Here is a 57,671-nt window from a genome sequence, read left to right on the forward strand (position 1 = left end):
GAAAAGAACAAATTACACAGAAGTTAGCACAGTTTAAGAAGGATATGGATGCAAAAAAGATATCGTTACATCCAATTTTAATTACGATGGAAGAGGATTTAGGACAGCAAGAAAAGGCACAACTAAATACGTTTAAAGAAATATGGAAGAAAGAGATAAACGGAGTTACGATGCCATCTAGTGGAGAGGATGGTATTGTAAAAAGCGTCAATCAAGTGGCAGCATTAGTTGCAAATCGTGATCCGTTCTCTTCTGTTGAATCGATTGTAAAAACGAAAGTAGTAGGGAAGAAAGTAAAGATTACAACACCATTTCCATTAAAGCGTATGACGCTTGTACGACAATCACCTTCTTTGTCTAATTATCAGGTCACACAAATTTCTAAACCGTTACAATTACAATCTTCCTATTCCATACATGCACCAGGAGAAGCGAAATTATTCGGAAATATAGTTCATATAAGTACGGAAAATCAGGAAGTTATTAAACCAGGAACTTATACGATAGAGGTGGATCGAGATATTGAGAAAGAAGGACTACAAGTACTAGTTGAACCGGCGCTTAACTATACTGTTTCTACTTATGACAAAGACGATAGTAGTCAAAAAAATGTGGGAAAAATGTACGAAGGTGTTACTGCTGTTATTGAAGCGAAGCCTACGGAATTACCAATTCAGTCTTCATATTTTCAGGCAGAAGTAGAAATAGACGGAAAACAGTACCCGATGATGTGGGACGATAAAAAACATGTATTTTACTACGAAATGAAGATTGATAAAGGATTAGTGCGCGGGAAAGTTCATATGAACATAAAGGGATTTTACAGACAGACGAAAGAATTTAAAATCGAAGTAACGGAAAAACCAAAATTATCACTGCAAACGATAACGAAAGATTATGAAGAAAAAGTAACGAATTTAGAGAATAGTAAACCGTTTATTATACAACCACAGTTAGATGGTAAGCCGATGACAGAAGAAGCTGTAAAGAAACTATTAAAATCTACTGGTGTCACATCTAAACAATCAATCAACTATGAAATAAAACAACAGGATAATCAAATTTATATTTATCCTCGCCCTCATTACTCCGACATATTCAATTTTACAGATACTGGCACCGTAGAAGCTACCATCACTATACAAGATTCAAAATTACAAGAAGTAAAGAAAAATATATCACTTCATATTCAAAATGCACCGTTCTATGAAAAATATGCGCTTATTTTTAAGTTTGTTATTCCTATCACTTTATTATTGTTAGTAGTAGGAATAATCGTTTTAGGGTGGATTGTTCGTCCAAGATTTCACCGAAAAGCACTATTGTATTACGAATGGGATCAAGAGGTAGCGAAAGATTGGTTATATCAATCTGAGCCAGAATTACTTAAAAATAAATGGTGGAAGCACTATTTTGGTATTCCATACCGAGCAGAAAGAAAGACTGTGCAATCCGTTACGTTTATAGCAAAGAAAGGTTCGAAATCAATATTTGTAGCGAAAGAGTCACAAGTAGTAGGAATGATTATTGATGGGATGTTTATAACAGAAGATGAGATTGGAATGGAGCATAAGACGCTATATCCAAATGAACTTTTAGTAATTGATAGAGGGTATGGTAAAGAAATTTACAAATATGAGTGTGAATAGTAGGTAGGGAAAAGGAGGGAGTCTCATCTTTCTCCCCTTCTTTTCAAACAAGCAAGAATAGGAAGGTGGTTCACATGACGTTACAAGTTCCAACGATATTAATTGGTTTAGGTGGAATCGGTAGTACTGTGACACATCAAATATATGAAAGGCTACCTGAGGAGCGCCGAAAAAAGGTAGCAATGCACGTATTTGATACAGATGTGAATACATTGAGTAAATTTGATCACATTCGAAAGTTTAAGACGCAAACGAGTTCTAGTAAAACGCCAAGAGAGTATATTGCGGGAGATCCAACGATTCCAGAGTGGTTTCCAATGGACCCGACTATACTTGATAAACCACTGACAGAAGGGGCAGGACAGTTACGCGTCATTTCCCGTTTAGCGTTACTTGCTGCGATGAAAGAAGATAAATTGACATCCTTTTGGCAAGAAATCGAGAAGATTTTTCCGGTTACAAGCGATCAAACGGAATATGGAGTGCGTGTCATTATCGTAACATCACTAGCGGGCGGAACAGGTTCAGGGATGTTTCTACAAATTGCATTATATTTACGTGAAATGCTTCGTAAAAAACTGCAGCATCACAACATTTTAATACGTGGTGCGTTTCTAATGCCTGACGTTTTAGTTAAGACGAGAACGGTTAGTGCGAAAGAGTTTGAAACGGTGCAAGCAAACGGCTATGCCTCGTTAAAAGAATTACATGCCATTACACTCGGTTCCACTGGAGAATTATCAAAACGTGGTGGTGTGACGATTGAATTAGAATATCGACCTGATCAAGTAGATGAAGACGGAAGAACGAATCATACGATTAAACAACATCATTTACCGTACAATTATTGTTTCCTATACGATTACGAAAATCTACATGGACACCATCTGCACAATTTATCAGATTATATGGAGCAAATGGCAAATACGATTTATTTACAGTTATTTAGTCCGATGTCTGCAAATCATTTTGCACAGGAAGATAATCAAATTCAGCAATTAGCAGAATCAAGCGGGAAAGGACGATATTGCGGGGCAGGAACGGCAAAGATTATTTATCCGTATGAGCACGTGTTAAAATATTGTGCTTTAAAATGGGCTGTGCAAGGTTTGGATGAATCGTGGCTTCATTTAGATCAATTGTTTCAAGAGAAGAAGCAAAGATATGATCAAGATGTAAAACGTGGGATGCAGCGTGAAAAGCCAGAGCGTGGGAAAAGTTATTTAGAAGACTTAGAACATCTTGCTACTCGTCCAGAACAGGCCCATATTTTCTATAGACAAATGTACAATGAAACGCGTGAAGGAGCAGAGGGCGGTAAAGTGGGTGTGGCGAAATCTAAACTGTTTTTAGAGGCTGTAGAAAGCTATGTACAGCGAACGGTGCAAAAAGATGAGGAATTAAACCGTCTGCAGCACGAGTGTAAAATTTCGGCTGCGAAACTGAAAATGATGGAGCAAATGAAAGGTGAAGTAGCAAGGGTGGATCATGCGGTTCGTTTATATGCGTATGCGATTCCGAGCCGCGTACATGAGCATGTAACGACACTATTGTATGACATGATTGAATCAGACCGTTTTTCACCAAGTGGTTCTGAAGGGCAGTCCTATCAATTAAATACATGGTTTTTAAAGAAAACAGATCCTGTTCATCCAGTATCAGCTCGTTTTATGTTGTATGAAATTCGAAAGCAGTTAGTCGAGAAAATGAATCGACTACATGAAAATAATGAACAAAAGCGTAATTTAATTCAAAACTACGATAAGAAATTTAATGTGAGTAATATTGATGGAACGGTAACAGCTGTTCGCCGAGTAGAAATCGCACAGCAACAAGGCTGGTTTGGAAAAATGATGAATAATCAGCAGCGTTTGTTTAAAAAAGAATTTGAAGATATTGTAACGCAGTACGTACACAAATTAAACGAGTATCGTAAAGAAATGCTATTAGAACTCGTTTATCAATCGCTTTATCAAGCTGTTAATAAAATGATTCAATATTGGGAAAGATTTTTTGATAATTTACACGAAACACGTGAAAATTTATTGTTCGAAATCCAAAAACGCAGCAAGGAATTTGAAGGGAAAACAAATCCAACGAATGTATACGTATTAGCTGAAGAGAAGTTGCAAGAAAAGATATGGCAAGATATGCAGCAACATTTAAATTTAGGTGTATTACCGAAAGATATATCTGCGGAAATTTATATGAGTTTATACGGAGAATACTGCCGGGATGCGAAAACAGAAGAGATTCAATCGAAAAAGGTAGAAGACTTTTATCGTGAGCACATACTAAGTTATTGCTACGATGAATTACAAATACGCTATCGCGATAAATTAGAACTGAATATCGTTGAGGCGTTACGAAAAGAAGCGGATTATAAGAAGCGTGATCGTGATGAATACGTCCGTGAAAAAATTGAAGACTTGTTCCATTTAGCTAGTCCATTTGTGCCGAAAGTTTCCCATCATAGGGAATTACAATATTGGGGTATACATCCATCTTTAAAGAAAGAACTACAAGAGGAATTAATTCAAGAAATGTTTAAAGAAAAAGATACAGTACATGAAGCTTTTTCTCCATTTGAAGTCATTTGTTATCGTGCGCATTACGGTTTATCGTTGCAAGACTTCCCTAAGCTTTCGTCTGGACACATTGCAAATGGATTTATGAATGATAAAGGTGATTATTTTCAGTCTTACTATCGCCGTGTGAACAAGTTGAATAGTAAAAAATCTAGTTTAACGCCGCATTTAGATAAATATTGGCACTTACCAGCATTCATGCCAGACTTAAATGCAACGCAAACGAAGTTAGATTACGATAAATGTAATCGCGCTCTTCTATATGCGTATATGTATCGTTGGATTAGTTTAGTAGCTGTTGATGGCCAATTCGTGTATCAATATAACGGCGTTGGACGTAGCTTCTTAATTCAGTCGATGGGGAAAAATATTTCAAGCGAAAGTTACAAATTGCACAGGGCATTGCTTCATAATCCATTTATTTATGAAAACATCTTGTCCAGATTTGAAGAAGAACAAGAAAAGGCGATGATACAAGGCGGACATTTATATACACATCCGTTTGTATTAGGCGCTCAAGATATTAGATGGCTGCGTAAAGAGCATGTCCATAATATTTTAGATATGATTTTAATGTACGACCGTGAGGCGAAATATGATCCAACGTTAGAAGAAACTTCTGACGAATTATTAAGATTGTTCCTTGATGAAATTGAGTTATATTTCCAAAACTATTACGGTACAGGTGCCGATATGGTTGCAAAGAAAGAGAAAGAAATGTTTATTAAACAATTGTGGGATCGTTCGTACGCGAAAGGTTATGTTGATCCAAATAGTGCTCCTTATAAAAAGTGGCAAAATTTATTAAGCGTTCATGATGAAGAAGAAACGCCAAAAACGAATGTATAATGAATGAAAAGGGAATCCTTAAAAGTGGCAATACAACTTTAGAAAAGAGGGATTCCGATGCCGTTTTTAGGAAGTGTATATCAAATATTTGGATTGTATCCAGAAATTTATTATGGAATGATTTCAGCTGAGCTACAAGAAAAGGCTCAGAAGGAACATCTTGAAAATAATAGTGCAGAAGCTGAAGTAGAAGAATAAAAAAAGTGCAGATGAAAATCTGCACTTTTTATTTGCTTTAAAATGGTTCCATATCCTTAATTGAATTGTTATTTGAAGATAACAGTTCAGTTAAGGGTACGATGATGTTTCTTAAATTTCATATAATGAAAAATGTATAAAAATCAATATAAAAAAATGAATATAAATATAAAGATGAGAAGGAACAATGTTTTCAAGAAAATAATTATGTTTAAAAATAACGTTTGATACATAATTAACCGTTATTGTTTAATTAATTTTATTGTTGACAATATAATTAATTATATGATAAATTCAATCAGCATTCTTAGTGATGTGTTGCTGAATTAATTGTTTTACAATTTACTACAGTTTAAAAAGATTGATTTTTCAGTCTTTTATTAAATTATTAAGTTTATGGAGAGTGAATTATGTATATTTTTATTTTTTAAACAGAACAGTAATAAAGATTGCAATAAGTAAGAGATAAACTTGAAAAAGAGGTTTCAATGAATGAGTCTTTTAATAAAGAAAACAATGGATGAAGAAAAGAAAAAAGTATTGAATCAAACTTTAGGTGCAATTGACTTAACTCTTTTAGGGATTGGAGCAATTATTGGTACAGGGATTTTCGTATTAACAGGTATTGTAGCAGCGAAACATGCTGGCCCAGCGATTGTATTATCGTTTATATTAGCGGCGATTGTATGTGCGTGTGTAGCTTTCTGTTATGCTGAATTTGCTTCTACAGTTCCAGTTTCGGGAAGTGTATATTCATATACATATATGACACTAGGTGAGATTTTTGCATTTATAGTCGGTTGGTGCGTTATGTTGGAGTACTTATTAGCGACTTCTGCGGTAGCTGCAGGATGGTCAGCGTATTTTCAGTCATTGTTACTAGGATTTAATATTCATATCCCTACAATATTTGCTTCGGCACCTGGTATGGGAAAGGGTGGAATTATTGATTTACCAGCAGTTCTTATTATTTTAGTTGTTACATTTTTATTAAGTCGTGGTGCAAAAGAAAGTGCACGAATAAATAATATAATGGTTATTATTAAACTGGCTGTTATTGTAGGGTTTATTGTTGTAGGGACACAATATGTAAAACCAGAGAACTGGCAACCATTTCTACCTTTTGGTTTTCATGGTGTAGTAGGAGGTGCTGCTACTGTATTTTTTGCTTTTTTAGGATTTGATGCAGTTGCAACAGCTGCAGAGGAAGTGAAGCGTCCACAACGTAATGTGCCAATTGGGCTACTTGTTTCATTGTTCATTTGTACCATTCTATACGTAGGTGTTTCATTCGTATTAACTGGAATGGTTCCGTTTACGGAGTTGAATGTCGCTGATCCAGTTGCATATGCATTACGTATTGTGGGAGAAGATAGAATTGCTGGATTGTTATCGGTGGGGGCGATAGCGGGGCTAACGACAGTTCTGTTAGTAGCTATGTTTGCATTTGTTCGTGTATCTTATTCGATGAGTCGAGATGGGTTGTTACCAAAAAGACTTTCAAGTGTACATAAACGTTTACAAACCCCATTTTTTAATACGTGGGTTACAGGTATTATTGCAGCTTTATTAGCAGGATTAGTGGATTTGAATTTATTAGCTAATTTAGTGAATATGGGAACGATAACAGCATTTGTTTTTGTATCTATAGCCGTTATTGTATTAAGAAAGACACATCCTAATATGAAAAGGCCATTCCGTGCGCCGCTAGTACCTTTTTTACCAATCGTTTCAATAGTAAGTTGTATATATTTAGCTTTGAACCTCTCTCAGCTTACGTTAATTAGTTTTGTAGCATGGGTAATAATAGGTGTATTTATATATTTTGTATATGCTAAAAAACACAGTAATGTTAGAAATGGAAATAGAGTATAGTCCATTGAAATAATAATTGTAATGTAAATGAAAACACGCTACTTATAAGAACAGGTAGCGTGTTTTTATTATTTAATAATCCCGTTCTCTAAAATTTTAATAGTAGGTGCTACTTTCACATTAGCCTTTGAAAAGGCACTCGGCCAATCGTCTTCAACCGTTTTCCATTCTTTATATTGAAATGCTCTCGCATAATCACCAAACCCGAATGGATCAAGTTGCTGTTTTTGAATTTTGTGGATTAAATTGTTTAAATCTTTGTTTAGTTGTTTTGTAATAAGTGAAGTTAATTTCTTTCTACCTTTGTCTATATCCATGTTGAATGTAAGTTCAGATACGGAAACTTTAAAATTCATTGCAATATTAAATTTGAAATGGTTATCGTTATAGCCTGTGTGAATGTCACGATTCATGCTAAGAACATTTATTGTTACGAAATCGTCGCCGTCTGTATCTTTTAGATGACTATTACTTTCAACTGAATTAGACGGGATTTTCAGTGTAAGTGAAACGGGGATATTCGCTTTCTTTTGTAATAGAAGAAGAAGGGCACTTTCATATCGATTTAAAGACATTTTATAGATTCCGCGAGAAGTTAATAATGCAGAGCCGGTAACGAGAATATCTTTTTTACCTTTTTTTATTTCTGAGATAGCAGGTGTTATACCTTTATTAAAAGTTTGCCTATGGAATTCATGGAATGTCGTAAACGCGGTTCGATTGTATAGTTTGTTCGTATTAATTAAATCTGTTAAATATTCAGGAAGTGCAGGCTTATCTTTAAAATTATTATATATAACTGAGGAGATTGGACCGTCTACTGCAACCATGCGCATATTTCCAGTATTTTTAGGGTCGCGATACCAAACATCAAGGTAAGGCATAGCTCCTTCTTGTTTTAAAAATTTCGTGCTAAATAAAATGAGTTGTAACTTTTCTGTAGATACTAAACCGCTACTTGAACTATTAAATGTTGCTTTTGCTTCTCGAGGGGTATGTACTGTCGCTTCATGAGTTTCGTATTTTTTCTCCACATCTTCATTAAAAATAGGGTTTACGTGGTATACAATTAATTTTCCTTTTGCTTTTGCGTCAAACCCGTAAATTAATGAAATGGATTGTTTTTCTAGGTCGAGCCGATCTCCTCCACATCCTGTTAAAAAGGTTATGAGAAAGCAAAATATAGTGAAAATAAAGCGTCTCATTTAAATTTTTCTCCTTTTCCAATGCTGATAAAGTGTCATGTATAAGAGAAATACGACTGGGAATAGAAAAACGATAAAATAACTTGCAGTTCCCCAAAATTCCCGCAATGCACTTATTTGATACGAGGATGGGATATAAAAAAATAAAACGAAAACACACCCGAATAATAAAAACCAAACAGGTAATGAACTCCCTTTTTTGTTAAGTAACTGATTGATTCCATCTGAAGCAGTGAAAATATAAGGAATGCAAGAATCAAAAATAATGAAGAGATAAAATGACAAAAAGATAATTTCAAACCGTTCCAGAAATGAAAAGTGAAATGGTGTAACGAGAGAAAGAGTGGGCCATAAAAACTTAGTTATACCATCTGGGCTAAAATAAACGAAAGAAACGAACGTAACTTGCAGGTAAACGAATAAAGTAATCATATTTGCAATAACGATTCCTTTTTTTGCAGATGATTTATTACTGAGATAAGGATAAAGGACAAATGCAAACTCAAATCCGAGAAAGGCAATAATAGTTGATTTTACTGTGTTGAAAACTGGTAGCCATCCCTCTTTAAGGAGAGGAAGAAGATAAACCCAATGCCCGTCTTTAAGTGGGATAAATAATAGCAATGGCATCCAGAGTGTAAATAAGACAGTAAAAACAGCATAGCGGCTAATAATAAGAACACCTTTACATGCGAGCATAACCATTGGGATAGATAATAACATCATGATTAAAAACATTGGAGATCTAGGTAAAATCCAAATGTGAATAACGTATAAGAGGGAAAAAATTAAGGATACAGCTGCAAGAACAGCATATAAAATCCAAAAAATCATTCCTACTCTTCCTAGCCACTTCCCAAGATAACGAGTTAGCACATCAAGTAAAGTATACCCGGGATGTTTTTCCATAATTTTTACAATACATAGACTGACTAAAGTAGTGATAGCGCATCCTATTATAATAGACATCCAGCCATCTGTATTCGCCCCTTGCGCAACTTCACGTGGCAGTGTAAGGACACCGAACCCTACTTGAACACCACTAATTGTTAAAATGTATTGAAATATACTAATCTCCCTCTTTGCACGCTTTGTCACTTATCTTCCTCCGTTTCTTCTATATCGCGTTGTCGATTCTCTTGTTTTAAGTTAAGGGATAGTGGTCGTTTCTTCATTAGTTTCCATGGTAACCGTACAAGAATGTCTTTTAAATCCGAAGCAAATGACGGAGAAAAAGGACCACCATAAGGAACACCAAGTGATTCCATAGAAAGAATATGGATGATGATAACTGCCATCCCGACCATAATTCCAATGACCCCAAACAAAGAAGCGGTTATCATCATTGGAAAGCGAAGAAGCCGAATTCCTGCTGACATTTCCATGTTAGGGATGATAAAAGAAGCGACTGCAGTAATAGATACGACGATAACCATAACATTACTTACTATTCCTGCTTGAACAGCAGCTTGTCCAATGACAATCCCTCCTACGACTCCAATCGTTTGTCCAACGGGACCAGGAAGCCGAACCGCAGCTTCGCGGAGCATTTCAAGTACTAATTCCATCAAAAGTGCTTCTAATATAGGGGGGAAAGGAATTTTAGCTCGAGATTCTCCAATTGTTAACAATAATTTAAGTGGAATCACTTCATAATGAAAGGAAATCATAGCAATATAAAGAGCTGGAGCAAATATTGCAATAAATAGTCCGGTAAAACGAAGTAGTCGTATGAAAGATGGAATCATTGGCCGGAAGCTGTAATCATCTATCGTCTGAAAAAAAGATGAAAAGGTCATAGGTCCAATTAATACGCCGGGTGAGCGGTCTACAACAACAGCAATTCGTCCATCCAAAATGTGATGGGCCGTTGTATCAGGGCGTTCGGTTATTGATAATTGCGGAAAGAGAGTATAGGAATTATCTTCAACAAACCCTTCTAATTCTCCGGTAGTAATAATGGCATCCACTTTGATTGATTCGATGCGGCATGCCATTTCTTGTACAACGCCTTCGTTTGCAACGTCTGCTAAGTACAGCAAAAAAACCTTTGAAGTAGCTCGTTCACCAACAGTGAATTCCTTCACTTTCAATTCGCGATTTGGAATATATCGACGAATAAGTGCAAGACTGTCGCTCGCTACTTCATTAAATCCTTCGTGTGAGCTTTTTATGGCAGTTTCTGTTGTAGGTTCTTCAATACTTCTTTTTGGCGCCGATTGCGTATCTAGTTCTAATGCTGTAAGTTGTTCGTTTATAAATAAAATGCTTTTACCATGTAAAAGGGACTGTTCAATATCTGACCATTGCTGAACTTTTTTTACATTTCCGATTGTAACTGAAGATTCCCAAAAATTGTCCTCATTCCACTCTTTAAAGAGGAGGGGGCGAAGAATATCGATGTTAATAACAGTTTTATCTACAAGTCCTTCCATATATATGAGAGCGGCTTCTTTTCCGTTTTTTAACGGGAAAGTCCGTGTAATTAATTCTGGAATACCGCTAAAAAGTTTTGACAAGTGCTTTAGATTAAGGGAAAGAGAAGAAGAGATAGATTTATTTAATATGTGATCAGCTTGCTCTTGTGCAGAAAAATATTTTTCACCACGTATCCATTTATTAAAAGGCCCCATTTGTTCGCTTACTCCTTGTTATGTTTATATGGGTTATTATGGATAGTTCCATGCGGACATATGCGTAGTTTAAATTTTATATTGTATATTTTTAGCTTTAACGCTATAATTATAGTGTTAAAGATGGAATCGTGATATGACCTGTTATGAATCTATCGTTTTATTTATGAATAAATGGATTGGTATTTTAGCAAGATGTGCTAATAAACTACTCCACCATGATAATAACGTGCCGAAATGTGGTGCGTATATTTTCGTGGTGGAGTTTTTTTATTCTCAAAAAGGGGGAAAGACCATGAATAACAACATGGTTCATATTACAATTGACGGAAAAAAGTATACAGCGGAGCCTGGTTCAACGATATTGGGTGTTATTAATGAGAACGGGATTGAACATCCGCAAATTTGTTACGTGCCAGAAGTAGATCCTATTCAAACATGTGACACTTGTATTGTAGAGGTTGACGGAAAGTTAGTGCGCTCTTGTTCGGCAGTAGTGACAGAAGGTATGAACATTGAACGTAATTCTGCTCATGCCAAAGAAGCACAAACAGAGGCAATGGATCGGTTACTAGAAAATCATTTATTATACTGTACAGTATGTGACAACAACAATGGGAACTGTAAACTGCATAATACAGCAGAATTAATGGAGATTGAACATCAAAAATATCCTTATGAACCAAAAGTAGATGCAAGTGAAGTTGATATGACGCATCCGTTTTATCGCTACGATCCTAATCAATGTATTGCATGCGGTCAATGTGTTGAGGTATGTCAAAACTTACAAGTAAATGAAACGTTATCAATAGACTGGGAAGCGGAACGCCCACGAGTTATTTGGGATGAAGGAGTAAATATTAATGATTCTTCATGCGTGAGCTGTGGTCAATGTGTAACCATTTGCCCTTGTAATGCTTTAATGGAGAAAACGATGCTCGGTGAAGCTGGATTTATGACGGGATTAAAACCAGATATTCTTGAACCGATGGTAGATTTAATTAAAGAAGTTGAGCCTGGATATAGCGGAATTTTTGCGGTATCAGAAGTGGAAGCGGCCATGCGTGATACTCGTACGAAGAAAACGAAAACAGTATGTACATTTTGTGGTGTAGGTTGTTCATTTGAAGTGTGGACGAAAGGGCGTAAAATTCTTAAAGTACAGCCTTCTTCTGATGCGCCAGTTAACGCAATTTCTACTTGTGTAAAAGGAAAATTCGGTTGGGATTTCGTAAATTCTAAGGAACGGATTACGAAACCTTTAATTCGTAAAAATGGAGCGTTTGTTGAATCTACATGGGAAGAAGCACTAAATGTAGTTGCAAGTAAATTAGGATTTATTAAAGAAGAATACGGTAAAGATGCTATCGGTTTTATTTCTTCATCTAAAATTACGAATGAAGACAATTATGTTATTCAAAAATTAGCTCGACAAGTATTTGAAACGAATAATATTGATAACTGCTCACGTTATTGTCAATCACCAGCGACGGACGGATTATTCCGTACAATTGGTATGGGTGGAGATGCTGGAACGATTAAAGATATCGCAAAATCCGGTCTTGTTATTATTGTAGGTTGTAATCCGACAGAAGGTCATCCTGTTTTAGCTACACGTATTAAACGTGCGCATAAATTACACGGACAAAAATTAATTGTGGCTGATCTTCGTAAAACAGAAATGGCAGAGCGTTCAGACATCTTTATTAGTCCAAAACAAGGAACAGATCAAGTATGGTTAATGGCTGTTACGAAATATATGATTGACCAAGACTGGCACGATCAACGATTTATTGATGAGAATGTAAACTTCTTTGAAGATTTCAAAGAGAGTCTGAAAGAATATACACTTGAATATGCAGAAGAAATGACTGGTATTTCAAAAGAAGCACTTATTCAAATGGCTGAAATGATTCGTGATGCAGATGGTACATGTATCCTTTGGGGTATGGGAGTAACGCAAAATACAGGTGGATCGGATACTTCCGCTGCGATTTCAAACTTACTGCTTGCAACAGGTAATTATCGTCGTCCAGGTGCTGGTGCATATCCACTTCGAGGCCATAATAACGTACAAGGTGCTTGTGATATGGGTACTTTACCAGGATGGCTTCCTGGATATCAGCACGTTACTAACGATATGGAACGTGCGAAATTTGAAATGGCTTACGGAGTGAAAATTAATAGTGAACCAGGTCTTAATAATATTGAAATGCTTCACGCAATTGATGAAGGGAAAATGAAAGCTATGTATCTTGTCGGAGAGGATATGGCTCTTGTAGACTCTAATGCGAACCACGTACATGAAGTGTTATCAAGCCTTGATTTCTTCGTTGTGCAAGACGTTTTCTTATCTAAAACTGCTCAATATGCAGATGTTGTATTACCGGCAGCACCGTCTCTTGAGAAAGAAGGTACTTTCACAAATACAGAGCGTCGTGTACAAAGATTGTATCAAGTTCTTCCTACGCTTGGAGATGCGAAGCCAGATTGGTGGATTGTGCAGGAGATTGCGAATAAATTAGGTGCAAACTGGAATTATAGCCATCCAAGTGAAATTTTTGCTGAAATGGCAAGTTTATCACCACTATTCTCACAAGCAAATTATGAAGTACTTGAAGGATGGAATAGTTTCCATTGGGGAAGTTTTGATGGAACGAATACACCACTTCTGTTCCAAGATGGATTTAACTTCCCAGATAAAAAAGCTCGTTTTGCAATTGCTGACTGGGTACGTCCAGCTGAATTCCCAGCGGAGTTCGATCTTCACATTAATAACGGTCGTATGCTTGAACATTTCCATGAAGGGAATATGACAAATAAATCAACAGGTATTCAAACGAAAGTACCTGGTGTGTTTGTTGAAGTTTCTCCAGCACTTGCAAAAGAACGTGGAGTGAAAACAGGTTCATTAGTTCGCCTTGTCTCTCCTTTTGGAGCACTAAAATTACGTGCACTTGTAACAGACCGTGTAAAAGCGAATGAGTTATATTTACGGATGAACTCTACAGATAATGAAACAGCAATTAATTTCTTAACAGGTCCTGCTGTGGACGTACGTACCAACACACCTGCTTATAAACAAACGAAAGTGCGTATGGAAGTGCTAGAAGTTGATGGCGCAAATCCGATGCCAAAAGCGAACCCGCGTAACAAAAAACGTCATCCTCAAGCTGGTATTGAGGTAAATCGTAAGTGGGCACGTCCAGGGTATGTGCATTTAACGGATAAGTAGGAGGAGAAAAATATGGCTGCACCTATAAAAATGATTCAAAAACAAGAATTAACTGAGGAAGAAATAAAACAGCAAAAATTAGATGATTTAAAAGAGCTCCTAGCTAATAATGAAGAAGCTTTAAATCAAATGTTTAATATTGTTGGGGAATTAAATGACATCGGAATGCTAGAAGCTGCAAATTCTATGTTAAAGGCGAAAGAACCAATCGCAAAGATTGTTCTTGGCCAAGTGACTCGTGAGCCTGTTACAAATTTAATTAATAATATGATGGGTGCTGCGGGTGCTTTAACAGAACTTGATCCGGGGCTTACGAAAAAGCTTATAGGTAGCTTATTAGTAGGATTAGAAGAAGGTAATGAACATCTAGAGAGTAACAAAAAAGTAGGGGTATTCGATCTTATGAAAGTATTGAAAGACCCAGACATTAACCGTGCTATCGGGTTTGGACTTCATTTCTTAAAAGGTATGGGGAAAGGGTTAAAAGACGAATAAACTTCATGAAGTGAACCTTTTCGCCCAAATGTTTGTACGAAATAGTTTGGGCGGAAGGATCATTTTGGTAAAATATATAATAAAATAAAATGAGGCTTTTGGGAGGTATAATTGTATGTCAAAAAAAGTACATGAATTTAATGATATGATACGAAAACTTCGAAAAGAACTTTTCGGAAAAGGGCCAGAAAGAATTCATACTGTATTTGCTGAAAATATGGCGATTGCAACCCTTTATGGAAACTTAACACCTACTGAAAAATTCATTTCAAGTACGATGGACGGTGCGGAAATGGTTCATATGGCTAGAACGAAAATGATTCAAGAAGTGTATGCTGCGAATTCCCGTGAACATTTGGAGGAACTTGTTGGAGCGAAATTAGTGAATTTATTTTCAGATATGAAAGTAGAAGAGGATATTGCAGTTTCGGTATTTGTTTTTGATAAAAATATAACGTGAGAGAAGGATACTGATCGTGAAACCGATACAGGTAGAAAGAGAAATCTTCCGTTATGAACAAGGGGCGTTTAAGCATATAGAGGACAGCATTGTAACAGAGTTTCCAGTCACGATCAAAATGAACGGACAGGAGTTTGTTACAATGGTTAGTACTCCAGAATATATAGAAGACATGGTAATCGGGTTCTTGGCATCTGAAGGAATCATTCGGAAGTATGAAGATATTGATGACATATGGGTACAGGAAAAAGAAGGATTTGTACATGTAACAACGACAAAAGTAAATCCGTATTATGAACAAATGCAAAATAAACGATATATTACTTCCTGTTGTGGTATGAGTAGACAAGGGTTTGTTTTTGCAAATGATGCACTAAGCGCTAAAAAAATGAATGGTATCCATGTAAAGGTTGATGTAGAGGACTGTTTTCGGTTAATGAAAGAAATGCAGCAATCTGCGGAGACATTTCGTCATACAGGCGGCGTTCATAATGCATCTTTGTGCGATGTGAATGGTATTATTTTAAGCCGAATGGATATCGGTAGACATAATGCGTTAGATAAAATTTACGGTTATTGTTTAAAAAATAATATTTCTATAAAAGATAAAATTATTGTTTTTAGTGGTCGTATTTCTTCGGAAATATTATTGAAAGTTGCAAAGATCGGTTGTGAAATTATATTGTCAAAATCAGCTCCAACCGAGTTGGCTTTGCAGCTAGCAGAAGAATTAGGTATTACTACGATAGGGTTTATTCGGAATCAATCCTTAAATGTATATACGCATCCAGAGCGTGTTATAAATATAAAATAAGTAAAAGCGAGGCAATAAAGATGAAATCTGTCACATTAGACAAACTACAACGCCCTTTAAAGGATTTACGTATTTCTGTTACTGATCGCTGTAATTTTCGCTGTCGCTATTGTATGCCAGAAGAAATATTTGGTCCGGATTATTCGTTTTTGTCTAATGATAAAATTTTATCTTTTGATGAGATTGAAAGGATAACACGTATTTTTGTTTCTTTAGGTGTAAGAAAGTTACGAATTACGGGCGGAGAACCGTTACTTCGAAGAGGTCTTCCGCAGCTTATTGAGCGTCTTAATAAAATAGATGGTGTGGAGGATATCGGTTTAACAACCAATGGATCACTACTGAAAAAGTTTGCTCCTGATTTATATAAGGCGGGTTTATCACGTGTGACAGTTAGTTTAGATTCCTTAGAAGAAGATCGGTTTTTCTATTTGAATGGTAATAGAAGCAAAGTGCAAAGGGTCCTGGAAGGAATACAAGCTGCAGCTGAAGTTGGTATGAAAATTAAAATTAACATGGTCGTTCAAAAAGGGAAAAATGAACAAGATATTTTGCAGATGGCGCAATACTTTAAGGAAAATAAGCATATTCTTCGTTTTATTGAGTATATGGACGTTGGGAATTATAACGGTTGGGAATTAAGAGAGGTCGTCTCGAAACAAGAGATAGTAGATGCCATTCATCAAGTTATGCCATTAGAACGGATAGAAGCAAATTATGCAGGTGAAGTTGCGACTCGCTATCGTTATATTGGAAGTGATGAAGAGATAGGTATTATTTCATCAGTAACAGATTCCTTCTGTTCATCATGTACGAGAGCACGTATTTCTGCAGAAGGAAAATTATATACTTGTTTGTTCGCTTCTAAAGGAAATGACTTGAGAGAACTACTTCGATCTGGATACAGTGACGAGGAAATAACATATATCGTACGTGATATATGGAACAACCGAGAAGATCGTTATTCAGATGAACGCTTAAGTCATACAAGTAAAAAAAGATCGCCTAAAATTGAAATGTCACATATTGGTGGTTGATATATAAGAGTGACGCTTTGAGGAAGTATATACAAAATGGAAAGTATGCAACGTTTGTAGATTTTCTATTTTATAGTAAAAGTGATGATTGATATCTCTGTAAAAGATGTGCAGAGAAATTAAGCAGCATTCAAAAACCTTTATTTTGAGGAGGTTTTTTGAAGCTGCTTTTTTATTTGGAGAAAATGGAGGAATTGGTAATGGCATTTCATAAACCGGAACAAATTGCTGAGCTTGTAATTGAGGCCGGTGTTCAAAAAGTAAGTCAGACGTTGCCAGCAATGCTTATTCTCGGTTTTTTAGGAGGAGCGTTTATTTCGCTCGGTTTTTTACTTAACATTCGCGTTTTAGGTAATTTACCTGAGCGCTGGGGTAGTTTAGTCAATATTTTAGGAGGAGCGGTTTTTCCTGTTGGATTAATGCTCGTCGTATTAGCAGGAGGAGAATTAATTACCGGAAATATGATGTCACTTTCTATGGCGCTTTATGCAAAGAAAATTACATTGGTAAGTGTACTAAATAATTGGGTTTGGATTACTTTCATGAATTTCGTGGGAGCTATTTTTGTTGCGTATTGTTTCGGTCATCTTGGCGGATTAACAGAGGGAGATTATTTAAATAAAACGGTAGCGATAGCGGAAGGGAAATTACATGAATCATTTGGGAGAACTTTAATATTAGCAATTGGTTGTAATTGGCTCGTTTGTCTTGCGCTTTGGCTCGCTTATGGAACGAGTGATTTTGTCGGGAAAATAATCGGAATCTGGATTCCAATTATGGCATTTGTAGTGATTGGATTTCAGCAAGTAGTAGCAAATATGTTTGTCATCTCGGCAGTTATTTTTGCAGGTCATCTGACGTGGATGGATCTTGCTAAAAATTTTGTTCCTGTTTTTATCGGAAATGTAATTGGAGGAGCTGGATTTGTTGGATTTGCTTACTTTGCTTGTTATCAAAAACAACATTCTAATATGAAATAGAGTTCTTGAGAGGAAGGGTATGTAATGGCTGAGCGGTATTCACGACAACAGTTGTTCAAACCGATTGGGAGTAGAGGGCAAGAAAAAATTCGAAATAAACATGTGTTAATTGTAGGAGCAGGCGCATTAGGAAGTGCAAGTGCCGAAAGTTTCGTACGTGCAGGTATTGGCAAGTTGACGATTATTGATCGTGACTACGTTGAATGGAGTAATTTACAAAGGCAACAATTGTACTCTGAACAAGATGTGAGAGAGAAAATACCGAAAGCAATCGCTGCTAAAAATCGGCTAGAACAAATTAATTCGGAAGTACAAATACATGCTTTCGTAATGGATGCAGTTGCAGAAAATATGGAAGACCTATTAAAAAATGTAGATGTAATAATTGATGCAACAGATAATTTTGATATTCGATTTGTAATAAATGACTTATCACAAAAACATAATATTCCTTGGGTATATGGTTCTTGCGTTGGATCGTACGGTATGAGTTATACGGTTATTCCGCAAGAGACACCATGTTTACATTGTGTGCTGAAGAACGTTCCTGTTACAGGTGTGACATGTGATACAGCTGGAATTATTAGCCCGACTGTTCAAGTTGTCGCAGCATATCAAGTGGCGGAAGCATTCAAAATTTTAGTAGGAGATTTCTCAGCAATTAGAAAAACATTTTTCATGTTTGATATATGGAGTAATCAAAACCATTTTATAAAACTAGGGAAAAGCAAAACAGACGATTGCCCTTCGTGCGGTTCGAATCGAACTTATCCTTATTTATCATACGAAAACCAAACGAAGGTAGCTGCTTTATGCGGAAGAAATACAGTGCAAATTAGGCCAGTAGAAAATAGAAAGTACGATTTTGACGATATAGAAAAAGTATTAAACAAACTAGGGAAAGTAGAGCGGAATCTGTATTTACTATCTTGCCAACTAGATGATTACCGCGTCGTTATTTTTCGGGATGGTCGTGTTTTCATTCATGGTACAAATGATATTTCGAAAGCGAAACAATTATATTATCGCGTATTCGGTTAATAGAAAGGGTTGTCAATAATGGAAAGAAGAGTGCCAATTACGGTTGAAGAAGCTGTTCGTAAAGTAATGGGATTTACTAATGAGGGATTAAAGGAACTACTACCTATTGAATTAGCTTACGGACGTATATTAGCGGAGGATTTAGTAGCTGACCATGATGTACCTTCATTCAATCGTTCACCGTATGATGGGTTTGCTATTAGAGCAGAAGATACGAATTTAGCGGGTTATGAAACGCCAATTGTATTTAAAGTAGTTGGTGAAATTGGCGCAGGATCGCTATTCGATGAGAAAGTAGGTCCGTTTCAAGCGGTTCGAATTATGACGGGAGCACAAATTCCGAATGGGTGTGATGCGGTTGTTATGTTAGAGCTGACTCGTCAATATGAGGAAGCTGGCAACAATTATATGGAAGTGAAGCGATCATTCAAAATGGGCGACAATATTTCTTTTCAAGGTGAAGATGCTCGTAAAGGAACGGTTCTTGCAAAAAAAGGATCATACATTCATCCAGGGATTTCAGCTCTTCTTGCTACGTTCGGATATAGTGAGGTACCAGTGGCGAGAAAGCCTGTAATTGGATTGTTAGCGACTGGTAGTGAATTACTGGATGTAAATGATTCATTACAGCCAGGGAAAATCCGAAATAGTAATACGTATATGATATTGTCTCAAATTCGAAGAGCGGGCGGAAGAGTAAAATATTTTGGGAAGTTTAGCGATGATTTTCATACATGTTTCACAGCTGTAAAAGAAGCGTTAAGCCAAGTGGATATGCTCATTACAACAGGCGGTGTATCAGTAGGGGATTACGATTATTTACCAGCTATTTACGAAAAGTTAGGTGCATCGGTTCTTTTCAATAAAGTTGCAATGCGGCCAGGAAGTGTTACGACTGTAGCGCAATTAAATGGCAAGTTATTATTTGGTTTATCAGGAAATCCATCTGCTTGTTACGTAGGATTTGAATTATTTGTAAGGCCGTGTATTCGGACGTATATGTTTAGTGAAAAAGCACATGTAAAAAGAGAAAAAGCGTTATTAGGAGAAGATTTTTTAAAACCAAATCCATTTACAAGATTTGTGCGAGCAAAACTGACATATAACGAAGGGCAATTAATTGCTTATCCGTCAGGGTTTGATAAATCTAGCTCGGTTTCTTCTCTAGCAGAGACAAATATATTTATTGTACTTCCAGGTGGTACGAGAGGTTATAAAAAAGATATGTTCGTAGATGTTCTCTTGCTGGAAGATAACGAAGGTAGTGAATGGCCTTGGGCATTTTATAAAGTGAGAGGTGTTTCTAATGGGACAAGCGCTATTTGAGATTGTAGATATACCGATTGTAGTTGAAGAAGTAACGAATAAAGTCGCAAGAAGAGAAGCAGGTACAATTACAACTTTTATTGGTACGGTGAGAGAGTTAACAAAAGGAAAACGAACATTACATTTAGAGTATGAAGCATATAAACCGATGGCAGTAAAACAACTTACGAAAATTGGTGAAGAAATTAATGGAAAATGGCCGGACGCAAAAGTAGCAATTACGCACCGAGTAGGGCGGTTAGAAATCATGGACATTGCGGTCGTTATTGCAGTTTCATCACCGCATCGTAAAGTAGCGTATGAAGCGAATGAATACGCGATTGAACGTATAAAACGAATCGTCCCAATTTGGAAAAAAGAATTTTGGGAAGATGGAACGATGTGGATTGGAGATCAAATTGAAAATACGGCATATCCGGATGGAAAACCGAAGAAGGAAGAATGAGAAGATGATTACAATTTTATTGTTCGCAAATTTACGTGAGGAAGTCGGATCGGATCGACTAGTAATTTTAGAAAAGCAAGAAATGACAGTTCAGCAATTAAAAGAATGGCTCAAAGCAAGCTGCTGCTTACAATCGCTTGATAGAGTGATGGTGGCTGTTAATGAAGAGTTTGTAACGGATGAAGAGATGATAAAAGCTGGAGATATAGTCGCATTAATCCCGCCCGTTAGTGGGGGATAATAAGCTTTTTCGCCAAGAAGATGTTGTATATAAATTCGAATACGAGAAGGGATGAGTTCTATGATTACTCAAGAACAAATAATGAACGCATTAAAACATGTAGAGGATCCGGAGTTACACAAAAGTATTGTAGAATTAAATATGGTTAGAAATATACAAATGAATGGAACAGAGGTTAAACTTGAAGTAGTGCTAACGATTCAAGGTTGTCCATTAAAGGCAAAAATTCAACAAGATGTGGAAGAGTCTCTTCAGGCAATTGGTGCATCTAAAGTAGATTTGACATTTGGTTCTATGACACAAGAAGAACGAGCTGCGCTAACAGAGAAGTTAAAGAAAAATAGTAGAACAGAAACTGGAATGCCGAGCATGCTTCGCCTTGATTCAGGGATACGATTTATTACTGTAACGAGCGGTAAAGGTGGAGTTGGAAAATCAACGGTGACAATTAACCTTGCCACTGCTTTAGCTCGTATGGGCAAAAAAGTGGGGATATTAGATGCAGATATATATGGTTTTAGCATTCCAGCTATGATGGAAACGAATCAAAAACCGACGATGATTGATCAAACAGCAATTCCAGTTGTTAGTCACGGTGTTAAAATTATGTCGATGGGATTTTTTACGGAAGGAAATAACCCAGTTATGTGGCGCGGACCGATGTTAAATAAATGGATTCAAAATTTCCTTGCGAATACGCACTGGGGGGAATTAGATTATTTACTTCTTGATTTACCACCTGGCACAGGAGATGTAGCTATTGATGTTGCAGCAATGATCCCGCAGGCGCAAGAAATTATCGTTACAACACCACACAACGTAGCTTCATTCGTAGCATCTAGAGTAGGTGTTATGGCAAAACATACGAAACACGAGATTTTAGGGATTGTAGAAAATATGGCTTATTATGAAGAACAAGATGGATCGAAAAATTATCTCTTCGGAAAAGGTGGCGGCGAAATGCTTGCAGAACAATTGCAAACAGAAGTGATTGCACAAATACCTTTTGCAAAACGAGAAGAAAATAACGGTTCATCTGTATATGATGAAGAGTCTCTTGTAGGAGAAGTGTTTACATCGTTAGCGGAGGATATTATTTATAGAGGATAGAGGGGGAAGTTTAGTATGGCGTGTAATATCGATCATTCTATGGAAGATGTAATGAATAAGCTTGAAAGTCAAAAGAGTTTTTTGCCTAAAGAGATTTTTACAGGATTGAAGGGATTTTTGCAAGGTAATCATTCACAGGAAATATTAAATGATATCTTTCATCTTTTAAAAAAGTATGACTTAGTTAGTGAAGAAGAACGAGAGATGAGAAATACTCAATTATTGCTGATTATAAAATAAATACGCTTTGGCTTTTGTTTTTTTGCAGAAGGGGTGAATGTAATGGATATGAAAAAGATGATTGAAACGATAGAAGCAACTAAAGTGACTGACGAAGAATTATCGATTTCTACTTTACATCAAAAGCTTGTGAAGTTGTATAGTCAAAAAGATAGTGCGGAGTATACGGAGATATTAAAATATATTTTATCATTATCCGTGCAGCTGAACCTACATTTCGTATTGAAATATTTTGGTGTGCGCCCGGTTGTTGCTGCAGATGAACGTATGCAATTTCAAGAGATATTTAAATGTTTAGCTAAGAAAGATGATAATGGGGAATGGTTTCTAAATTTCGTTTCTTTATATGTAGGACTAATTGTAGTTCTGCATTTTGATGAAAAAGAGATTGAGAGAAGTTTTTTCGATGATATGGTAGTGGATGAAGGGAAGGCAATATAAGATTCTGCTCATAATATCTTTCTATTTAATTGCTTTAACTGCAATTTTAGTTGGTTATTTAAATATAAAGGTAACTAATTAATAAAAGAGTTCTTCAGTTGTTTCCATCGTTTTTTCATGTTACCATTAAGCGAATTTTTCATAGGGAGAGAAAGCGATGAAATGGATTTATTTTATTATTATTAACGTTATAGCTTTTAGCCTTATGGGGCTTGATAAACGAAAAGCGAAGAAGAAACAGTGGAGAACGCCAGAAAGTACGTTGTTTTTATCAGCGGTAGCTGGAGGCGCAGTTGGTGCTTGGATTGGTATGTATATGTTTCACCATAAAACACATAAAAAGAAATTTGTTTTCGGTATACCGTTACTTGTCGTTATAACAGTATGTTTACTTTTTGCTGTATGAGAAATGTCGAAAGAATTGCAGATTGATTATTGGTAAAGTGAGCATGCGGGACCGTATAATGGAGAAAAATGAGAAGAGGAGAAAAGGGAAGATGGGGAGTCAATCAGCACAGCAAAAAAAAGGGATTATATATGCGGCTGGTGCTTATACGATGTGGGGAATCCTACCAATCTATTGGAAATGGGTTGAGGAAGTTCCAGCAGATGAAATATTAGCACACCGCATCGTTTGGGCGTTCGTTTTTATGTTACTTGTGTTAGGTGTTACGAAAAGGTTTCGTCAGTTTATTGGGGAGTTCGTGAATCTTTTTAAACGACCTAAATTATTAATGTCATTAACAATAGCTTCAGTCTTGATTAGCGGAAACTGGTTTGTCTACATATGGGCCGTTAATCATAATCATGTCATTGAAGCAAGTCTTGGATATTATATTAATCCGCTTATTAGTATTTTACTTGGTACAGTCGTTTTAAAGGAAAAGTTAAACTTTTGGCAATATGTTGCAGTTGGTTTAGCTGGAATAGGGGTTATCATTTTAACAGTCCGTTTCGGATCTATTCCGTGGGTTTCTTTATCACTTGCCTTTTCATTTGGATTATACGGATTAACAAAAAAATTGTTAAACTATGATGCGACAATTGGTCTTACGATGGAAACAATGTTAGTGACGCCGTTTGCGATTATCTATCTCGTTATGACAGGAGCGCATGGATTCGGTTCATTTGGATCTATTTCCATGTCATCGACGTTACTATTAATAGGAGCAGGCATTGTTACAGCTTTACCACTTTTTTATTTTGCAAAAGGAGCACAACTTATTCCGCTTTATATGGTAGGATTTTTACAATATATTGCACCAACGATTAGTTTAATTTTAGGTGTATTCGTATTTGGTGAACATTTCACATCTACTCATATGATGGCATTTTTCTGTATATGGGTTGCATTATTTGTGTTTTCAATAGCGAAAACAAAGTTTTTAGTGCAGAAACAACCGAAATTTATAAAAAATAAATCAGCAAAAGTATCATAATGCGTAGTATTTTCTACGCATTTTTCTTTATACTGATACTATATAGATTTCCATTATAGTCAGTAGGGAGCTGAGAACGTGGAAACAATTTTACATAATGATCCGCTTATGGCCGCTGTAATTTCATGGTTTCTAGCACAATTAACGAAAGTAGTCTTTAAATTATTCAAAACGGGTGAATTTGATTTTGCAAAGTTTTTCGCTTCAGGTGGGATGCCGAGTTCTCATGCTTCAACTGTTACAGCACTTGCGACAGGTGTTGGCGTTGTGGAAGGTGTGGAAAGTACCTTATTTGCTATTGCTGCTATCTTTGCAATAATTGTTATGTATGATGCTTCAGGAGTAAGACTTGCAGTTAGTAAACAAGCGAAAATATTGAATGAGTTCTTTCACGGTAGACAAACAGAATATAAGAAGTTAAATGAACTTGTCGGGCATACACCGTATGAAGTAGTAGTCGGTGCTTTAGTAGGGATTATTGTCGGAGTGGGATATTGCTTATGAGCAGAACATTTTATATGTTCTGTTTTTCTTTGTTTTCATACATATTTAGCTACCTTTTTGAATATCGTTATACGGATTTCGAAAGGGTGGGTGAGTAACTTGTTATTATATGAAAAAGTGCATGAAGAAATAGCGAGAAGAACAACTGCACTTCAAACGATGCAACGGCAAGATGGTACGTGGCAGTTTTGTTTTGAAGGAGCACCATTAACAGATTGCCATATGATTTTTTTATTAAAATTATTAGGTAGAGATAAAGAGATAGAACCGTTTGTAAAAAGATTAGCATCACTTCAAACAAATGAAGGAACATGGAAATTGTATGAAGACGAAGTGGGTGGCAATTTATCTGCTACAATTCAATCTTATACTGCCTTACTAGCTTCAAAAAAATATACAAAAGAAGATGCGAATATGAGGCGAGCCGAAATGTTTATTAAGGAACGTGGAGGCGTGGCGCGTGCTCATTTTATGACGAAGTTTTTATTAGCAATTCATGGAGAATATGAATACCCTTCGCTTTTTCATTTGCCAACACCGATTATGTTTCTGCAAAATGATTCAGCCCTCAGTATATTTGAATTGAGTAGCTCAGCACGTATCCATTTAATTCCGATGATGGTTTGTTTAAATAAAAGATTTCGAGTAGGAAAAAAGTTACTGCCAAATTTAAATCATATCGCAGGCGGGGGCGGGGAATGGTTTCGGGAGGAGCGGTCTCCGTTGTTTCAAACGTTATTAAGTGATGTAAAACAAATTATATCGTATCCACTTTCTTTACACCATAAAGGATATGAGGAAGTCGAACGTTTTATGAAAGAGCGTATTGATGAAAATGGAACGTTATATAGTTACGCAACTGCCTCATTTTATATGATTTATGCTTTACTCGCGTTAGGACATTCTCTTCAATCATCGATGATTCAAAAAGCTATAGCAGGGATAACATCTTATATATGGAAGATGGAAAGAGGGAATCATTTGCAAAACTCTCCTTCGACTGTATGGGATACGGCTTTACTCAGCTATACGTTACAAGAGGCCCACGCTTCGAAAGATAATAAGATGATTCAACATGCAACAGCGTATGTATTAAAAAAACAGCATACAAAAAAAGCTGATTGGAGCGTACATGCTCCGGCGCTGACTCCAGGCGGTTGGGGTTTTTCGGATGTGAATACGACAATTCCAGATGTCGATGATACAACAGCTGTGCTAAGAGCGTTGGCAAGAAGTAGAGGGAACGAAAATGTAGATAATGCTTGGAAGAAAGGGGTTAATTGGGTTAAAGGATTACAAAATAATGATGGTGGTTGGGGAGCGTTTGAAAAAGGTGTGACGAGTAATTTATTAGCAAATTTACCAATCGAAAATGCAAGCGATATGATTACAGATCCCTCTACACCAGATATTACAGGAAGAGTGTTAGAGCTTTTCGGGACATACGCGCAAAATGAATTGCCTGAGAAACAAAAACAAAGTGCGATAAATTGGTTAATGAATGTGCAAGAGGAAAATGGATCATGGTATGGGAAATGGGGGATTTGTTATATATATGGTACGTGGGCTGTTATGACTGGTTTACGGTCACTCGGAATTCCATCTAGCAATCCATCAATGAAAAGAGCAGCTTTATGGTTAGAACATATACAGCATGAAGATGGTGGGTGGGGGGAATCGTGCCACAGTAGCGTGGAAAAAAGGTTCGTTACTTTACCATTTAGTACACCATCCCAAACAGCTTGGGCGTTAGATGCTCTCATTTCTTACCATGATGAAGAAACACCAGCTATTCGAAAAGGTATTTCATATTTGCTTGCGAATCCTTATGTGAATGAAAAATATCCTACCGGAACAGGTTTGCCAGGTGGGTTTTATATTCGTTATCATAGCTATGCCTATATATATCCGCTACTTACTTTGGCACATTATATAAAAAAATATAGAAAATAAACCGAGAGGATATCTCTCGGTTTATTTTGTTGGGTAGTAGGTCCCTGTTGAAAAGAATAAGGTTGTGCGTTCCTTATTTTTCTGTTGACTGGCGTTTTTGACGTGCAGCAGCGGCATTTGCACGTGCGTTTGCTTCTAAGTCATTGTGGTCAGCGAGTTCGCGAGAGAACTCAACATCAATGCCATCAGCAGCTTTGTTTTGCTTGAAATTTTTTTTGTTCATTCGACACAATCTCCTTGTGTTTTATGCGACGTTGCAAAGTTAGTTTGACACAAATAGACTTTTTTATACAAAGAGGAATTGGGAAGCAAAGAGCCGAAATATACAGTATAAGTAATAGAAATGAGGGATAGGGATGGAGTTTTTAAATGGGAAAACAGCTGTAGTAACAGGAGCTGCACAGGGAATTGGAAAAGAGATTGCAAGGGTTTATGCAAAACTAGGGGCGAAAGTATTAATTAGCGATGTAAATGAAGAGAAGCTACAAAAAACGACACGTGAATTATCAGATGAAGGATATGAAGTGAAGCAGTATCGTTGTGATGTGAGTAATCAAAATGATGCGAAGTCCTTAATTGAATACGCTGTCCAAACATTTGGTACACTGCACATTTTAGTAAATAATGCAGGAATTACGCGAGATGCAATGTTACATAAAATGGAGAAACCTGCATGGGAACAAGTACTGCAAGTAAATTTAACAGGTGTTTTTTATTGTATGCAACCAGCGCTTCTTTACATGAGACAACAAGGGTATGGACGCATTATTAATATATCTTCAATTAGTAGAGAAGGAAACATAGGTCAAGCGAATTATGCTGCTACAAAGGCAGGAGTTGTAGGTTTAACGAAAACAGCGGCGAAAGAAGTTGGAAGCTTCGGCATTACGTGCAATGCGATTTGTCCAGGGTTTATGGATACAGATATGACAAAAACGATACCAGATAAAGTGAAAGAAAAGATGGTTGGCGCAATTCCAGTTGGTAGAATTGGAACGCCAGAAGATATTGCGAACGCAGCAGCCTTTTTAGCATCAGAATACGCATCCTATATTACAGGAGAAGTATTGAATGTGAGCGGAGGACTACAAGTTTAAAGGAATACATAATGAAAAGAACCTGACCGGATAGGCCAGGTTCTTTTTTCGTTAATTTAAGTTGAGCCAAACGCTCTTCACTTCTGTATAGTTATTTAATGCGTAAGATCCCATTTCACGGCCAAGACCGGATTGTTTAAATCCTCCAAATGGAGATGCTGCATCAAAGACGTTATAACAGTTTACCCATACAGTACCAGCACGTACTTTACTTGCAACATAGTGTGCTGTTTTAACATTTTCTGTCCACACACCAGCCGCTAAGCCGAATTGTGATTTATTTGCACGTTCAATTACTTCATCAATATCGTTAAAAGGTATTGCAGAAATAACTGGACCGAAAATTTCTTCTTTTGCGATCGTCATTTCGTCATTTACGTCAGCGAATACTGTAGGAGAAACGAAGTAGCCTTGATCGAATGGATTACTTCCTCCGCAAAGTACTTCAGCACCTTCTTCAATTCCTTTTTCAATGTAGCCCATTACACGTTTTTGTTGTTCTTCAGAAACGAGAGGACCGATTGTAGTTTCTGGACTTAAGCCAGCACCTTGATTTAATTTTTTAGAGTAAAGGACAAGGTCAGCCATGACATTATCATACATTTTCTTCGGAACAAATAAGCGTGATCCAGCAGAGCATACTTGTCCTTGGTTAAACATAACACCAGAAAGTGCACCAGGAATCGCGCGAGATAAATCAGCATCTGGCAAGATGATATTTGGTGATTTACCGCCTAACTCAAGTGTAACGCGTTTTAATGATTCAGATGCTTGTCGCATAATTTGTTTACCAACTGGAGTAGAACCAGTAAATGCAATTTTATCAACGAGTGGATGATTAACAAGAGCCTGTCCAGCTGATTCACCGAATCCAGGAACGATATTAATAACACCTTTCGGGAACCCAGCTTCTTCAATTAATTCAGCTAAGTATAGAGCGGATAGTGGAGTTTGCTCTGCAGGTTTTAAAACGATTGTACATCCTGTAGCAAGCGCCGCTCCCATTTTCCACATTGCCATAAGAAGTGGGAAGTTCCAAGGAATAATTTGACCAACGACACCAACAGCTTCATGGCGTGTATAGTTAAAATAATCACCGGAAACAGGAATTGTTTGACCAACGATTTTCGTAGCCCAGCCAGCATAATAGCGCATATGCTCAATTGCAAGTGGTATGTCTGCTGCCATTGTTTCACGGATTGGCTTTCCGTTATCTAACGTTTCGAGCTGTGCAAGCTCTTCTTTATGTTCTTCCATTAAATCAGCTAACTTGTACATAAGACGGCTTCGCTCAGCAGTGCTCATGCGAGACCAAGGACCTTCGTCGAAAGCCATGCGAGCTGCAACGACAGCTTTATGAATATCTTCGCGACCAGCTTCAGAAACAACGGCAAGTGTTTCGCCGGTTGCTGGGTTAGGTGTTTTAAATGTTTTTCCGGAAGCGCTTTCAATGAAAGATCCATTCACATATAACTTTTTTGTACCTTGAAGAAACTTTTCTACCTTTTCATGAAGATTTACAGCTAGTTGACTCATTGTATAACCCCCTTGAAAGTATAATGTAAACGCAGTACGAGACGGCGTTTATTCCGAAATCAAGGATGTGGGAACTAGATGGAAAGCCTCTAATTTAAATCATAATTAACAAATGCTGAAAATTCAAATTTCATTTGTGTTACAATTGTAAAAAATATGTAATGTAAGAGGGTCTTCTATATGATTATAAAAAATCCTGCTTGTTTTTGCTTTCTAGTAGGAAAAACTAGAAGAACAATGGTACAATAATACATCGTGAGAGGAGGGAGAAAAATGAAGGATTATCATGATGATCCACGCTTTCGAATTGCCCATAGAGAAGCGTTAATTGGTCTTGGACTTGCTATTATTAATTTTATTATATGGTACGGATTTGCTTATGGGCTTGGTAGTAAAAATCCAAGTGAATATACATATGTATTCGGTTTTCCAGCATGGTTTTTTTATAGCTGTATCGTTGGATTTGTCGTTATGGTTATTTTACTTAGTTTAGTTGTTCGTTTTGTATTTCAAGATATTTCACTCGATGAGGAAGAAAAAAGTGAGGAATAATAGATGAATTGGTATGTAATCATTCCAATGATAATTTCATTTATCGTTGTGTTTTTAATTGGTGTATATGCTTCAAGACGCGTACAAGCGACTGCTAATAATAAATTTTTACAAGAATATTTTCTTGGTGGGCGTGAACTTGGCGGTTTATTATTAGCGATGACAATGATTGCTACGTACGGTAGTGCTAGTAGCTTTATTGGTGGTCCAGGTATTGCGTACAATATGGGCCTCGGATGGGTATTATTATCTGCGATTCAAGTTGTAACAGGGTATATCGTTTTAACGGTTATCGGTAAAAAGTTTGCAATTATCGCTAGGAAGATGGAAGCCATTACTCTTATCGATTATTTAAAGGGAAGATACAATAATAAAGCAGTTGTTATACTTTCTGCGTTATGTATAATTATCTTCTTATTTTCAGCAACAGTAGCTCAGTGGGTCGGCGGTGGACGATTAATTGAATCGCTAACGGGTCTATCTTATACAACAGCACTATTTTTATTTACTTTTTCTGTACTTGTGTACGTATTAATTGGTGGGTTTCGTGCAGTTGCTTTATCAGATACGTTATTAGGAATCATTATGTTAGTTGGAACGACAATCATTTTAATTGCTACTGTCATTGCTGGTGGTGGAATTGAAAAGATTATGCAGGAGCTTATTCAAATCAATCCAAATTTAATTACACCATTCGGAGCGGATGGTAGTTTAACGAAATCATATGTGACATCATTTTGGATTTTAATTGGAATTGGTGTTGTTGGTTTACCGCAAATTAGCGTGCGTGCCATGTCTTATAAAAATTCAAAAGCTATGCATCAAGCGTTAATAATTGGAACGGTTGTTGTAGGTACAATTATGATTGGTATGCATTTAACAGGTGTATTTGCACGAGTCGTACTTCCGGGTATAACGGTACCAGATAAAGTAATGCCGCTACTCGCGATGGAAGTGTTGCCACCTTGGTTAGCCGGAGTTTTTTTAGCCGCGCCAATGGCAGCAATTATGTCTACAGTAAACTCGTTATTGTTACTTGTAAGTTCATCAATTATTAAAGACATATACGTAAATTACATAAATAAAGATGCAGCAGACAGTACGATCAGAAAAGGAAGTTTGTGGATTACTGGTATCGTAGGGCTGCTCGTTTATGCAGCAGCAATTAAACCACCAGATTTTTTAATATGGTTAAATTTATTTTCTTTCGGTGGATTAGAAGCAGCATTCATTTGGCCAATTGTATTAGGGTTATATTGGAGAAAAGGAAATGCAACAGGAGCGCTTGCCTCTATTTTAGTTGGGGTAGGCTCATATATGTGTATTCATCTTTTCTATCCAAATCCATTCGGTATACATACAGTTGTCTTCCCAATTTGTTTTGCGTTTATCGCTTATATCATTGGAAGTATGAGTGCTGTGAAGAAAAACAGTATAGGTTAGAGGAAGAACGTAGTCCTTATAGAGGACTACGTTTTTTTGTGTGAATTTATTCTTTTTTATTCTGTATATGTAAGGTTATTCATAAATTAATAACAATTGAGGGGATGGAGTTGAGGTCGATGAAAAAAGTGTTATTTTTGGGAGACCCAGGAATTGATGACTCTTTAGCCATCATGTATGGAATTATGCATCCTGATATTGATATTGTTGGTGTTGTAACCGGATATGGAAATGTAACACAAGAAAAGGCGACAAGTAATGCAGCATATTTGCTGCAAATGGCAGGGCGGGAGGATATACCTGTTATTAATGGTGCGAAAATTCCTTTATCCGGAGATGTTACAACGTATTATCCAGAAATTCATGGGGCAGACGGTTTAGGGCCAATTAAACCTCCAAAAGCTTTTTCGCCAAATATAAAACCTTTTTGTGCTTTTTTTGATATTCTTGAAAAGTATAAAGGAGAATTAATCATTGTTGATGCTGGTAGGTCAACGACACTAGCGACAGCATTTATTTTAGAAAAGCCGATGATGAAGTATGTGAAAGAATATTATATAATGGGTGGTGCTTTTTTAATGCCCGGCAATGTGACACCAGTCGCAGAGGCGAATTTTCATGGTGATCCGATTGCGTCACAATTAGTTATGCAAAATGCCAAGAATTTGACATTAGTGCCACTTAACGTTACATCTGAAGCAATTATTACGCCAGAAATGGTGAAATATATTACGAAACACTCTAAAACGAATTTTAATAAATTAATTGAACCGATATTTACGTATTATTATAAAGCGTATAAAAAGTTAAATCCGAAAATAACAGGTAGCCCAGTACATGACGTTGTTACAATGATGGTTGCGGCGAATCCGTCTATTTTGGATTATGTGTACCGTCGTGTCGATGTGGATACAGTAGGGATTGCAAAGGGAGAAAGTATTGCTGATTTCCGTCCACAACCTGATGCAAAATCTTTAAAGAATTGGGTGCGAATTGGTTGGTCATTACATTATAAAAAATTTCTCGAAGACTTCGTGAAAATTATGACGTAGACATAATAGGAGAATACAAGTTAAAATAATGGAGATGATTACTAAAATAATCATCTCCATTATTTTGTTTGTAAGAGATAGATAGAGAAGAGTTATACAATAGGAGAGGAATTTTACTTGAAAAAAACTATAGTATGCGCAGTGATTGTGGGTATTTTCGTTTTGCTAATATCGGGTAATTTTTTAGTGAAAAAAGTGTGGAGTTCAAATAATGATGATGCACAGTATATCGCATCCTTTATTGAAGAACATAAAGATGAAAAAAATAGTGCGCTTCTCGTGAAGAGAAATGATAAAGTTGTTTATTCTGTAAATCCAAATGTTGTATTGCCAGTTGCTAGTACGATGAAGTTAATTGTGGCGCTTGAATATACGAAACAAGTTACGGAAGGAAAAATTGATCCGTCTAGTTTCGTTTCCATTAATGATATAAATCGTTATTATGTGCCGAATACAGATGGCGGTGCACAAGATAGATGGCAAAGGTATTTGCAAAAGACAGACAAGATAACAGAAGAGGCAGTTTCTTTAGAAGAAGTGGCAAAAGGAATGGTTAAGTTTAGTTCGAATGCGAATGCTGAATATTTAATGGAAGTGTTAGGGTTAGATAATATTAATCGAAATTTACAAAGTTTATCCCTTCCAGCACATCAGCCGCTATTTCCGATTGTTTCATCTTTATACATCCCTGGATATTTGCATAAAGAACTACATGTTCCGAAATATAAAATAGAGAAAAAGTTAAAAGAAATGTCTCAAGAGCAATATCGTGAATATGCCATGATTATTCATGAACGCTTAAAAAAGAAGGGGCCATTATTACAGAAGGAAATACCTCTTTATTTAGAGGAACGTTACGATAAAATTTGGTCAGATCGATTACCAGCAGCTTCTGCAAACGATTATATGGTACTGCTTCAAAAGGCAAATCATAAAGGTGGCCTAACAGAGGCCGAAGAAAAAGTGTGGGCTAATATCGTTGAAACGGATATGAGTGCTAAAAAATACCGTAAAACATTTAGACATGCAGGGCAAAAGAATGGTTATACGCCATGGACAGTTACAAAAGCAGTTTATGCGATGGATAAACGCGGGAACTGTACAGAAATAGTGTTTTTAGCCAATAATTTAAATGAGGACGACAGTGCAGAAATACGGAAACATTTAGCAAACTTACATTTCCAAGTGTTGCAAAGTGATAAGTATGATGCGACTTTTATTAAGTAAACTCGGTGCAGAGAGCACCGAGTTTATTTTTATGTACAAGCACTTTTTTACTCTCTGTGGGTATGATGGGTATTAATACTTAAGTGAGAGGGGAAAAGGTGATGAAACAAAGTAAAGAAGAGTTTATAAAGAGTGAAGGCGCTGATTTCCCTGGGAAAACATATGTGGATTGTGTATTACAACATGTATTTCATTTTCAACGAAATTACTTATTAAAAGATATGTTTCAAGTGCATAAAGCACATATTACAATGCTGACTGAAGAAAATTTAATGAAAAAGGAAGAAGCTAAAGTTATATTACACGCACTAAAAAAGATAGAGGGAATTCCAAAAGATCAATTGCTATATACAGAGCAGCATGAAGATCTCTTTTTTCTAGTCGAACATTTAATTTCTCAAGAAGCGAAATGCGATTTTGTAAGTAATATGCATATTGGTAGAAGTAGAAATGATATGGGTGTAACGATGTATCGTATGAGTTTAAGGCGATATGTACTACGACTAATGGAGCATCATTTGTTATTGCAAGAAAGTATACTACAACTTGCTGCTGATCATAAGGAAACGATTATGCCAGCTTATACACATACACAACCAGCGCAGCCCACAACATTTGGTCATTATACGTTAGCTATTTATGATACGATGCAGAGAGATTTAGAACGAATGAAACGAACGTACAAACTTATAAATCAGTCTCCAATGGGAGCTGCCGCTCTTTCCACAACAAGTTTCCCAATTAAACGAGAGCGAGTTGCCAATTTACTTGGGTTTACAAATGTAATTGAGAACTCATATGATGCTGTTGCTGGAGCGGATTATTTATTAGAAGTTAGCTCGTTACTTATGGTAATTATGACGAATACGAGTAGATGGATTCATGACTTTTTATTATTAGCGACGAAAGAATATGATGGTATTACTGTTGCAAAGCCATATGTACAAATAAGTAGCATTATGCCGCAAAAGCGAAATCCAGTTTCCATTGAACATGCCCGTGCGATTACGAGTAGCGCTTTAGGAGAAGCATTTACAGTATTTCAAATGATTCATAATACACCATTTGGTGATATTGTCGATACAGAAGATGATTTGCAGCCGTATTTATATAAAGGAATTGAAAAGACCATTCGTGTTTTTTGTATTATGAATGCAGTGATTCGAACGATGAAAGTAGAAGAAGAAACGTTGAAAAGTCGTTCTTATAAACATGCAATTACGATAACTGATTTCGCAGATGTTTTAACAAAAAACTATAGCATTCCATTTCGGCATGCGCATCATGCAGCGAGTGTTATTGCGAATATGTCATTGGAGCAGCAAAAGGAGCTGCATGAATTACATTTAAAAGATGTAAATATATACTTACAAGAAAAATTCAAAATACATTTATTAGAAAAAGATTGGAATGAAATTATATCGCCAGAAGCATTTATTCAAAAAAGAAATGTATACGGTGGACCGAGTAAAAAAGAAATGGAGCGTATGATTAAAAATCGAAAAGAGTCATTTCAAAAAGAAGAAGAGGTATTTGAAAAAGAAAAACAGAGAATTTTACAAGCTGAAACTGATTTGAATATGTTAACTTCGCATAATATTGAATCGTAAAAGAGGGATTTAATGAATTAATCGCCAATACTTAATGAAACTATAAATAGAGGGAAGAGATTGTCGATGATTCAATTACATGTATACGAAGAGATTCTTAATTTTAAAGAAGAGGTTACACCATTTTTAGAAAAGAATGAGCAGGAAAATAATCTCATATTAGGTGTATTACAAATGGTCCAACAACCGATATTTATGGGGGTAGCCAAACAAGAGGAAGAAATTGTAGTTGTATTTCTTCAAACAGAAGAAAAGAAACAAATCATTGTTGCTACGTCTGAAATTGCGGAAGAGGATATCGTGGAACTTGCAAAAAAATTAACGAAAGTATATTCAAATGTTCCTGGATTGATTGGTAATAAGAAAATTGTACAGAAATTAGCGGAAGAGATTGCCGTGTTAGAAAATAAGAAAACGAATGTTGTAATGGAGCAAGGTGTGTATGCATTACAACAAGTTAAGAAGAAGTGGACCGAGGATGGGTATTTTCGAGAAATAGGTAGTGATGAGCTACCATTAATAGAACAGTGGATTTATCAATTTTGCGAAGATGTAAGGCTTCCTACTACGAAAGAAGAAGCGAAACAAACCGCTCATACATTAATTACGAACCGTCGTCTATTTGGTTTAGAAGTAGATGGGAAGCTTGTTTCTGTAGCTGCAAAAACGAGACCAACTACAAACAATATAACAGTTAATTTCGTATATACACCGAAAGAAGCGCGGAAAAAAGGGTACGCATCTAGTTGTGTCGCTGCACTTAGTCAACGTATGTTAGATGAAGGATATAAGACGACTACGTTATATACTGATCTAGCAAACCCTACGTCTAATAAAATTTATCAAGAAATTGGTTATGAAAAAATTGCGGAGTCTGTACTTATATTTTTAGAGAAATAAAATGAAAAGGCACGCTATTAGAGCGTGCCTTTTTGTTATTCATCAATTCGAATGACTTCACCTTGCGGGAAATTCTCAGTTTCTAGTAAGCTACGAATTGCTTTCGCAACGTATTCAGGTGACAGTAGTTTTCCTTCTTCTTTTAGTGCGATGAAGCGGTCTAAATTTATGAAGTCTTCTTTATTTGTTTCACGAATTTGTGCTTGCATACTTGTATCAACAACACCAGGTGCAAAAGCGACGATTTTTACTGGATATTCTTTTTCTGCTTCTTCGGTTGCTACGCACTGTGTAAACATATTTACACCAGCTTTCGTTGTACAATAAGCGCCCCATCCAAAATAAGGATTTTTTCCTGCACCAGATGAAATGTTTATAACACGTTTATCTACTTTCCAGTCTTTCGTATATCTCATGAAAGTAGAGGTAAGAATCATCGGTGCAAGTAAATTAATTTGAACGTTTGTAATGAAAAGCTCGCTTTCTGCCTTTTCAATTGGCTTCATTGGTGCAACCGTGCCTGCATTATTAATTAAATGAATAGATGATATATTGTCTTCCTTCATAGATGAAAGGATCTCGTTAAAGTTAGTTTCTAATTTATGTACATCTTGAAGATCTAAGGAATGAAAAATGCAATGACTGTTATTTTGCTCTGCGAGTTTAGTAAGCTCTTTATTTTCTCTTCTAGAAATAGAGATGACGGTTGTATTTTCTTCTAATAATTGTGTGGCGATTGCCTCACCTAAACCTTGTGAAGTTCCTGTTATGATAACGTAGCGCATAGTGTAGTAAACTCCTCTCCATATATGTGGAATTTTGTTGGACAACGTACATTGTATAGTTTGTCTACATTTTATAGTATAGAGCACTTTTTACTATAATTGAAATGAGATGATTGTGTGCCTTTTATGAATCGCTTTACAACAACAGTAACTGGTGCCGTCACGTTCACTGGGAACACGTTAGGACTAAGTCCTACATCGCCTGCACCAAATAATAACTTCGGTACGATTGATGTATTTACAACGGTAAATACATCGCTCCAAGTACCTGGATTCCCAGCAGGAACGACGAATGACTGGCCATTAAATTCTTCAAGTGCAATTTTGAATCTTCCGGCAGGGAGTAGTATTTTATACGCAGAACTAGTATGGGCCGGCACATACCGGACCGATACAGAGGATGTTTCAGCTTTTTTAAATGATAACATTACATTTACAACACCGGCAGGAACGTTTTCTGTTACACCAGATCCTGCAACTGCGCAGCAAGGTTCAGTAGGGAACCAGTTTTATTACGTACGTTCAGCTAACGTAACGAATCTTGTTAATACAGGGGGAGCGGGAACATATACAACGGGTGCTGTACCGGCTACAAGAACTTCTGCTGATCCAACGGTCAGTCGTTCAGCTGGTTGGACGCTTGAGGTAGTTTATCAAAATACAAGTTTACCACTTCGGAATTTGTCAGTGTATGCAGGCCAAGAAATTATTGATGCTTCATCACCACCAGTTGATGCTACTATTTCAGGTTTCGCAACTCCATCTACAGGTTCTGTTACAGGAAGAGTACTTGTAACTGCTCAAGAAGGTGATTCTAACATTGTTGGAGATCAACTTCGCTTTGGACCGAATGCGAATGCTACAGTTGCTTTATTCGGACCGAGAAATCCCGCAAATAATTTCTTTCAGTCACAAATTTGTAATGATAGTGGGAATTTAGATACAACTGGCACCTTTGGAAATTTGAATCAGCCGTTAGGGATAGCTTTAGCCGTCCGAAGACAAGGATGGGATATTACGAATGTAGATGCCTCGTCATCATTAGTAAATAATCAAACGTCAGCGACTGTTCGCTTCGTTACAAATGGAGATGGATATGCTGCAGCTGGTTTTGGTGTTCAAATTGATGCGACAGGGCCAATTATAAATCCTGTTAAATCTGTTGATAAAACCGTTGCAGCAGTAGGTGATATTCTCACCTATACGATTACTGTTCCGAATACAGGGACAGGAAGTGCAGAAAACGTTGTATTACAAGACAGTATTCCGAATGGAACTACGTTTATAGCAGGCAGTGTTACAGTAGGTGGAGTAACTCAGCCGAGCGCCAATCCAGCTAGTGGAATTAATTTAGGAACGATACCGAATAATGCTCAAAGAGTTGTCACGTTTCAAGTGAGAGTTACGTCATTCCCGAATCCGAATCCAATTTCAAATCGTGCGATGGTGTCATACCAATTCCGTCCTTTTGTTGGAAGTCCTCCTATCACAAGTACAGCTTCTTCAAATACAGTACAGACGACGGTAAATCGCGCAAATGTAAGTTTACAAAAATCTGTAGATCTACAGACGGCAACAATTAATGATGTATTAACGTACACAGTGAATGTGACCAACGATGGGAATGTCGCTGCAAATAATGTTATTTTTGTTGATAGTATACCTGCTGGAACAACGTTTATAACAAATAGTGTTACGGTAAATGGAGTAGCGCGTCCAGGAGCAAATCCGGCAAGTAGTATTAATCTTGGAAGTATTAATGCTTCGCAAACGACTGTAGTGCGCTTTCAAGTTCGAGTAACATCTAATCCTCTTGTAAATCCAATTCCAAACCGTGCGAGTGTAACATTTAACTTTATTCCAGTGCCTGGTCAGCAACCAATTTCAGGCCAAGCGACAAGTAATACTGTATTTACTACAATTAATATAGCTGATATAAGAACGAGAAAAACAGTAGATAGAGCTTTTGCGACAGTTAATGACGTTCTTACGTACACCGTTACAATTGAGAATACCGGGAATGTACTTGCGACGAATGTTATTTTTCAAGATCCAATCCCAATTGGAACGACTTTTATCCTAAATAGTGTGACTGTAGATGGGGTTTCACAACCTGGGGCAAATCCTGCGACTGGGTTTACCGTAGCGAATATATCTCCTGGCGGAAGTAGGACAGTGACTTTTCAAGTACGAGTGACATCTACACCATCAGGAGGTACGATTGCAAATCGTGGAAATGTGTCTGCTAATTTCGTCGTTATTCCGAATCAGCCACCGATAACGATTAATAGACAAACGAATACAGTTGTGACACAAGTTAATACAGGCGGTTTAAATGTAATAAAAGAAGTGAATACAATGCAAGCGGCGGTAGGGGATACTTTAACATACACAATTGCCGTCCAAAATACAGGAAACGTACTGTTAACAAATGTATTTTTCCAAGACCCTATTCCTTCCGCTGTTTCATTCGTTGCAAATTCTGTAACAATTAATGGAGTACCACAAAGTGGATTGAATCCAAATACAGGATTTTCTCTTCCAAATATTCCTGCGGCTCAAACAGTTGTAGTCACATTTGACGTATTAATTGTACAGGATCCAGAAAATGAAGATATTTTAAATCAAGCAAATGTAACAGCGAGTTTTCAAGTGAATCCGAGTGAACCACCAGTAACAATCAATGTTCCGAGTAATGTTGTGAATACAACATTACAATCAGGGAACTTTGAAGTTGTGAAGGCAGTGAATACGGATGTTGCAACGGTAGGGGATGTTTTAGTATATACAATCGAAATAATTAATGCAGGTAGTGTAACAGCTACAAATGTGTTTTTCCAAGATTCAATTCCGCAAGGGACTTTATTTATTGAAAATAGTGTATTGGTTAATGGTGTTTTACAAGAAGGGGCAGATCCAGAACTTGGATTCCCATTAAATAATTTGCCTACTGGCACGAGTGTAATTGTTACGTTTGAAGTATTAATTGATGAAATTCCCCAAGGAAATAATGTCGTCAATAATGCGAATGTCACTGGAGATTTCCTTGTAAATCCAACAGAGCCACCAATTACTGTAACAGTGCCAAGTAATACTGTTATGACAGTGGTGAATTCTTCAGGGTTAAATGTAATGAAGAGCGTAAGTGCTAGTGAAGCAGGTGTAGGGGATACGTTAACGTATACAGTTCGTATACAAAATAGTGGAACAGTAGCAGCAACAAATGTATCATTCCTTGATCCAATTCCATCTGGAACAACGTTTGTAGCAAATAGTGTAACAATAAACGGAACGTCTCAACCAGTTTTAAACCCAACAACTGGATTTCCGCTTGCTAATATTCCAGTAGGAGGAACGGTAACAGTTGCTTTTCAAGTGACGATCACGAGTGTACCACCAAATAGAGTTCTTCCGAATAATGCGAATGTAACAGCTGATTTTCAAGTAAGTCCTTTGCAGCCGCCAATTACAATTGTAACAATTAGTAATATTGTTGTGACACGAGTGAATGTAGGATCAATTAATGTAATAAAGAGTGTAACTACACCACAAGCAGGTGTAGGAGATACGTTAACGTATACGATTCGTATTCAAAATACAGGAACTGTTCCTGCAACGAATATTATTTTTCAAGATCCAATTCCGTCTGGTACTGCGTTTGTAGTAAATAGTGTGACGATAAATGGAGTCGTTCAGCAAGGCGCGGATCCTATGGCAGGTTTCCCAGTACCAAATATTCCTGTCGGGCAAACGGCTACGATTACGTTTCAAGTTACAGTGACGAGCGTTCCGAGTGGTGGAAATATAAGAAACCAATCGAACGTTACTGCAAGTTTTCTTATAAATCCAGCCAATCCTCCAATAACAACTGTTACGAATAGCAATTTCGTCGTGACGCAAGTAAACACAGCGCAGTTAAATATACAAAAATCTTCATCTGTACAACAAGCGGCACTTGGAGAAATTTACACGTATTCTGTTGTCATTAGAAATAATGGAACGGTAACAGCGACGAATGTCTCTTTCATTGATCCAATTGCTTCAGAAACAACATTTGTAGCAAATAGTGTAACGATAAATGGAACTCCTCAACCTGGATTTGATCCAAATATAGGTTTTACGCTTCCTAATATAGCTGCTGGCACATCATTGACTGTAACGTTCCAAGTAACAGTAGTTGCACCATCCACGCGTGGAGCCGTACTAAACACCGCATCTGCAACAGCTACTTTCTTATTAAATCCTTTACAGCCCCCTGTAACAACAACAAATTTAAGTAATACGACAGTAGTTACGATACCGTTACCTCCTCCTGGTGAAGTAACAGCAACAAAAACAGTTGACGTTGCAACTGGAGCGGTTGGGGATGTATTAACGTATACCGTGCTAATTTCAAACGTAGGAATTATACCTGTTACAGATGTGTTCTTCCAAGATGTCATACCAGAAGGAACGACATTTGTAGAAGATAGTGTAACGATAGGTGGGGTGCAGCAACTTGGTGTAAATCCAGAAATAGGATTTACAGTTACTCCATTATTAATTAATGGTGGAAGTATTGAGGTAACGTTCCGAGTGACGATTACAGAAATTCCAGATAATGAAGTCATATTAAATGATGCAGACGTTACATTTACTTCACAACCAAATCCGCAGGAACCACCGATTACGGAAACGATATTAACAAATTTAGTCGTTACGACAATTAATATAGCGTTTATTTTTCCGTTAAAACTAGTAGATAAAGAAGTAGCGATTGTAGGAGAAATTTTAACGTATGATGTATTGATTTTTAATTTTGGAACAGTGGCAGCGACGAATGTTCAATTTATAGATACTACTTCCGCGGGTGTAGCATTTGTACCGGGAAGTGTGAGCATAAACGGGGTACCAGCACCGGGATTAGATCCGTTCATCGGCTTTACAGTTCCAGATATACCTGTAGATGATTTTGTGCTTGTCACATATCAAGAGATGGTAACGAGCATACCAGAAGGTGGTACAGTTGTTAACTTTGTAGACGTTACCGCTACATTTGCTGTAAGTGAAACAGAACCGCCTATTACTGAGACGACGACAAGTAACACGACATTAACCGAAATAAATGAATCTGGTTTGAATGTTTTAAAATCAGTAAGTGAGCCGATTGTTGCAGTAGGCGATACAATCACATATACGACAGTAGTTCAAAATACGGGAACAGTGACGGCGACGAATGTTCAATATAGTGATGTATTACCTTCCTCTATAGCATTCGTGCCGAATAGTGTAACGATAGGTGGTGTGATACAACCTGGGTTCAATCCTAATAATGGATTCCCGCTGCCAGATATAAATCCAGGGGGAAGTGTAGAAGTCACATTCCAAGTAACCGTTGTTAGTGTTCCATCAAACGGAACAATTGCCAATACGGCAAATGTTACTGGAAGCTTTATATTAGTACCAGGAGAACCACCAGTTATAGTAAATCAGCCAAGTAACACAACGCTCACAACTGTAAATAGAGGACGATTTAATGTTATTAAACAAGTAAATAGAACAGCTACTCTCGTTGGAGATGTATTAACGTATACGGTTCAAATAACGAATACAGGAACAGTAACAGCAAATGATGTTCAGTTTATTGATACAATTTCAGCAGGAGCGTCATTTGTATCGAGTAGTGTAACGGTAAATGGAGTTTCGCAACCAAACTTAAATCCGATTACTGGATTTGGAGTTGGAGATATACTCGTTGGTGAAACCGTTATAGTGACGTTTCAAGCGATAGTTACAACCATCCCGTCATCAGGAACAATTACGAACGTTGCAAATATAACAGGAAACTTTACTTTAGTGCCAGGAGAGCCACCTGTTGTAGTAACTGAACCGAGTAATACGACGATAACAAGGGTAAATAGAGGGCGCTTTAATGTTATAAAAACCGTGAATAAGCAAGCAACGCGATTAGGAGATACGTTAACGTATAGTGTGCAAGTTACAAATACGGGAACGGTAACTGCGATAAATGTTCAGTTTATTGATGTCCCATCGCCTAGTTTAGAATTCGTTGCAGGAAGTGTGCAAATAAATGGGATTCCACAAGTAGGTTTAGATCCTTTTGTAGGCTTTTCATTACCGGATCTTGCAGTAGGGGATAGCTTATTAATCACATTTGAAGTAAACGTAATCGCAATTCCGCCTTCTAGTAGCATTATGAATACAGCGAGAGTAACTGGTGATTTCGAATTGATTCCAGGAGAACCACCGTTTACAATTACGAATTCAAGTAATACGACAGTCACACCAGTAAATAGAGGCAGTTTAGATATGCTGAAAGAAGTAGATCATTCAATTGTTGGAGTAGGAGAAACGGTAACGTACCGTGTTCGCATATTAAATACTGGTACGGCTGATGCAATGAATGTTAAATTTATTGATGTACTATCTCCGGAAGCTGTTTTTGTACCAAATAGTGTAACGATAAATGGAGTAGCGCGTCCGGGAGTAAATCCGCAGGTTGGATTTACGATTTTAGACATTCCAGTCGGTGAGACGGCGATTGTAACATATGAAGCTACGATTACGAGTTTTCCAGATGGTGGTACAGTAGTGAACGTTGCTGGGGCATCAGCAGAATATATTTTAGTACCAGGAGAGCCGCCAGTTACAGTGATGGACACGAGTAATACAGTTATTGTAACGGTAAATACTGCAATCTTATTTGTTGCAAAAGGAGCAAACTTTGAAGTAGCAATGGTAGGAGATGTTGTCACTTACGGAATTGCTGTTATAAATGATAGTACAGTTCCTGTGACGAATATTGTTTTAACGGATATCATTGATCCGAATACGCTATTTATAAATGGCACGGTAACGGTAAATGATGTACCTTTTCCATTTGCCAACCCGAATACGGGTATTCCGTTAGGTGATTTTCAGCCAAATGATGCAGCTATTATTAATTTTCAAGTTGTAATAACAGGAGGGCAAATAAATAACTTAGTTACAAATACAGCGACAGCGAGTGGGTTTGCAACTGTGAATCCAAATGAACCGCCTGTAGTAGTTGAAGGCGATAGCAATACAGTTGTTATCCCGTTTATTCCTCAAAATGTCTCAACGACAGTCGTAAAAACAGCGGATCATCAAACAGCAACAATTGGAGATGTTATTACGTTTACGACAGTTATTACAAATATGGGAGATACAGCGATACAAAATATTCGTTTTCAAGATATGTTAGATAGTAGTGTTCAATTTGTCCTTGGAAGTGTAACGGTTGATAATACGCCAGTGCCAAATGTAAATCCAGTATCAGGATTTCTGATAGGAAGTTTAAATCCAGGTGAAGCACGCACAGTCTCGTTCCAAGTAGTAGTTCAGAGTGCGCCAAGTGGTTCAGGAAATTATATAAATCAAGCGAGTATTCGCTTCGAACATCAAGTAGGTACAGTGTTACCACCTGTTACACAAATAATAGAAAGTAATATTGTGGTCATACCGTTCGTCCCAACAATCGAACAAATTTGTGAAACAAACTTTAATTGCTTAGATAAAATTCCATTTCAATGTTCTCCGTGTAATCAGTTGCACGAACATAAAAAATAAAACAAAAAAGAGCATCCTATTCTTTCAGGATGCTCTTTTTGTATTAATCACATAGATTCATTTTCGGGCGAGGTAAAAAACTCGTTGATTTTGTTGGAAAGTAGAAATGGAATGGCTCCTTTTATTACAGAAATATCCCAATCCCACCATGCAAGATTCTCTAGTTTGTCAATCGTTTCTTGGGGGAAACGATATCGAATAAATTTTGCAGGATTACCAGCTACAATTGCATATGGAGGTACGTCTTTTGTGACAACACTCTTTGCCCCAATAATGGCTCCGTTACCAATTGTAACACCAGATAAAATGCAGGATTGATAACCAATCCATACATCGTTGCCGACTACGATGTCACCTTTTGAAGAAGGATGACCAGTAATATGTGCTCCTTCATTAAAAAATGCATTAAATGGGTAAGTTGTTATCCAGTCTGCGCGATGTTCACCGCCAAGTATGAAAACGACTTCTTCTCCTAATGAACAAAACTTACCTATTTTTAATTTCGTTTCATCATTCCAAGAAAAAATGGTTGGACCTACTTTACTATAAGTATAATCACCAATATCATATTTATTATATTCAGGTTTTTGATTTAAAAATAACATAACAAATTTAGCATCCTCTCTAAAGCAAGTAATGGATATGGAACATTATATGCAACTTGGAATAAGTCGAACTGTGTTGTATGAATTGGTAATACACAATTAGTAGGTGCAACGAATAAAAAGGGAGTGGAATGAATGATATACAAAATGGGATTATATAATAAACCTTTTCAGTCAATTAAATCAGGAAAAAAAGTATATGAAGTACGTTTATACGATGCAAAACGTCAACTTATAAAACAAGGCGATCATATTGTATTTACGAACCTTACGACAGCAGCAACGATGACTGTCAAAGTGACGGAAATAAAACGATACGAAAGCTTTAAAGCAATGTACGAACAAATTGATAAAAAATTATTGGATTGTGAAAATGATAGTTTAGAGGAAATGCTAGAAAGTACATACAAAATATATACGAAAGAACAAGAAAAAAAGTGGGGAACAGTTGCGATTCGTATTGAGGTAATAAAATGATAAGAAATCGCGGCGGGGCTATCATTGTGCAGGAAGGGAAAATTGCTCTTATAAAACGTATTCGAGAAGGGGAAACATATTATGTTTTTCCAGGCGGAGGAATTGAAGAAGGAGAAACAGCTGAAGAAGCAACGAAGCGAGAAATTTATGAAGAATTAGGGGTACATATAAAAGTGGAGCATCTGATTGCAAAGGTGGAGTATAAAGGTACGGAGCATTATTTTAATGCCCATATTATAGATGGAGTTTTCAGAAGTGGTAAAGCTGAAGAATTCAAGCTGAAAGATAGAGGGAGTTATATTCCGTTGTGGTTGCCGATACACGAGTTGGAAAAAGTGAATATAAAACCGTATGAAGTGGTTGGAAGTATATTCAATCATTATAAAAAGTAAGGTCTGACAACATACAAAAAAAACCATTGACATAGTCTTCTGATTTAAGTATTGTATTCGAGTATGTTTATAATCAGGAGGTTTATATGAGCAATCAATCTACTACACATCATGTGAAAATGACAACAGCAGATCCATCTGGAATTGGTCTATTTGGATTAGCGATGGTAACACTTGTAGCATCATCTCAAAAGTTAGGCTTAACAGATGGCGTTTCACTTGTATTACCGTGGGCAATCTTTTTAGGAGGATTTGCACAAATCTTTGCGTGCATTCACGATGCAAAGCATAACAATACGTTCGGTACAACAGCATTCGGTGCATACGGCCTATTTTGGTTAGGTGTTGGAATGACTTGGTTAATTCAACTTGGAGTATTTGGCGAAAAATTAGCACAAGCTGCAGATTCAAAACAGCTGGGTGTAGCCTTTATTGGATATTTGATTTTCACAATCTTTATGACAATTGGTGCAATGGAAACACATAAAGTATTATTTATGATTTTCGTCCTTATTGATTTCTTATTTATTGGTCTTTCATTAAGTACTTTAGGTGTTATGCCGCATGCAATGCATAATTTAGCAGCGTATTCTGAACTATGTATTTCATTATTATCTTTCTATGGTTCAGCAGCAGCAGTGTTAAATACACACTTCGGTAAAGTTGTATTACCAGTTGGAAAGCCGTTTGGTATTTTTAAAAAGTAATAAAAAAGCACAGATGATTGTATAGTCATCTGTGCTTTTTTGTATGGAATAAATAAAAATGAAAAAATATAATTGAAATTGATTCTCATTATTAATATAATGAGAATGAGAATCATTTATTGTAAGAGGGGGATGCCGAAGTGGCAAAAATTTTAATAGCTTATGCAAGTATGTCAGGAAATACAGAGAGTATTGCTGATTTAATAAAAGTTAGTTTAGATGCTTTTGATCATGAAGTAGTATTGCAAGAAATGGAAGGCATGGATGCTGAAGAATTATTGGCCTATGATGGAATCATTTTAGGATCTTATACGTGGGGCGATGGTGAATTACCGTTTGAGGCGGAAGATTTCCATGAGGACTTAGAAAATATAGATTTATCAGGGAAGAAAGTAGCGGTATTCGGATCAGGTGATACGGCGTATGAACTATTTTGTGAAGCGGTAACGATATTTGAAGAAAGACTTGTAGAACGCGGTGCAGAGCTTGTGCAAGAAGGATTGAAAATCGAACTAGCTCCAGAAGATGAAGAGGATGTTGAAAAATGCAGTAATTTTGCAATTGCATTTGCTGAGAAGTTCTAAGAATGGGAGTGTCAACGTGGAGACAATGTTAAGTGCGACCGCTATTACAAAGTTAAGAGATGGAAAACTTATGTTAGCTACTACATATAATGGCTTATTTATTGAACGAGACGGAGAATGGAAACAAATATTAAATGGTTTTCAAAAACGAATTAGGGATTTACATAGCGAAGATAATGTAGTGTATGGTGTAGGTGACGAAGGGATTTTTATTCGTAGTATGAATGGTGGAGAGAACTGGACGGTTCAGCGTTTTCCAACAAAAGCAACGAGTTGGAATGTTTGTAGTAATGTACAAGGAACAGTCATTGCTCATGGAGATAAAACGTTGTATCATTCTAATGATTTTGGTTCGACATGGGAAACCATTCATCCATTTCTTGAGTATGGTGGCGGGGCACCATCTATTCGATCGTTATTTTTATATAAACATTACTTATTTATCGGTACGAAAATACATGCTAAATATGGTGGTGTTTGGCTCTTTAATTTGGAGACACGTAAATTAAAGAGGATTAAAATCGTGATGAATCAGATGATCTCAGCGTTGACTGTACACAATTCTTATATAGTAGCAGCGAGTGGATCATGCAAGGGTATTAGCGGGAATATTTCTTTTTGTAAAATAGATGAAAGTATTGAGAGTGAAAAAACATATTGGCATACATGTCAAAGTGAGCAGAAAGCAAGTAGCTATTTAGCCTTGAGTGTAGATCAACATGTGCTATATACAACGTCAACGCAAAATAAGGCGGGGATTAGTACGGTTTGTCGTGTACTTCTAGAAGAAGAACTTGTTACAGTATGTGACTCAGTTAAAGGGCATGGCTGGCGCATCGTTAACCAAAAAGAGGGTTATGTTGTAGCTGGATCAGGTGAATCAAAAGCGATGCAATGGAAGAAAAAAATTATATAGCAAAAAAAACTTTACTTTTATTATATTGATATGATATAGTTACTTTAAACCATTTTACTTTTAATAATATAGAGATTTAAATGAGCTGTAACTTCCGAGGAGGATAGCAATGTTAAATCTCCTCTGGGGTTGCAGTTTTTTAATGTTTGAAGTATTATTGTAAAGTGGTTGAAAATGAATATGTACATATAGGTACATTGTAGGAGGATTTTTTAAATGCAAAACGGTAAAGTAAAATGGTTTAACGCAGAAAAAGGTTTCGGTTTCATCGAAGTTGAAGGCGGAGAAGACGTATTCGTTCATTTCTCAGCTATCCAAGGCGACGGCTTCAAATCTTTAGAAGAAGGTCAAGAAGTTACTTTCGAAGTAGAACAAGGTAACCGTGGACCTCAAGCTACAAACGTAAACAAGAAGTAATTACGGAAAAAAGAAGGGCTTGCCCTTCTTTTTTTTGCATTTTTATTGAATAACCTCCTATGTACATATAATAATGAGATTAAATTTTTGTTTATTAGACGAAGTATTTCATGCATAAAGTGCATGAATGAATAAATAAATACTGAAAATAGAGTATGTGTGTGAAAAGGAATTTAGAAAGAGGTAAATAAATTGGAAAACGCTACACATTTTATTGTGTTCGATATAGAGAGAAATTTCAGGCCGTATAAATCAGAAGATCCGTCAGAGATAGTTGATATCGGAGCTGTAAAAATAGAAGCAAGTACAATGAAGGTAATTGGAGAATTTTCGGAGTTAGTAAAGCCGAGTGCACGACTCACTCGTCATACGACAAAATTAACGGGAATTACAAAGAAAGATTTAATTGGTGTGGAGAAATTCCCACAAATTATAGAGAAATTTATTCAATTTATCGGAGAAGACTCTGTATTTGTTTCATGGGGTAGAGAAGATTATCGTTTTCTATCTCATGATTGTACGTTATACGGTGTAGAATGCCCATGTATGGAAAAAGAGAGCAAATTTGATTTGCAGAAGTTTGTTTTCCAAGCGTATGAAGAGTTATTTGAGCATACACCAAGTTTACAATTTGCAGTAGAACAGCTCGGTTTAACGTGGGAAGGGAAGCAGCACCGAGCTTTAGCGGATGCTGAGAATACAGCGAATATACTTCTTAAAGTATATAGCGAGAGAGACATTCATAAACGGTACAAAAGACATGGTGAGCTTGAACTTGTAGAGAACGGAAAACTAACAGAAAAAGCGAAAAAAAAGATGCGAAAATGGGTATTTAAAGAAATGAGAAAAAATACAGAGCGTCCTTTCGTTTGGAGTGCATTTGAAAGTAGTGACACGTGGGAAAGTATAACGGAAAGATATTATATAAGTGAAGCTACAATAGAACTTCTGAAAAAGCATTTTCGTACGGCGGTTAGAAAAGCGGAAAGGCAGATTAGGTATTTGACTGAGATGGAGGAGAATGTAGAGGTTAAATGACATTCTCCTCTATTTCTAGCTACATAAATTTAACGTCATTGTACTGATGGATGAATAAAGTATTCATATTAAATAGGAATTGATTTGTTGTGATTAGGCCATTATAATTGCTTTGAAAATTAAGGTTTGGTAAGAATTTTTAAATACATTCATAAAATTAGAGCCCATAGAAATGAAAGAGGGTAGAGTTAAATGGAAGCAATCTTTAACATTGTAACAGTTTTAGTTTTTGGGATAATATTTACCACGCTATTAGCAGTAATTACACTTCCTTTCATAGCAAAGAAGAAGAATTGGAAAAAGCTTAATATATCTTTAAAGCGTGGTGTATTAAAGATTAAAATCGAAGAGTAAATATGAGTTTTATACAAGGGAGGTGTGATAGTGATAGACTTGGATATTAAAGATGTCACCGTACAGATGGAATTAAACGGAGTCTTTTGGAATGAGGATGGGCTTGCTGAAATGACGGTGACTACAAAAGCTGAGCATTCTCTTATTCTTCGTCTAGTAGTTGACTTAGAAAGTAAAACTATTAGGGCGACGAGTGCCGAAATAGTGAATGGATTCTGCCCTCTGTGCAAACAGAAAAGGGACGAATGTAGTGAACTTAATGATTTGCAAAACAAAATGGATATTTTAGAAAAAGCCTATGATTGGGTGAGAGAGCATCCAGAATATCGTTTTCAATTATCTTTTTACGAGTACAATAAATTTGAGGTAGTGAAGTGAAATGAAATTTTCACTTGAACAACATACATAGTGGCTAAAAGAAAAACACCAAAAACTTATAAAAGGACTCGGTCAACTAGAAATATTGCAGCAGTTACTTTTAATTGAAATACGTTTGTACAACAAGGAAGCAATATACTTAATCCTGCAACAAATGTCCTCTTGGATCAAAAATAAACATATTTTGTTATAAAGCAGAAAAACCGATTCTTAGTAGGATCGGTTTTTTATATAACTGTCAACTATGTTCCAAATAAAAGAGCGCTTATTAACAGCGCTCAGTAAAAATAGATATATGGAAGGATTTATCCCGCATTAACGGGCAGTAAGACCCCCCACCTTAAAATTCAGCTGAAGCAACGAAGTTAGATGGGGGATCAACTGCCCGTAAAAGCCCGATTGGTTCAACTAATAATCAGTGGGGATGAACAAAACCCCCACTGATTAAAGTTTCACTTTATTCAATCCCGTTCGGATCATAAGAATACTGCTGCTTATTCTCAATCCGCTCAATCACATCTTGCAATTCATCTGGCTTCAGAAACTCAATTGGAGAGAAGCCTTTCTCAAACGTAAGTGTATCAGCCTCAATCATTAATACGTATCGATCATTTACCTTTGCGATATGTATTTGATCCCCGAAATCAGCAAGCAGGGCCTTCACAGAGATATGATCTGCTTTTAGCTTTAATTCCACTTCAGGAGCATGCTCGACGATTTGAGCGGTAGCTTCCATTACTTCTTCGGTTGAAAATTGTTCCATAATTTCGCGTTTCGGACTGGCAGCCCATACTTCCATTGCTTGGTCGAATTGTTCGCGTTCTTCCGTACCTTCTTCAAATACATCTTCAATTTGGTCGTATACCATGTCCATTACTTGTGTTTTCATAATTTCAGGCATAGAGCGTTCGTACTCGACGAATTTTAAGAAGTCTTCAAAGTAGCGGGCGTGTGATGCTTGGTGAATTTTTAGCTCACCCACTTCGACCATACCTTCTTCAGGCATGTACGGATATTGGATAGATTTCATGTTTTTTGTTGTGATGGCCATTTCAACGTTACGAATCAGCGTGGATTCATCTGAAATAGAAGCGACTTTCGGTTCGAAGTCACATTTCATAACGAAAACGAATGGATCATCAAAGTATTTGCGTAGTTTTGCTTGCGCAATTAAAAATACACCACCGCGTACAGCGCTTGTGTCCAGATATGTATAAACGAGAGGTTCACTCATATCTTTGAAGTTTTCTTTTGTTTCCGCAAAGCGAATGCGATTAAAGAGGTTGTAATGAGGGTTTGAATCAAGTTCGTGCCCTTCTTCTACAATGAAGCGACCGATCTTTGTCGGAGCTTGTTCTGTTTTCGCATGACGTTCTACTTTTCGCTTTGAAATTTTTAATAATTCACCATTCAAAAATTCTTTTAAGGAGCTATCTTCATACTCTTCAGCGTCTAACGTTTGAAAATGTTTGTAGCGTTTATCAACAGCTTCACCTTTTCCTTCTACTTGTACAACATAAAAGGAAAGATAATTTATTTCAAAATCCATATTTATCACCTTGTTTCATTTCATTAACTCTTATCAGTATAGAGATGGAAAAAACTTTCGTCAATTTATATAAGGAAGGGGGAGCCCCTTCCTTTATATATTTTTACTTTCGAAATTAAAATCCGTCTTCTAATGCTGAAAATGGAATGTTTAGTCTGTTTTCTATTGTACGTAAACGTTGGTTTAATCGGTTTAATCTACGTGTATGACGCTCAACCGTGTTTTCTAATTGACGTACTCTTTGTTCAAGTTCATTTACTCGTCTTTCTAGTTGACGGTTTCCAGTACCAGGAAAAGAGATTGGAAGTTGGAATTGTCGATTTTGATCATATGGATTAACTTGTTCTGCTGGATCTATATATTGTTGGTATTGTGCTTGTAAATCATATTGAGGCTGATAACCATTTTGGTTATATGGATCGTATGGATTGTAGGGGTACATAAAAACATCCTCCATTTCTTTAAAATAGGTTAATTCACCATAATGTATGTGTAAAAGCGGAGTGTGGCACGGCAAATACCTATTTATGTTCACAGGATGTTCCTTTATAAATAAGAATATGGAGTTTTACATTTGTATTTCTTTTGATTTATGGTATATACTGGATAAAAAGGTGGGGTTACATAAAGGTTACAATTCTATCGAACTCAAACTTTTATGTAAATATGTATAGACATTTGGAAAAGAAAAGAGTAATTTATATAGAGTAAAAAATAACTTGTAACATTTTATAAATATATTGTAAAATGATTGTAACAAAACATACATAAAAATGAAATAATACATAAAAGTAATATTGGGAAAAAGGGGAGAGTATATTGTTCCGTAAAGTAAAGGGTATATTAGTTGGGGTGTTATGTGTAGCTATAGTGAGTGGTTGTGGTGCAAAAGTAAGTGATGTTGCATTAGTAAGTGATATTGGTGGCCACACGGTAGAGGCTAAAGCAGAGGTACAGGATTCTATTAGTTTAGTAGATGGTCGTACTGGTACGGAAGTGAAAAAGCTAGATTTATCGAGTCTAGGTTATTTTGAAGACGAAGCAAAATTTAAAAAATCGGTAACGAAGGTTGCTAGCGAGGTTGGAAAAAGCGTGGACAAAAAGATGGTCCCTTCACGTGTAGCACCTGATGGAAGTTGGCAAGAAGGAAAACCTTCTTATGAATTAATGGAAAAAGAATTAGTAGATAAATTATTAAACGTTGGCATGTGGGATTCTTCATATCAATTACCTATTGTTGAGAAAAAGCCTATCGCAACATTAAGTGATGCGCAAGGAAGTGGTACGGTAATTGGTAGATATGAAACGAATTTAGGTGGCTCAGCAGGTGGCCGTATTGAGAATATCCGTTTGTCAGCAGCGAGCATAAATGGAGTTGTATTAGCAAAAGGAGACAGTTTCTCTTTCAATGCATTAATTGGTGATACAACGCCAGATAAAGGGTATCAATTAGGAAAAGAAATTGTAGATGGTAAATTAGTAGATGGATATGGCGGTGGTGTTTGTCAAACATCATCAACATTATACAATGCAGCAGATCAAGCTGGTTTGAAAATGGTAGAGAGAACGACACATTCTAAAACGGTAGGTTATGTTCCACAAGGAAGAGATGCTACAATTGCATATCCATACTTAGACTTAGTGTTTGAAAACACGAATGATGCACCTGTGAAACTTTATATGGGCATTCAGGGTGGAAAGTTAGTTGCTGAAGTACATAAAATGAAATAATAGTTATAAAGTCACCTTTTCTGAAAGTTAGAAGAGGTGACTTTTTTATTATGAAAATAAAAAATGAGTGTAAATTCTGACTTTTCTTATTTACATAGGATGATTTTAGTTGTATCCTTCATAGTAACGGTTATATGAAATAGGAAAATATCAGGATAAGGAGATGGAGTTATTCATGGTACAAATTCATCCGAAAACACGTATTGGTCATGTTGAATTTAAAGTGCAAAATTTAGAGCGCCAAATTGCATTTTATGAGAATGTAGTAGGCTTAGAAGTAATTAAGCAAGAGGCGAATAAAGCATATTTATCAGGAAAAGGTGGAAAGAACACGTTACTTGTTCTTGAAAAGTTAGAGGACGGGGTACTGCAAGAGCCGCGTACGACTGGTATATATCATGTAGCCTTTTTAGTTCCGACTCGTGAGGCGTTTGCTTCGGCATTATTTGGTGTGATTCGTAATAAGCACGTAATTGATAGCCCGGCTGAGCAAGAAGGGCGTTATACATATTCAAATGAAATTTTACCAATTTCAAGGTTTAATAGTGCAAGTGATCATACGTATAGCGAAGCTTTTTATTTACAAGACTTAGAGGGAAATGGTATTGAAATTTATGCAGACCGTCCGCGCGATCAATGGGGAGAAGGACCAGGAGGCAGTACGCCGCTTGATTTAAAAGAACTGGCAACACTCGTTGATTATGAGGTTGATGGGTTGCCTGCTAATACTGTCGTTGGGCACGTACATTTACGAATAGCGGATGTAGAGAAGTCACACGAGTTTTATGTAGAGACAGTAGGATTTGAAGTGCAACAGCGTGAAGATGACTGCTTATTCATTTCTGCAGGAGGATATCATCACCATATCGGTGCAAATACGTGGAACGGAGTAAATAATCCTCATCCACCAGCGTATGCAACTGGACTTAAGGTATATACAATTGTATTACCGCATAAAGAAGCGTTAGATGGAGTGAAAGAAAGATTAATAGAAAAACAACATAAAGTAAACGAAAGTACAAACGGATTTACAGTAGTAGATCCTAGTGGTATTACAGTGCAGTTTGAAATAGAGACAGCATAAAAGAAGTCGGAAGGTGTATAATCACTTTCCGACTTCTTTTTGATACGTAATCCAAGTAGCACAAGGATTGAAAGGAAAAGATTTTAATATCTCCATTGCATATATACTCGTTGAATCGAATTCACCTTGAATGAAAGAATAACCATGTTTACTTGCATACATAGCTTGTTTGAAAACGAGAAGTTTCAGTAAGGATAAATTTTCTGTAGTGTGAGTCCCACACCATCCTAGTTCTACCGTATTATCTTTTTCTGATGTATGGAGGAAAGAGTACGCAATAATTTTATTCTCTTCATCTATCATTACAAAGCTCCCATCTAGTAACACATCATCAGTTAACATCTGTTCTTTCCAAGTTTCGAGCGGGTATGAGGCAACGGGATTTGCTAAGTGAGTATCCTCATAATTCGTTTTTACTAAGTGAGCTAGCTTTTCAAAGAAGCTATTATTAGACAAGATGTTTGATAAGGTTTGTACATCATAATTTGAATGAAGCATTGTATCGATAGCTATGATTTTTCGTACGTCTAATATCGGCATATATGTTCTTCGGATTTCCGTAAAATTATGTTCTTTATAATAGGCTTTTAAATGAGCCGATGTTTCCCATATAGAGGTTTTTAATGGTAATTTGAAGTTTTCTCGTTTTAGAATCTCGGTTAATAAAATTTGTTCTATGTGTAGCACTGAATAGAAAGGGTTCGTATATATTCGAAAGTATGTGCAGTATGGATGGAAGTTATTATTCCAGGTGAGAAAGATGCCTACTACATCTTTTTTATAGTAGGCAACATATGCACATTTTGTTTTATTATCTCGTAATAAGTTAAATAGATAAGAGTCCTCATTGTATAAATCAATAAGTTGTTTTACTTTTAGCTCATTACTTCTACTATATTTCTCTATAACAAGATTATTTTTATCGGATGACTTTTTCATAGCTCAATCCAAAATCTTCTTACTACATTTCCATCTTCCTCGATGAAATCATCATCACGAAGCCCGCCGTTATGTAAAATTGTTTTTTCTGATCCTGTATTCACTTCGTCACAAACGACAAGTACTTTCTCGATGTTTAATTCCTTCGTTTTTTCTAGCGATAACTCTAATAACTTCGTAGCATAACCTTTTTTTCTTTCGGAAGGGCGAATGCCATAACCGATATGACCGCCAGCGTTAAATAAATGTTCGGTTAAACTATGACGTATATTAACAGCTCCTACAATTTTATTTTCATCTGTAACGAGCCAATACGTAGAGTCTGGTACCCAAGATTCAGGGAGGTTTATTCCGTTATGTGCATCGTGAAGTTCTTGAATCATTGCCGTGAAATTAGAGGGATCTTTTGAGATAACCCACGGAATCATCGTTTCACCGCTATCTTTCCATTCGTTATAAAAATCTAAGTATTCTTCTTGTAAATCGATAGTAGGTGTAAGTAAAGAGACGTTCATTGTTAGTAAGCTCCTTTATTTATGTAGTATGTATAAAAAAATACGGCGCAAAATGTAAGCGTTTTCTAAACTTTCTCAACCTCATTTTATGCAATCCATATCCCGTTTTTAAATGGAAAGTAAAGTTTATGGTTTTTCGTATAAAAAGTGGGCTGAATTCTATTTATGTTAATATTGAAAATATTAACATAAATCACCTAGGATATTAAGTATATTTTAATGAAATGTTATTATATCGATAAATGGATGTGTGTGATAATTTTTGTTTTATCTATCTATAATGAATGAAAGGGGGAAGGGCTCGTGAGTGTAAATTTTGATTTGATTATACGAATCGGTGTTGCGGGTTTGTTAGGAGCAATAATCGGTATTGAAAGGGAAATTCGATCAAAAGAAGCGGGATTAAAAACACATTTCCTAGTAGCGGTAGGAAGTGCATTAATAATGGTCGTTTCGAAATATGCTTTTTCAGATATTATGAATGAAGAACATATGGCTCTTGATCCGAGCCGTATTGCAGCGCAAGTTGTTAGTGGAGTAGGTTTTTTAGGTGCAGGTACAATTATTATTCAAAAACAGGCAGTGAAAGGATTAACGACAGCGGCTGGTTTATGGGCTACAGCAGGAATTGGATTAGCAATAGGGGCTGACATGTATGTAGTAGGCATTGGAGCGACGATTCTCGTTTTAATTGGTTTAGAGATTGTGAGTCGTATTTTTAAGGTGCAATTTTTATTTCCGCAAAATATAACAGTGCAAATGTGTATAAATAAACATGAGGCGGTACAGCAAATATTAGAAATGCTTCAAGTGAAAGGCATTCCAATACTGTCATATGAAGTGGAAGCTTTACAGCGAGGTACGGAAATAGTTTATAAGGTAGGGATGCAGCTAAAAAATATATCGTCAGAAGAAAAGAATGAATTTATTCAGCATATGCAAACATTACCGGAAGTTACGTTTATAAAGTTAAAATCATAGCGTTGAAAACGAGGATAGATATAGCAGGAATTTCGCTATTATCTATCTTTTTTTGATATAAAATTCACATAAAGTCAAGTGTTAATTTTGCGCGGTATGGATACATGTGTGAACGTTCCCTTATTTTTTCTCAATACAGAATAAAAAGTAAGAATAGTAAAATAATGGTGCGGGACACTAAAAAATGTAAGGTAGGGGAGAGCATGAAAGGCTATTCAAAAAAAGTGTTAGTAGGGGTAAGTTTTGCTAGTTTAATGTTAGGAAGTTTTCAAGGGAGCACATTGGCAGAAAGTACAAAGGGAGAGCAAGTTTCTTATCGGAATGTGCTCAAAATGGAGCCAGTTGGTGTACAACTACCAGTGCAAGAATTAGCTCATTCATCAAAAGTGCTTGAAAGCAAGTCTTTTGAGAAAAGGCTACAATTTGCTGATTTGTCGCAAAGACCACCTGAAGT

The 57,671-nt window shown here is 36.6% G+C and carries 53 protein-coding genes (2 of these 53 cut by a window edge); 42 read left to right on the forward strand and 11 right to left on the reverse strand.

The window, feature by feature from the left end; genetic code table 11:
- From AC3WTA_RS17660 to AC3WTA_RS17675, 4 genes are all read left to right on the forward strand, one after another.
- Positions 1–1,649, forward strand: the 3' portion of a protein-coding gene (locus AC3WTA_RS17660; protein ID WP_000702094.1) for a vWA domain-containing protein. The gene continues 451 nt to the left of window position 1, outside the view; the window shows 1,649 of its 2,100 coding nt (coding positions 452–2,100); its start codon lies off the left edge, out of view; the stop codon is at positions 1,647–1,649.
- A gap of 74 nt (positions 1,650–1,723) precedes the next feature.
- A complete protein-coding gene (locus AC3WTA_RS17665) occupies positions 1,724–5,086 on the forward strand; it encodes a tubulin-like doman-containing protein (protein ID WP_000175132.1) in 3,363 nt (1,120 codons plus the stop codon).
- Between the two features lie 57 nt (positions 5,087–5,143).
- Complete coding sequence (locus AC3WTA_RS17670) at positions 5,144–5,284, forward strand: hypothetical protein (RefSeq protein ID WP_001116184.1); 141 nt, start codon at positions 5,144–5,146, stop codon at positions 5,282–5,284.
- Between the two features lie 492 nt (positions 5,285–5,776).
- The gene (locus tag AC3WTA_RS17675; RefSeq protein WP_000054731.1) at positions 5,777–7,159 is read left to right on the forward strand and encodes an amino acid permease; all 1,383 of its coding nucleotides are present in this window, start codon (positions 5,777–5,779) and stop codon (positions 7,157–7,159) included.
- 68 nt (positions 7,160–7,227) lie between these two features.
- On the opposite strand, the gene AC3WTA_RS17680 is transcribed toward AC3WTA_RS17675, so the two are convergent.
- From AC3WTA_RS17680 to AC3WTA_RS17690, 3 genes are read right to left on the reverse strand one after another with little or no spacing between them, the layout of a single operon-like run.
- A complete protein-coding gene (locus tag AC3WTA_RS17680; RefSeq protein WP_001252182.1) occupies positions 7,228–8,364 on the reverse strand; it encodes a Ger(x)C family spore germination protein in 1,137 nt (378 codons plus the stop codon).
- Positions 8,365–9,462: an endospore germination permease gene (locus AC3WTA_RS17685; RefSeq protein WP_000166497.1), complete on the reverse strand. Its 1,098-nt coding sequence runs from the start codon at positions 9,460–9,462 to the stop codon at positions 8,365–8,367. It abuts the gene before it with no gap.
- Entirely contained in the window at positions 9,459–10,997 is a 1,539-nt protein-coding gene (locus tag AC3WTA_RS17690; protein WP_000528999.1) for a spore germination protein, read from the reverse strand. The genes AC3WTA_RS17685 and AC3WTA_RS17690 overlap by 4 nt, the downstream gene beginning before the upstream one ends.
- Before the next feature lie 295 nt (positions 10,998–11,292).
- On the opposite strand from AC3WTA_RS17690, the gene fdhF reads away from it, so the two are divergent.
- From fdhF to AC3WTA_RS17775, 17 genes are all read left to right on the forward strand, one after another.
- Positions 11,293–14,232 (forward strand): formate dehydrogenase subunit alpha, encoded by a 2,940-nt coding sequence (gene fdhF, locus AC3WTA_RS17695; RefSeq protein ID WP_492332946.1) that lies wholly within the window; start codon positions 11,293–11,295, stop codon positions 14,230–14,232.
- 12 nt (positions 14,233–14,244) lie between these two features.
- On the forward strand, positions 14,245–14,727 hold the full coding sequence (locus AC3WTA_RS17700) for a helical membrane plugin domain-containing protein (RefSeq protein ID WP_000729895.1): 483 nt from the start codon (positions 14,245–14,247) through the stop codon (positions 14,725–14,727).
- Between the two features lie 115 nt (positions 14,728–14,842).
- Entirely contained in the window at positions 14,843–15,187 is a 345-nt protein-coding gene (locus tag AC3WTA_RS17705; protein ID WP_000039582.1) for a Na-translocating system protein MpsC family protein, read from the forward strand.
- Between the two features lie 16 nt (positions 15,188–15,203).
- A complete protein-coding gene (fdhD, locus tag AC3WTA_RS17710; protein WP_000802678.1) occupies positions 15,204–16,001 on the forward strand; it encodes a formate dehydrogenase accessory sulfurtransferase FdhD in 798 nt (265 codons plus the stop codon).
- A gap of 20 nt (positions 16,002–16,021) precedes the next feature.
- Positions 16,022–17,038, forward strand: a complete 1,017-nt coding sequence (gene moaA / locus AC3WTA_RS17715) for a GTP 3',8-cyclase MoaA (protein WP_000844132.1) — start codon at positions 16,022–16,024, stop codon at positions 17,036–17,038.
- Between the two features lie 200 nt (positions 17,039–17,238).
- Positions 17,239–18,018 (forward strand): formate channel, encoded by a 780-nt coding sequence (locus AC3WTA_RS17720; RefSeq protein WP_000864002.1) that lies wholly within the window; start codon positions 17,239–17,241, stop codon positions 18,016–18,018.
- 24 nt (positions 18,019–18,042) lie between these two features.
- Positions 18,043–19,059 carry a molybdopterin-synthase adenylyltransferase MoeB gene (locus AC3WTA_RS17725; RefSeq protein WP_000840959.1) on the forward strand — a complete coding sequence of 339 codons (1,017 nt, stop codon included), beginning with the start codon at positions 18,043–18,045 and terminating at the stop codon, positions 19,057–19,059.
- 18 nt (positions 19,060–19,077) lie between these two features.
- Positions 19,078–20,385, forward strand: coding sequence for a molybdopterin molybdotransferase MoeA (moeA, locus tag AC3WTA_RS17730; RefSeq protein ID WP_000442218.1), 1,308 nt, complete (start codon positions 19,078–19,080; stop codon positions 20,383–20,385).
- Positions 20,366–20,830 carry a molybdopterin synthase catalytic subunit MoaE gene (moaE, locus tag AC3WTA_RS17735; protein ID WP_000529382.1) on the forward strand — a complete coding sequence of 155 codons (465 nt, stop codon included), beginning with the start codon at positions 20,366–20,368 and terminating at the stop codon, positions 20,828–20,830. The genes moeA and moaE overlap by 20 nt, the downstream gene beginning before the upstream one ends.
- Before the next feature lie 4 nt (positions 20,831–20,834).
- Complete coding sequence (gene moaD / locus AC3WTA_RS17740) at positions 20,835–21,071, forward strand: molybdopterin converting factor subunit 1 (protein WP_000628495.1); 237 nt, start codon at positions 20,835–20,837, stop codon at positions 21,069–21,071.
- Positions 21,072–21,131: 60 nt separating this feature from the next.
- Positions 21,132–22,181, forward strand: coding sequence for a P-loop NTPase (locus AC3WTA_RS17745; RefSeq protein WP_000632629.1), 1,050 nt, complete (start codon positions 21,132–21,134; stop codon positions 22,179–22,181).
- A 15-nt stretch (positions 22,182–22,196) separates the two neighbouring features.
- Positions 22,197–22,421, forward strand: coding sequence for a hypothetical protein (locus tag AC3WTA_RS17750; RefSeq protein ID WP_000752391.1), 225 nt, complete (start codon positions 22,197–22,199; stop codon positions 22,419–22,421).
- A 42-nt stretch (positions 22,422–22,463) separates the two neighbouring features.
- Positions 22,464–22,862, forward strand: a complete 399-nt coding sequence (locus AC3WTA_RS17755) for a nucleoside triphosphate pyrophosphohydrolase family protein (RefSeq protein ID WP_000367292.1) — start codon at positions 22,464–22,466, stop codon at positions 22,860–22,862.
- Between the two features lie 157 nt (positions 22,863–23,019).
- Complete coding sequence (locus AC3WTA_RS17760) at positions 23,020–23,268, forward strand: DUF1294 domain-containing protein (RefSeq protein ID WP_000871331.1); 249 nt, start codon at positions 23,020–23,022, stop codon at positions 23,266–23,268.
- A gap of 91 nt (positions 23,269–23,359) precedes the next feature.
- Positions 23,360–24,301 (forward strand): EamA family transporter RarD, encoded by a 942-nt coding sequence (gene rarD / locus AC3WTA_RS17765; RefSeq protein WP_000535553.1) that lies wholly within the window; start codon positions 23,360–23,362, stop codon positions 24,299–24,301.
- A 78-nt stretch (positions 24,302–24,379) separates the two neighbouring features.
- The gene (locus tag AC3WTA_RS17770; protein WP_000447816.1) at positions 24,380–24,805 is read left to right on the forward strand and encodes a divergent PAP2 family protein; all 426 of its coding nucleotides are present in this window, start codon (positions 24,380–24,382) and stop codon (positions 24,803–24,805) included.
- 99 nt (positions 24,806–24,904) lie between these two features.
- A complete protein-coding gene (locus AC3WTA_RS17775; RefSeq protein ID WP_000928142.1) occupies positions 24,905–26,758 on the forward strand; it encodes a terpene cyclase/mutase family protein in 1,854 nt (617 codons plus the stop codon).
- A gap of 73 nt (positions 26,759–26,831) precedes the next feature.
- Here the strand turns inward: AC3WTA_RS17775 and AC3WTA_RS17780 are convergent, their stop codons facing one another.
- Positions 26,832–26,981 (reverse strand): YfhD family protein, encoded by a 150-nt coding sequence (locus tag AC3WTA_RS17780; RefSeq protein ID WP_001035805.1) that lies wholly within the window; start codon positions 26,979–26,981, stop codon positions 26,832–26,834.
- Between the two features lie 133 nt (positions 26,982–27,114).
- On the opposite strand from AC3WTA_RS17780, the gene fabG reads away from it, so the two are divergent.
- Positions 27,115–27,855 (forward strand): 3-oxoacyl-ACP reductase FabG, encoded by a 741-nt coding sequence (gene fabG, locus AC3WTA_RS17785; protein WP_000395031.1) that lies wholly within the window; start codon positions 27,115–27,117, stop codon positions 27,853–27,855.
- A gap of 51 nt (positions 27,856–27,906) precedes the next feature.
- Here the strand turns inward: fabG and dhaS are convergent, their stop codons facing one another.
- The gene (gene dhaS, locus AC3WTA_RS17790; RefSeq protein ID WP_000080277.1) at positions 27,907–29,391 is read right to left on the reverse strand and encodes an aldehyde dehydrogenase DhaS; all 1,485 of its coding nucleotides are present in this window, start codon (positions 29,389–29,391) and stop codon (positions 27,907–27,909) included.
- Positions 29,392–29,664: 273 nt separating this feature from the next.
- Here dhaS and AC3WTA_RS17795 point away from each other — a divergent pair, with 273 nt between their 5' ends.
- From AC3WTA_RS17795 to AC3WTA_RS17820, 6 genes are all read left to right on the forward strand, one after another.
- Complete coding sequence (locus tag AC3WTA_RS17795; RefSeq protein ID WP_000656242.1) at positions 29,665–29,943, forward strand: YhdT family protein; 279 nt, start codon at positions 29,665–29,667, stop codon at positions 29,941–29,943.
- 3 nt (positions 29,944–29,946) lie between these two features.
- Positions 29,947–31,386 (forward strand): sodium/pantothenate symporter, encoded by a 1,440-nt coding sequence (gene panF, locus AC3WTA_RS17800; protein WP_001104842.1) that lies wholly within the window; start codon positions 29,947–29,949, stop codon positions 31,384–31,386.
- A 119-nt stretch (positions 31,387–31,505) separates the two neighbouring features.
- Positions 31,506–32,438 carry a nucleoside hydrolase gene (locus AC3WTA_RS17805; protein WP_000756434.1) on the forward strand — a complete coding sequence of 311 codons (933 nt, stop codon included), beginning with the start codon at positions 31,506–31,508 and terminating at the stop codon, positions 32,436–32,438.
- Between the two features lie 117 nt (positions 32,439–32,555).
- Positions 32,556–33,665, forward strand: a complete 1,110-nt coding sequence (locus AC3WTA_RS17810; protein WP_000751361.1) for a serine hydrolase — start codon at positions 32,556–32,558, stop codon at positions 33,663–33,665.
- A gap of 101 nt (positions 33,666–33,766) precedes the next feature.
- The gene (gene argH, locus AC3WTA_RS17815; RefSeq protein WP_000813984.1) at positions 33,767–35,275 is read left to right on the forward strand and encodes an argininosuccinate lyase; all 1,509 of its coding nucleotides are present in this window, start codon (positions 33,767–33,769) and stop codon (positions 35,273–35,275) included.
- A 66-nt stretch (positions 35,276–35,341) separates the two neighbouring features.
- Positions 35,342–36,175, forward strand: coding sequence for a GNAT family N-acetyltransferase (locus AC3WTA_RS17820; protein ID WP_000615389.1), 834 nt, complete (start codon positions 35,342–35,344; stop codon positions 36,173–36,175).
- A 35-nt stretch (positions 36,176–36,210) separates the two neighbouring features.
- Here the strand turns inward: AC3WTA_RS17820 and AC3WTA_RS17825 are convergent, their stop codons facing one another.
- Entirely contained in the window at positions 36,211–36,960 is a 750-nt protein-coding gene (locus AC3WTA_RS17825) for a (S)-benzoin forming benzil reductase (RefSeq protein WP_001271045.1), read from the reverse strand.
- A 117-nt stretch (positions 36,961–37,077) separates the two neighbouring features.
- Between AC3WTA_RS17825 and AC3WTA_RS17830 the strand changes: the two genes are divergently transcribed.
- Positions 37,078–44,550 carry a DUF7507 domain-containing protein gene (locus AC3WTA_RS17830; protein WP_001116432.1) on the forward strand — a complete coding sequence of 2,491 codons (7,473 nt, stop codon included), beginning with the start codon at positions 37,078–37,080 and terminating at the stop codon, positions 44,548–44,550.
- A 47-nt stretch (positions 44,551–44,597) separates the two neighbouring features.
- Here the strand turns inward: AC3WTA_RS17830 and AC3WTA_RS17835 are convergent, their stop codons facing one another.
- A complete protein-coding gene (locus AC3WTA_RS17835; protein ID WP_000898178.1) occupies positions 44,598–45,155 on the reverse strand; it encodes a CatB-related O-acetyltransferase in 558 nt (185 codons plus the stop codon).
- A 135-nt stretch (positions 45,156–45,290) separates the two neighbouring features.
- Here AC3WTA_RS17835 and AC3WTA_RS17840 point away from each other — a divergent pair, with 135 nt between their 5' ends.
- The 9 genes from AC3WTA_RS17840 to AC3WTA_RS17880 all read left to right on the forward strand — a co-directional run bounded on the left by AC3WTA_RS17840 (position 45,291) and on the right by AC3WTA_RS17880 (position 50,418).
- Positions 45,291–45,632 (forward strand): ASCH domain-containing protein, encoded by a 342-nt coding sequence (locus AC3WTA_RS17840; RefSeq protein WP_000639513.1) that lies wholly within the window; start codon positions 45,291–45,293, stop codon positions 45,630–45,632.
- Positions 45,629–46,024 (forward strand): NUDIX hydrolase, encoded by a 396-nt coding sequence (locus AC3WTA_RS17845; RefSeq protein ID WP_000620840.1) that lies wholly within the window; start codon positions 45,629–45,631, stop codon positions 46,022–46,024. Before AC3WTA_RS17840 ends, AC3WTA_RS17845 begins: the two co-directional genes overlap by 4 nt.
- Positions 46,025–46,110: 86 nt before the next feature.
- Entirely contained in the window at positions 46,111–46,731 is a 621-nt protein-coding gene (locus tag AC3WTA_RS17850) for an acetate uptake transporter (protein WP_000070921.1), read from the forward strand.
- A gap of 140 nt (positions 46,732–46,871) precedes the next feature.
- Positions 46,872–47,315, forward strand: coding sequence for a flavodoxin (locus AC3WTA_RS17855; RefSeq protein ID WP_001062763.1), 444 nt, complete (start codon positions 46,872–46,874; stop codon positions 47,313–47,315).
- 16 nt (positions 47,316–47,331) lie between these two features.
- Positions 47,332–48,231: a WD40/YVTN/BNR-like repeat-containing protein gene (locus tag AC3WTA_RS17860; protein WP_000449520.1), complete on the forward strand. Its 900-nt coding sequence runs from the start codon at positions 47,332–47,334 to the stop codon at positions 48,229–48,231.
- Between the two features lie 216 nt (positions 48,232–48,447).
- Positions 48,448–48,648, forward strand: a complete 201-nt coding sequence (gene cspB, locus AC3WTA_RS17865) for a cold shock-like protein CspB (RefSeq protein ID WP_001179147.1) — start codon at positions 48,448–48,450, stop codon at positions 48,646–48,648.
- A gap of 192 nt (positions 48,649–48,840) precedes the next feature.
- Positions 48,841–49,686 carry an exonuclease gene (locus AC3WTA_RS17870; protein WP_000426516.1) on the forward strand — a complete coding sequence of 282 codons (846 nt, stop codon included), beginning with the start codon at positions 48,841–48,843 and terminating at the stop codon, positions 49,684–49,686.
- Positions 49,687–49,878: 192 nt separating this feature from the next.
- Complete coding sequence (locus AC3WTA_RS17875; RefSeq protein WP_000387289.1) at positions 49,879–50,040, forward strand: hypothetical protein; 162 nt, start codon at positions 49,879–49,881, stop codon at positions 50,038–50,040.
- Between the two features lie 30 nt (positions 50,041–50,070).
- Positions 50,071–50,418: a hypothetical protein gene (locus tag AC3WTA_RS17880; RefSeq protein WP_141549817.1), complete on the forward strand. Its 348-nt coding sequence runs from the start codon at positions 50,071–50,073 to the stop codon at positions 50,416–50,418.
- Positions 50,419–50,875: 457 nt separating this feature from the next.
- On the opposite strand, the gene AC3WTA_RS17885 is transcribed toward AC3WTA_RS17880, so the two are convergent.
- Together AC3WTA_RS17885 and AC3WTA_RS17890 are read right to left on the reverse strand one after the other, a co-directional pair.
- Positions 50,876–51,967 carry a DUF3900 domain-containing protein gene (locus AC3WTA_RS17885; RefSeq protein ID WP_000345047.1) on the reverse strand — a complete coding sequence of 364 codons (1,092 nt, stop codon included), beginning with the start codon at positions 51,965–51,967 and terminating at the stop codon, positions 50,876–50,878.
- A 115-nt stretch (positions 51,968–52,082) separates the two neighbouring features.
- Positions 52,083–52,424, reverse strand: a complete 342-nt coding sequence (locus AC3WTA_RS17890) for a hypothetical protein (RefSeq protein WP_116480664.1) — start codon at positions 52,422–52,424, stop codon at positions 52,083–52,085.
- A gap of 362 nt (positions 52,425–52,786) precedes the next feature.
- Here AC3WTA_RS17890 and AC3WTA_RS17895 point away from each other — a divergent pair, with 362 nt between their 5' ends.
- Both AC3WTA_RS17895 and AC3WTA_RS17900 read left to right on the forward strand, forming a co-directional pair.
- Complete coding sequence (locus AC3WTA_RS17895; protein ID WP_000488977.1) at positions 52,787–53,698, forward strand: VanW family protein; 912 nt, start codon at positions 52,787–52,789, stop codon at positions 53,696–53,698.
- 175 nt (positions 53,699–53,873) lie between these two features.
- Entirely contained in the window at positions 53,874–54,782 is a 909-nt protein-coding gene (locus AC3WTA_RS17900) for a VOC family protein (protein WP_000249890.1), read from the forward strand.
- 21 nt (positions 54,783–54,803) lie between these two features.
- On the opposite strand, the gene AC3WTA_RS17905 is transcribed toward AC3WTA_RS17900, so the two are convergent.
- On the reverse strand, positions 54,804–55,721 hold the full coding sequence (locus AC3WTA_RS17905; RefSeq protein ID WP_492332947.1) for a GNAT family acetyltransferase: 918 nt from the start codon (positions 55,719–55,721) through the stop codon (positions 54,804–54,806).
- Positions 55,718–56,236 carry a GNAT family N-acetyltransferase gene (locus tag AC3WTA_RS17910; protein ID WP_001103099.1) on the reverse strand — a complete coding sequence of 173 codons (519 nt, stop codon included), beginning with the start codon at positions 56,234–56,236 and terminating at the stop codon, positions 55,718–55,720. The genes AC3WTA_RS17905 and AC3WTA_RS17910 overlap by 4 nt, the downstream gene beginning before the upstream one ends.
- A 303-nt stretch (positions 56,237–56,539) precedes the next feature.
- Between AC3WTA_RS17910 and AC3WTA_RS17915 the strand changes: the two genes are divergently transcribed.
- Positions 56,540–57,217 carry an MgtC/SapB family protein gene (locus tag AC3WTA_RS17915; protein WP_000115592.1) on the forward strand — a complete coding sequence of 226 codons (678 nt, stop codon included), beginning with the start codon at positions 56,540–56,542 and terminating at the stop codon, positions 57,215–57,217.
- Positions 57,218–57,420: 203 nt separating this feature from the next.
- Positions 57,421–57,671: the beginning of a collagenase ColA gene (colA, locus tag AC3WTA_RS17920; protein WP_492332948.1), read on the forward strand. The gene runs 2,665 nt beyond the window's last position; 251 of the gene's 2,916 nt are visible here — the first part of the coding sequence; the start codon lies at positions 57,421–57,423; the stop codon falls past the right edge of the window.

The organism is Bacillus sp. EB106-07-01-XG149, from assembly GCF_058791555.1.

Excerpts from the sequence above, each read along its gene's own strand:
- AC3WTA_RS17795 (WP_000656242.1), top strand. The coding sequence starts at position 29,665 with ATGAAGGATTATCATGATGATCCACGCTTTCGAATTGCCCATAGAGAA.
- AC3WTA_RS17820 (WP_000615389.1), top strand. The coding sequence starts at position 35,342 with ATGATTCAATTACATGTATACGAAGAGATTCTTAATTTTAAAGAAGAG.
- AC3WTA_RS17670 (WP_001116184.1), top strand. The coding sequence starts at position 5,144 with ATGCCGTTTTTAGGAAGTGTATATCAAATATTTGGATTGTATCCAGAA.
- AC3WTA_RS17690 (WP_000528999.1), bottom strand. The coding sequence starts at position 10,997 with ATGGGGCCTTTTAATAAATGGATACGTGGTGAAAAATATTTTTCTGCA.
- AC3WTA_RS17875 (WP_000387289.1), top strand. The coding sequence starts at position 49,879 with ATGGAAGCAATCTTTAACATTGTAACAGTTTTAGTTTTTGGGATAATA.
- argH (WP_000813984.1), top strand. The coding sequence starts at position 33,767 with ATGAAACAAAGTAAAGAAGAGTTTATAAAGAGTGAAGGCGCTGATTTC.
- cspB (WP_001179147.1), top strand. The coding sequence starts at position 48,448 with ATGCAAAACGGTAAAGTAAAATGGTTTAACGCAGAAAAAGGTTTCGGT.
- AC3WTA_RS17780 (WP_001035805.1), bottom strand. The coding sequence starts at position 26,981 with ATGAACAAAAAAAATTTCAAGCAAAACAAAGCTGCTGATGGCATTGAT.
- AC3WTA_RS17905 (WP_492332947.1), bottom strand. The coding sequence starts at position 55,721 with ATGAAAAAGTCATCCGATAAAAATAATCTTGTTATAGAGAAATATAGT.
- rarD (WP_000535553.1), top strand. The coding sequence starts at position 23,360 with ATGGGGAGTCAATCAGCACAGCAAAAAAAAGGGATTATATATGCGGCT.
- AC3WTA_RS17845 (WP_000620840.1), top strand. The coding sequence starts at position 45,629 with ATGATAAGAAATCGCGGCGGGGCTATCATTGTGCAGGAAGGGAAAATT.
- AC3WTA_RS17890 (WP_116480664.1), bottom strand. The coding sequence starts at position 52,424 with ATGGAGGATGTTTTTATGTACCCCTACAATCCATACGATCCATATAAC.
- AC3WTA_RS17850 (WP_000070921.1), top strand. The coding sequence starts at position 46,111 with ATGAGCAATCAATCTACTACACATCATGTGAAAATGACAACAGCAGAT.
- moaD (WP_000628495.1), top strand. The coding sequence starts at position 20,835 with ATGATTACAATTTTATTGTTCGCAAATTTACGTGAGGAAGTCGGATCG.
- AC3WTA_RS17755 (WP_000367292.1), top strand. The coding sequence starts at position 22,464 with ATGGATATGAAAAAGATGATTGAAACGATAGAAGCAACTAAAGTGACT.
- fabG (WP_000395031.1), top strand. The coding sequence starts at position 27,115 with ATGGAGTTTTTAAATGGGAAAACAGCTGTAGTAACAGGAGCTGCACAG.
- panF (WP_001104842.1), top strand. The coding sequence starts at position 29,947 with ATGAATTGGTATGTAATCATTCCAATGATAATTTCATTTATCGTTGTG.
- AC3WTA_RS17725 (WP_000840959.1), top strand. The coding sequence starts at position 18,043 with ATGGCTGAGCGGTATTCACGACAACAGTTGTTCAAACCGATTGGGAGT.
- AC3WTA_RS17665 (WP_000175132.1), top strand. The coding sequence starts at position 1,724 with ATGACGTTACAAGTTCCAACGATATTAATTGGTTTAGGTGGAATCGGT.
- AC3WTA_RS17760 (WP_000871331.1), top strand. The coding sequence starts at position 23,020 with ATGAAATGGATTTATTTTATTATTATTAACGTTATAGCTTTTAGCCTT.
- AC3WTA_RS17750 (WP_000752391.1), top strand. The coding sequence starts at position 22,197 with ATGGCGTGTAATATCGATCATTCTATGGAAGATGTAATGAATAAGCTT.
- AC3WTA_RS17825 (WP_001271045.1), bottom strand. The coding sequence starts at position 36,960 with ATGCGCTACGTTATCATAACAGGAACTTCACAAGGTTTAGGTGAGGCA.
- AC3WTA_RS17705 (WP_000039582.1), top strand. The coding sequence starts at position 14,843 with ATGTCAAAAAAAGTACATGAATTTAATGATATGATACGAAAACTTCGA.
- AC3WTA_RS17720 (WP_000864002.1), top strand. The coding sequence starts at position 17,239 with ATGGCATTTCATAAACCGGAACAAATTGCTGAGCTTGTAATTGAGGCC.
- AC3WTA_RS17885 (WP_000345047.1), bottom strand. The coding sequence starts at position 51,967 with ATGGATTTTGAAATAAATTATCTTTCCTTTTATGTTGTACAAGTAGAA.
- AC3WTA_RS17910 (WP_001103099.1), bottom strand. The coding sequence starts at position 56,236 with ATGAACGTCTCTTTACTTACACCTACTATCGATTTACAAGAAGAATAC.
- moaA (WP_000844132.1), top strand. The coding sequence starts at position 16,022 with ATGAAATCTGTCACATTAGACAAACTACAACGCCCTTTAAAGGATTTA.
- AC3WTA_RS17900 (WP_000249890.1), top strand. The coding sequence starts at position 53,874 with ATGGTACAAATTCATCCGAAAACACGTATTGGTCATGTTGAATTTAAA.
- dhaS (WP_000080277.1), bottom strand. The coding sequence starts at position 29,391 with ATGAGTCAACTAGCTGTAAATCTTCATGAAAAGGTAGAAAAGTTTCTT.
- AC3WTA_RS17675 (WP_000054731.1), top strand. The coding sequence starts at position 5,777 with ATGAGTCTTTTAATAAAGAAAACAATGGATGAAGAAAAGAAAAAAGTA.
- AC3WTA_RS17745 (WP_000632629.1), top strand. The coding sequence starts at position 21,132 with ATGATTACTCAAGAACAAATAATGAACGCATTAAAACATGTAGAGGAT.
- moeA (WP_000442218.1), top strand. The coding sequence starts at position 19,078 with ATGGAAAGAAGAGTGCCAATTACGGTTGAAGAAGCTGTTCGTAAAGTA.
- AC3WTA_RS17680 (WP_001252182.1), bottom strand. The coding sequence starts at position 8,364 with ATGAGACGCTTTATTTTCACTATATTTTGCTTTCTCATAACCTTTTTA.
- AC3WTA_RS17700 (WP_000729895.1), top strand. The coding sequence starts at position 14,245 with ATGGCTGCACCTATAAAAATGATTCAAAAACAAGAATTAACTGAGGAA.
- fdhF (WP_492332946.1), top strand. The coding sequence starts at position 11,293 with ATGAATAACAACATGGTTCATATTACAATTGACGGAAAAAAGTATACA.
- AC3WTA_RS17840 (WP_000639513.1), top strand. The coding sequence starts at position 45,291 with ATGATATACAAAATGGGATTATATAATAAACCTTTTCAGTCAATTAAA.
- AC3WTA_RS17835 (WP_000898178.1), bottom strand. The coding sequence starts at position 45,155 with ATGTTATTTTTAAATCAAAAACCTGAATATAATAAATATGATATTGGT.
- moaE (WP_000529382.1), top strand. The coding sequence starts at position 20,366 with ATGGGACAAGCGCTATTTGAGATTGTAGATATACCGATTGTAGTTGAA.
- AC3WTA_RS17805 (WP_000756434.1), top strand. The coding sequence starts at position 31,506 with ATGAAAAAAGTGTTATTTTTGGGAGACCCAGGAATTGATGACTCTTTA.